The sequence below is a fragment of the Pseudomonas sp. 21615526 genome, assembly GCF_013386245.1.
Classification (GTDB): Bacteria; Pseudomonadota; Gammaproteobacteria; order Pseudomonadales; family Pseudomonadaceae; genus Aquipseudomonas.
Window position 1 is genome coordinate 1 of sequence record NZ_JACAOM010000015.1, and the last position, 57,671, is coordinate 57,671.

50 protein-coding genes, 1 tRNA gene and 1 pseudogene (1 of these 52 running past the window's edge) are annotated in these 57,671 nt (G+C 61.1%); 26 read left to right on the top strand and 26 right to left on the bottom strand.

Annotation, left to right across the window (positions count from 1 at the left end):
• The 4 genes from HX786_RS06180 to coq7 all read left to right on the top strand — a co-directional run.
• Positions 1–655 (top strand): DUF805 domain-containing protein (locus tag HX786_RS06180; RefSeq protein WP_102606382.1); only part of this gene is annotated, 655 nt, incomplete at its 5' end.
• 62 nt (positions 656–717) lie between these two features.
• Entirely contained in the window at positions 718–1,506 is a 789-nt protein-coding gene (locus HX786_RS06185; RefSeq protein WP_010167219.1) for an SDR family oxidoreductase, read from the top strand.
• Positions 1,507–1,552: 46 nt separating this feature from the next.
• Positions 1,553–1,891, top strand: a complete 339-nt coding sequence (locus HX786_RS06190; RefSeq protein ID WP_003210943.1) for a histidine triad nucleotide-binding protein — start codon at positions 1,553–1,555, stop codon at positions 1,889–1,891.
• Between the two features lie 196 nt (positions 1,892–2,087).
• Entirely contained in the window at positions 2,088–2,735 is a 648-nt protein-coding gene (coq7, locus tag HX786_RS06195) for a 2-polyprenyl-3-methyl-6-methoxy-1,4-benzoquinone monooxygenase (RefSeq protein ID WP_003210945.1), read from the top strand.
• 64 nt (positions 2,736–2,799) lie between these two features.
• Here coq7 and HX786_RS06200 read toward each other — a convergent pair whose 3' ends face one another.
• Entirely contained in the window at positions 2,800–3,222 is a 423-nt protein-coding gene (locus HX786_RS06200) for an OsmC family protein (RefSeq protein ID WP_003210947.1), read from the bottom strand.
• A gap of 250 nt (positions 3,223–3,472) precedes the next feature.
• Between HX786_RS06200 and crp the strand changes: the two genes are divergently transcribed.
• Positions 3,473–4,117 (top strand): cAMP-activated global transcriptional regulator CRP, encoded by a 645-nt coding sequence (gene crp, locus HX786_RS06205; RefSeq protein WP_003210949.1) that lies wholly within the window; start codon positions 3,473–3,475, stop codon positions 4,115–4,117.
• Here crp and HX786_RS06210 read toward each other — a convergent pair.
• The 4 genes from HX786_RS06210 to HX786_RS06225 are packed head-to-tail and all read right to left on the bottom strand — an operon-like array spanning position 4,114 to position 7,297.
• Positions 4,114–4,809, bottom strand: a complete 696-nt coding sequence (locus tag HX786_RS06210) for a lipoate--protein ligase family protein (RefSeq protein ID WP_177022448.1) — start codon at positions 4,807–4,809, stop codon at positions 4,114–4,116. The genes crp and HX786_RS06210 overlap by 4 nt on opposite strands.
• A gap of 2 nt (positions 4,810–4,811) precedes the next feature.
• Positions 4,812–5,648 (bottom strand): indole-3-glycerol phosphate synthase TrpC, encoded by an 837-nt coding sequence (trpC, locus tag HX786_RS06215; RefSeq protein ID WP_003210953.1) that lies wholly within the window; start codon positions 5,646–5,648, stop codon positions 4,812–4,814.
• Positions 5,645–6,694 (bottom strand): anthranilate phosphoribosyltransferase, encoded by a 1,050-nt coding sequence (gene trpD, locus HX786_RS06220; protein ID WP_003210955.1) that lies wholly within the window; start codon positions 6,692–6,694, stop codon positions 5,645–5,647. Before trpD ends, trpC begins: the two co-directional genes overlap by 4 nt.
• Before the next feature lie 9 nt (positions 6,695–6,703).
• Positions 6,704–7,297 carry an aminodeoxychorismate/anthranilate synthase component II gene (locus HX786_RS06225; protein WP_003210957.1) on the bottom strand — a complete coding sequence of 198 codons (594 nt, stop codon included), beginning with the start codon at positions 7,295–7,297 and terminating at the stop codon, positions 6,704–6,706.
• Positions 7,298–7,708: 411 nt separating this feature from the next.
• Here HX786_RS06225 and estP point away from each other — a divergent pair, with 411 nt between their 5' ends.
• Positions 7,709–9,631 carry an esterase EstP gene (estP, locus tag HX786_RS06230; RefSeq protein WP_178911841.1) on the top strand — a complete coding sequence of 641 codons (1,923 nt, stop codon included), beginning with the start codon at positions 7,709–7,711 and terminating at the stop codon, positions 9,629–9,631.
• Positions 9,632–9,769: 138 nt separating this feature from the next.
• Here estP and trpE read toward each other — a convergent pair whose 3' ends face one another.
• The 10 genes from trpE to HX786_RS06280 all read right to left on the bottom strand — a co-directional run bounded on the left by trpE (position 9,770) and on the right by HX786_RS06280 (position 21,992).
• Entirely contained in the window at positions 9,770–11,251 is a 1,482-nt protein-coding gene (trpE, locus tag HX786_RS06235) for an anthranilate synthase component I (RefSeq protein ID WP_003210962.1), read from the bottom strand.
• Positions 11,252–11,319: 68 nt separating this feature from the next.
• Positions 11,320–12,138 carry a phosphoglycolate phosphatase gene (locus tag HX786_RS06240; protein ID WP_003210964.1) on the bottom strand — a complete coding sequence of 273 codons (819 nt, stop codon included), beginning with the start codon at positions 12,136–12,138 and terminating at the stop codon, positions 11,320–11,322.
• Positions 12,135–12,809, bottom strand: coding sequence for a ribulose-phosphate 3-epimerase (gene rpe / locus HX786_RS06245; protein ID WP_003210966.1), 675 nt, complete (start codon positions 12,807–12,809; stop codon positions 12,135–12,137). Before rpe ends, HX786_RS06240 begins: the two co-directional genes overlap by 4 nt.
• 83 nt (positions 12,810–12,892) lie before the next feature.
• Positions 12,893–14,041 (bottom strand): iron-containing alcohol dehydrogenase, encoded by a 1,149-nt coding sequence (locus HX786_RS06250; RefSeq protein ID WP_003210968.1) that lies wholly within the window; start codon positions 14,039–14,041, stop codon positions 12,893–12,895.
• 202 nt (positions 14,042–14,243) lie between these two features.
• Positions 14,244–15,068 carry an ABC transporter permease gene (locus HX786_RS06255; RefSeq protein WP_003210970.1) on the bottom strand — a complete coding sequence of 275 codons (825 nt, stop codon included), beginning with the start codon at positions 15,066–15,068 and terminating at the stop codon, positions 14,244–14,246.
• Positions 15,069–15,081: 13 nt separating this feature from the next.
• Positions 15,082–16,314 carry an ABC transporter permease gene (locus HX786_RS06260; protein ID WP_003210972.1) on the bottom strand — a complete coding sequence of 411 codons (1,233 nt, stop codon included), beginning with the start codon at positions 16,312–16,314 and terminating at the stop codon, positions 15,082–15,084.
• 212 nt (positions 16,315–16,526) lie between these two features.
• On the bottom strand, positions 16,527–17,567 hold the full coding sequence (locus tag HX786_RS06265; RefSeq protein WP_003210973.1) for an ABC transporter substrate-binding protein: 1,041 nt from the start codon (positions 17,565–17,567) through the stop codon (positions 16,527–16,529).
• 43 nt (positions 17,568–17,610) lie between these two features.
• Positions 17,611–18,723, bottom strand: coding sequence for an ABC transporter ATP-binding protein (locus HX786_RS06270; RefSeq protein ID WP_003210974.1), 1,113 nt, complete (start codon positions 18,721–18,723; stop codon positions 17,611–17,613).
• A 226-nt stretch (positions 18,724–18,949) separates the two neighbouring features.
• The gene (locus tag HX786_RS06275) at positions 18,950–19,579 is read right to left on the bottom strand and encodes a response regulator transcription factor (protein ID WP_003210977.1); all 630 of its coding nucleotides are present in this window, start codon (positions 19,577–19,579) and stop codon (positions 18,950–18,952) included.
• A 25-nt stretch (positions 19,580–19,604) separates the two neighbouring features.
• A complete protein-coding gene (locus HX786_RS06280; protein ID WP_003210979.1) occupies positions 19,605–21,992 on the bottom strand; it encodes a PAS domain S-box protein in 2,388 nt (795 codons plus the stop codon).
• A 77-nt stretch (positions 21,993–22,069) separates the two neighbouring features.
• On the opposite strand from HX786_RS06280, the gene HX786_RS06285 reads away from it, so the two are divergent.
• Positions 22,070–23,044: an alpha/beta hydrolase family protein gene (locus HX786_RS06285; RefSeq protein WP_178911842.1), complete on the top strand. Its 975-nt coding sequence runs from the start codon at positions 22,070–22,072 to the stop codon at positions 23,042–23,044.
• Positions 23,045–23,224: 180 nt separating this feature from the next.
• Here the strand turns inward: HX786_RS06285 and HX786_RS06290 are convergent, their stop codons facing one another.
• Genes HX786_RS06290 through HX786_RS06300 form a run of 3 tightly spaced genes read right to left on the bottom strand, consistent with a single transcriptional unit; the run spans position 23,225 to position 25,684 of the window.
• Positions 23,225–23,992, bottom strand: coding sequence for a TerB family tellurite resistance protein (locus HX786_RS06290; protein WP_003210983.1), 768 nt, complete (start codon positions 23,990–23,992; stop codon positions 23,225–23,227).
• 1 nt (position 23,993) lies between these two features.
• On the bottom strand, positions 23,994–24,668 hold the full coding sequence (gene murU / locus HX786_RS06295; RefSeq protein WP_003210984.1) for an N-acetylmuramate alpha-1-phosphate uridylyltransferase MurU: 675 nt from the start codon (positions 24,666–24,668) through the stop codon (positions 23,994–23,996).
• Positions 24,665–25,684, bottom strand: coding sequence for an aminoglycoside phosphotransferase family protein (locus HX786_RS06300; RefSeq protein WP_008434428.1), 1,020 nt, complete (start codon positions 25,682–25,684; stop codon positions 24,665–24,667). The genes murU and HX786_RS06300 overlap by 4 nt, the downstream gene beginning before the upstream one ends.
• Positions 25,685–25,814: 130 nt before the next feature.
• Between HX786_RS06300 and HX786_RS06305 the strand changes: the two genes are divergently transcribed.
• The 11 genes from HX786_RS06305 (at position 25,815) to HX786_RS06355 (ending at position 39,921) form a co-directional block, all read left to right on the top strand.
• Complete coding sequence (locus tag HX786_RS06305) at positions 25,815–28,625, top strand: LPS-assembly protein LptD (RefSeq protein WP_087694723.1); 2,811 nt, start codon at positions 25,815–25,817, stop codon at positions 28,623–28,625.
• Positions 28,606–29,943, top strand: a complete 1,338-nt coding sequence (locus HX786_RS06310) for a peptidylprolyl isomerase (RefSeq protein WP_003210991.1) — start codon at positions 28,606–28,608, stop codon at positions 29,941–29,943. Before HX786_RS06305 ends, HX786_RS06310 begins: the two co-directional genes overlap by 20 nt.
• On the top strand, positions 29,940–30,929 hold the full coding sequence (pdxA, locus tag HX786_RS06315; protein ID WP_003210992.1) for a 4-hydroxythreonine-4-phosphate dehydrogenase PdxA: 990 nt from the start codon (positions 29,940–29,942) through the stop codon (positions 30,927–30,929). The genes HX786_RS06310 and pdxA overlap by 4 nt, the downstream gene beginning before the upstream one ends.
• On the top strand, positions 30,926–31,738 hold the full coding sequence (rsmA, locus tag HX786_RS06320; RefSeq protein ID WP_003210994.1) for a 16S rRNA (adenine(1518)-N(6)/adenine(1519)-N(6))-dimethyltransferase RsmA: 813 nt from the start codon (positions 30,926–30,928) through the stop codon (positions 31,736–31,738). The genes pdxA and rsmA overlap by 4 nt, the downstream gene beginning before the upstream one ends.
• A 124-nt stretch (positions 31,739–31,862) precedes the next feature.
• Complete coding sequence (gene apaG / locus HX786_RS06325) at positions 31,863–32,243, top strand: Co2+/Mg2+ efflux protein ApaG (RefSeq protein ID WP_003210996.1); 381 nt, start codon at positions 31,863–31,865, stop codon at positions 32,241–32,243.
• Positions 32,243–33,094, top strand: a complete 852-nt coding sequence (locus tag HX786_RS06330; RefSeq protein ID WP_178911843.1) for a symmetrical bis(5'-nucleosyl)-tetraphosphatase — start codon at positions 32,243–32,245, stop codon at positions 33,092–33,094. The genes apaG and HX786_RS06330 overlap by 1 nt, the downstream gene beginning before the upstream one ends.
• A gap of 33 nt (positions 33,095–33,127) precedes the next feature.
• A complete protein-coding gene (gene glpE, locus HX786_RS06335) occupies positions 33,128–33,457 on the top strand; it encodes a thiosulfate sulfurtransferase GlpE (protein WP_178911844.1) in 330 nt (109 codons plus the stop codon).
• Between the two features lie 285 nt (positions 33,458–33,742).
• Positions 33,743–35,665 (top strand): PrkA family serine protein kinase, encoded by a 1,923-nt coding sequence (locus HX786_RS06340; protein WP_003210999.1) that lies wholly within the window; start codon positions 33,743–33,745, stop codon positions 35,663–35,665.
• 126 nt (positions 35,666–35,791) lie between these two features.
• Positions 35,792–37,063, top strand: coding sequence for a YeaH/YhbH family protein (locus HX786_RS06345; protein WP_003211000.1), 1,272 nt, complete (start codon positions 35,792–35,794; stop codon positions 37,061–37,063).
• Positions 37,060–38,622 carry a SpoVR family protein gene (locus HX786_RS06350; RefSeq protein ID WP_177035236.1) on the top strand — a complete coding sequence of 521 codons (1,563 nt, stop codon included), beginning with the start codon at positions 37,060–37,062 and terminating at the stop codon, positions 38,620–38,622. Before HX786_RS06345 ends, HX786_RS06350 begins: the two co-directional genes overlap by 4 nt.
• A gap of 63 nt (positions 38,623–38,685) precedes the next feature.
• On the top strand, positions 38,686–39,921 hold the full coding sequence (locus HX786_RS06355) for a multifunctional CCA addition/repair protein (protein WP_008434412.1): 1,236 nt from the start codon (positions 38,686–38,688) through the stop codon (positions 39,919–39,921).
• Here the strand turns inward: HX786_RS06355 and folK are convergent.
• Positions 39,891–40,409, bottom strand: coding sequence for a 2-amino-4-hydroxy-6-hydroxymethyldihydropteridine diphosphokinase (gene folK / locus HX786_RS06360; protein WP_102370018.1), 519 nt, complete (start codon positions 40,407–40,409; stop codon positions 39,891–39,893). The genes HX786_RS06355 and folK overlap by 31 nt on opposite strands.
• A complete protein-coding gene (gene folB, locus HX786_RS06365; RefSeq protein WP_003211007.1) occupies positions 40,400–40,753 on the bottom strand; it encodes a dihydroneopterin aldolase in 354 nt (117 codons plus the stop codon). Before folB ends, folK begins: the two co-directional genes overlap by 10 nt.
• 74 nt (positions 40,754–40,827) lie before the next feature.
• Between folB and plsY the strand changes: the two genes are divergently transcribed.
• Complete coding sequence (gene plsY / locus HX786_RS06370; RefSeq protein WP_003211009.1) at positions 40,828–41,397, top strand: glycerol-3-phosphate 1-O-acyltransferase PlsY; 570 nt, start codon at positions 40,828–40,830, stop codon at positions 41,395–41,397.
• A gap of 33 nt (positions 41,398–41,430) precedes the next feature.
• Here the strand turns inward: plsY and tsaD are convergent, their stop codons facing one another.
• Complete coding sequence (tsaD, locus tag HX786_RS06375) at positions 41,431–42,456, bottom strand: tRNA (adenosine(37)-N6)-threonylcarbamoyltransferase complex transferase subunit TsaD (protein WP_087694726.1); 1,026 nt, start codon at positions 42,454–42,456, stop codon at positions 41,431–41,433.
• Positions 42,457–42,659: 203 nt separating this feature from the next.
• On the opposite strand from tsaD, the gene rpsU reads away from it, so the two are divergent.
• The 6 genes from rpsU (at position 42,660) to HX786_RS06405 (ending at position 51,816) form a co-directional block, all read left to right on the top strand.
• Positions 42,660–42,875 (top strand): 30S ribosomal protein S21, encoded by a 216-nt coding sequence (gene rpsU / locus HX786_RS06380; RefSeq protein WP_002551877.1) that lies wholly within the window; start codon positions 42,660–42,662, stop codon positions 42,873–42,875.
• Between the two features lie 445 nt (positions 42,876–43,320).
• The gene (gene dnaG / locus HX786_RS06385) at positions 43,321–45,282 is read left to right on the top strand and encodes a DNA primase (protein WP_003211012.1); all 1,962 of its coding nucleotides are present in this window, start codon (positions 43,321–43,323) and stop codon (positions 45,280–45,282) included.
• 67 nt (positions 45,283–45,349) lie between these two features.
• Complete coding sequence (rpoD, locus tag HX786_RS06390) at positions 45,350–47,200, top strand: RNA polymerase sigma factor RpoD (protein ID WP_003211014.1); 1,851 nt, start codon at positions 45,350–45,352, stop codon at positions 47,198–47,200.
• Positions 47,201–47,320: 120 nt separating this feature from the next.
• Complete coding sequence (locus HX786_RS06395) at positions 47,321–51,064, top strand: bifunctional diguanylate cyclase/phosphodiesterase (protein ID WP_178911845.1); 3,744 nt, start codon at positions 47,321–47,323, stop codon at positions 51,062–51,064.
• A 15-nt stretch (positions 51,065–51,079) separates the two neighbouring features.
• Positions 51,080–51,156: transfer RNA gene (locus HX786_RS06400), tRNA-Ile, on the top strand.
• A gap of 147 nt (positions 51,157–51,303) precedes the next feature.
• Positions 51,304–51,816 (top strand): hypothetical protein, encoded by a 513-nt coding sequence (locus HX786_RS06405; RefSeq protein WP_177050173.1) that lies wholly within the window; start codon positions 51,304–51,306, stop codon positions 51,814–51,816.
• A gap of 89 nt (positions 51,817–51,905) precedes the next feature.
• Here the strand turns inward: HX786_RS06405 and HX786_RS06410 are convergent, their stop codons facing one another.
• The 4 genes and pseudogenes from HX786_RS06410 to HX786_RS06425 all read right to left on the bottom strand — a co-directional run bounded on the left by HX786_RS06410 (position 51,906) and on the right by HX786_RS06425 (position 54,419).
• Entirely contained in the window at positions 51,906–52,307 is a 402-nt protein-coding gene (locus HX786_RS06410; RefSeq protein WP_003211020.1) for a type II toxin-antitoxin system HicB family antitoxin, read from the bottom strand.
• A gap of 55 nt (positions 52,308–52,362) precedes the next feature.
• Positions 52,363–52,544: pseudogene (locus HX786_RS31840) on the bottom strand (type II toxin-antitoxin system HicA family toxin).
• Between the two features lie 185 nt (positions 52,545–52,729).
• Positions 52,730–53,983: an amidase gene (locus HX786_RS06420; RefSeq protein ID WP_178911846.1), complete on the bottom strand. Its 1,254-nt coding sequence runs from the start codon at positions 53,981–53,983 to the stop codon at positions 52,730–52,732.
• Between the two features lie 10 nt (positions 53,984–53,993).
• The gene (locus HX786_RS06425) at positions 53,994–54,419 is read right to left on the bottom strand and encodes a VOC family protein (protein ID WP_003211024.1); all 426 of its coding nucleotides are present in this window, start codon (positions 54,417–54,419) and stop codon (positions 53,994–53,996) included.
• A gap of 113 nt (positions 54,420–54,532) precedes the next feature.
• Between HX786_RS06425 and HX786_RS06430 the strand changes: the two genes are divergently transcribed.
• Entirely contained in the window at positions 54,533–55,399 is an 867-nt protein-coding gene (locus HX786_RS06430) for a LysR family transcriptional regulator (protein WP_178911847.1), read from the top strand.
• A 41-nt stretch (positions 55,400–55,440) separates the two neighbouring features.
• Here HX786_RS06430 and HX786_RS06435 read toward each other — a convergent pair whose 3' ends face one another.
• Positions 55,441–57,671, bottom strand: partial view of a glucose/quinate/shikimate family membrane-bound PQQ-dependent dehydrogenase gene (locus HX786_RS06435; protein WP_008434394.1) — the 3' portion only. 130 nt of this gene lie beyond the right edge of the window; 2,231 of the gene's 2,361 nt are visible here — the last part of the coding sequence; its start codon lies off the right edge, out of view — the gene reads right to left on this strand; the stop codon is at positions 55,441–55,443.

Consider the following 57,671-nt stretch of genomic DNA (forward strand, 5'->3'; position numbering starts at 1 on the left):
GCCTTACGCCCCGCCCCGAGCCGCGGTTGGCGAGAACCTGCCGGAGTTTTCCACCCTTAAGGTATTCACCGTCAACGGCCGGATCGGACGCCTGCGCTTCCTGGCGTGGACGCTGGTGCTGAGCGTGGTGATCCTCCTCGTCTCAAGCGTGTTCTTCACCGTCGGACTTGGTATCGCTGCGGTCTCTCCGACGATTGCCATGGTCATTGGCTTCCTGGTGGGGATTGCCATACTCGTGGCCGCTGTGTGGGTCAGCGTACAGATCACCGTGCAGCGCCTGCATGACCTGGGCTGGTCCGGCTGGCTGTGGTTCCTGCACCTGGTGCCCTTCGTTGGCAGCATCTTCCCGATCCTGCTGATGGTCCTCCCCGGTAACACGGGCGCAAACCAGTACGGCGCGCCACCACCGCGTAACTCCACTGCGGTGAAAATCCTCTCCGCATTGTGGCTCGCATTCATTCCGCTGGTATTTGCCGGCGCGGTGTTGGTTGGCATGAGCGGCTACCTGGATCAACTGGAAAGCGATGTAGGTGGCAGCTACGAAAGCAGCTCCATCAACTCCGATGACGACAGCGACCAGGCCACCACCGTCGATGAAGTCGATGTGCAAAGTGCTGACGACACAGCCGAACCTGTAGACTCTACGCAACAGTGAAAAACGCCCGACGCCTGTGACGCCTCTGTCACAGGCCCGGTAGCGTTGCGATGGAGAAACGCATGACCCGTTACGCTCTGATCACCGGTGCCTCCAGCGGCATCGGCCTGGCCTTGGCCGAAGCACTGGCCCGTCGCGGCCGCAGCTTGATTCTGGTGGCCCGCCAGCGTGATCAGTTGGAAAGCATTGCAATCGAATTGACTCAGCGCTTCGGCGTCGAGGTGCTGTTCCGCGCCTGTGACCTGGGCGAGCCCCTGCGGCTCTCCGGGTTCCTGCTGGAACTGGAAGAAGGCGAGCGGCAGATCGACCTGCTGGTCAACTGCGCCGGCATCGGTACCAGCGGCCCGTTCCTGGCGCAGGACTGGATGACCGAGCAGGACCTGATGGAGGTCAACATCCTCGCCCTGACCCGCATGTGCCACGCACTCGGCAACGCCATGGCCCTGCACGGCGGCGGGCAGATTCTCAACGTCGCGTCGGTTGCCGCGTTCCAACCCGGCCCATGGATGAGCACTTACTACGCCAGCAAGGCCTACGTGCTGCACTTTTCCGAAGGCTTGCGCGAGGAACTGAAGACCTGCGGCATCAAGGTTTCCGTTCTTTGCCCCGGCCCGACCCGCACCGCATTCTTCGGCACCGCCCAAATGGACACCGCCAAGCTGGATCGCAGCCAACAGTTGATGAGCCCGGAAGAAGTCGCGCTCTACACCGTGCGTGCGCTGGCCAAGAACAAAGCCATCATCATTCCCGGCCGGCGTAATCGCTGGCTGGCGTTCAGCCCGCGCCTGAGCCCGCGCTGGCTGACCCGCAAGATTGCCGGCGCGATCAACAAGGCCTATTGCCCGCGCTGATCGCCTGAGTACACTCACCCTGCACTTTCACAATGGAGAAACAGCTGTGGATACTCTGTTCACCAAGATCATCAACAGAGAAATACCCGCGAAGATCATCTACGAGGATGACCAGGTCCTGGCCTTCCACGACATCGCGCCAATGGCACCCGTGCATTTCCTGGTGATTCCGAAAAAGCCGATCCGCACCCTCAACGACCTCACCGAGGAAGACAAGGCGCTGGCCGGGCATATCCTGTTCACCGCCCAGCGCCTGGCGGTTGAGCAAGGCTGTGAAAAGGGCTTCCGTGTGGTGATGAACTGCAACGAAGATGGCGGACAGACCGTTTATCACATCCACATGCATGTTCTGGGTCAACGCCAGATGAACTGGCCGCCGGGCTGAGCACTACCTGTGGCGAGGCAGCTTGCTGTGGCGAGGGAGCTTGCTCCCGCTGGGCTGCGTAGCAGCCCCAAAAACGAAAGCGCTGCGTACTCCAGCGCGAGCAAGCTCCCTCGCCACACAAGCAATTTGACCCAGCGCAAACGCTTCCCCCTCTCTTGCGGTAAACTGGCCGCCGAGATTCTTCCCGGAGGTCAGCATGACTACCCAACGTCACTACTCGCCGATTGATCGTCTGTTGCTGCAAGCCGATACGGCCATGCGCACGCTGCTGCCATTCAGCGGCCAACCGCACCGCCCGTCGCCCGCCATCGTGCGGCCCGAAGCGCAGATGAGCGAGACCGACACCCGCCACGTCGCCGGCCTGATGCGTATCAACCATACCGGTGAGGTCTGTGCCCAGGCGCTGTACCAGGGCCAGGCCCTGACCGCCAAGCTGCCGCAAGTGCGCGCTGCGATGGAACATGCCGCCGAAGAAGAAATCGATCACCTGGCCTGGTGCGAACAACGCATTCGCCAGTTGAACAGCCATCCGAGCGTGCTGAACCCGCTGTTCTACGGCTTATCGTTTGGCATTGGTGCGGTGGCCGGGCTGATCAGCGACAAAGTCAGCCTGGGTTTTGTGGCCGCCACCGAGCATCAGGTGTGCAAACACCTCAATGAACACCTCGAGCAACTGCCGGCTGAAGACGAAAAGTCCCGGGCGATTCTTGAGCAGATGCGCATTGATGAAGAACATCACGCCGAAAGCGCGCTGGACGCGGGCGGCTTCCGGTTCCCGGCACCGGTGAAATTTGGCATGAGCCTGCTGGCCAAGGTCATGACCAAAAGCACGTACCGCATCTAGTTTCAGCAGAAAACAAAAAAGGGCGCTATCAAGCGCCCTTTCTTTTTGCCTGCCGATTGAAGAATCAGCCCAACTCAATGATCTCGTAATCATGAGTGATGGCAACGCCCGCAGCGCCCAGCATGATCGAGGCCGAGCAGTACTTCTCTGCCGACAACTCGATGGCCCGCTTGACCTGGGCTTCTTTAAGCGCCCGGCCCTTGACGACAAAGTGCATGTGGATCCTGGTAAACACCTTCGGGTCTTCGGTGGCACGCTCGGCTTCCAGGAATGCTTCGCAGCTTTCCACCGCCTGGCGGGACTTCTTCAGGATGCTCACCACATCGAAATTGCTGCAACCGCCTACACCGAGCAGGAGCATTTCCATCGGGCGTACGCCCAGGTTGCGGCCACCGGCTTCCGGCGGGCCGTCCATGACCACCACGTGGCCACTGCCCGACTCACCGAGGAACATGGCTTCGCCCGCCCATTGGATGCGTGCCTTCATCGCCCAGACTCCACTGCTAAAAAAGGGTCGCCAGCTTAGCACAGCACTTTGGGCCGGCAGCGTTTCCCATGAAAGCGATCAACAGCAGGGTTTGCTGGGTAAATTCCCTAATGAAGTCAGAATGTGTCTGTTAAGCTGGCGCCAAATCAATGGCGCATTGCCATCCATTGGATGATGTAGCTTAGCCGTTGATCGCGCTGGATAAAAAAACAAGCTCACCAACACCGTGCAGTCTTTTCGGGATACAACCATGGTTGCTATTACTCCCACACCCAAAATCAAGAACCTCGACAAACTGCTGATGCATTGTCAGCGCCGGCGTCATCCGGCCAAGCACAACATCATCTGCGCGGGCGAGCGCTCGGAATCCCTGTTCTTCATTATCAAAGGCTCGGTCACCATCCTGATCGAGGATGACGATGGTCGCGAAATGATCATCGCCTACCTCAATACCGGTGATTTCTTCGGTGAACTCGGGCTTTTCGAACAAGCCGGCAAGGAACAGCAACGCAGTGCCTGGGTGCGGGCCAAGGTCGAATGCGAAGTCGCCGAGATCAGCTATACGAAATTTCGCGAACTGGCCCAGCAGGATCCCGACATTCTGTACGCCCTGAGCGGCCAGATCGCACAGCGCCTGAGAGACACCACGCGCAAAGTCGGCGACCTGGCGTTCTTCGACGTCACCGGCCGGGTTGCCCGCTGCCTGCTGGAGTTGTGCAAGCAACCGGACGCAATGACCCATCCCGACGGGATGCAGATCAAGATCACCCGCCAGGAAATCGGGCGGATCGTCGGTTGCTCAAGGGAAATGGTTGGCCGTGTGCTCAAGGACCTGGAGGAACGCAACCTGGTGCATGTCAAAGGCAAGACCATGGTGGTCTTCGGTACGCGTTAAACCGGCAGGAAACTCGCAAGCATCTGACGGTACAACGTATCAAGCCGGGCAATCGCATCTGGCGCCGCAAAGGCTTCGTGCAGGGCGATGTGGCTTTCGGCGCGCACCCGTTGTTCCAGGCCGCATGCTTCATTGAAGCGATTGACCGCGGCGATCAATTCGACGCGATCGTCATCCAGCAGCAACGCACCATGCACCAACCCCACCGGGCGCCCGCCACTCTGGCGCCAGCGCTGGGCGGTACCGACCATTTTGCGACCATCAAGGTTGACGTTGTAGCGACCGTCGCAAAACGCACCGTCGATCTCGCCCACCGACGCGTTGCCACCCAACTCGGTCAGCAGGTCGCAAATCGGCTGGCACAGACGCTGGTAGCCGATTTCGATACGGCCCTGGTCGCCTTCACTGCGTGGTGGCGCGTAGACCAACGCGATATTGACCGTGGCTGCCGATTGCGGGACAGGCTCACCGCCCGTTTCCCGCAGCAGCACCGGCCAACCGGCGTCTGCCGACACCTGGCTGGCGGTCTCGAATGCCGGAAGGCGGCTCAAACGACGAGGCATCACCAACGCTTGATCGCTGGGCTGCCAGAACAGCAGGCCGAACGGTTGCTCGCCGGCACAGACCGCGGCGAGCAAATCCTGCTCGGCCTTAAGGCCTGCCTCGACCGTCATCGCCACCGGCTGGGTCATCATCAATCCAGGGTCGAGCCACTGACGGCAACGCCACGCTCCGGGAAGAACAGGCGCTGCAATTCAGCCCCCGGGTTCTCGGCACGCATGAAGGTTTCGCCGACGAGGAACGAGTACACGCCGCTGATTTCCATCAGTTCCACATCGGCGCGATTGACGATGCCGCTTTCGGTGATCACCAACCGGTCGCGCGGGATGCGCGGCAACAGGTCGAGGGTGTTTTCCAGGCTGACTTCGAAGGTGTGCAGGTTGCGGTTGTTGACGCCCACCAACGGTGTGTCGAGGGTTTTCAACGCGCGTTCCAGTTCATCACCGTCGTGCACTTCCACCAGCACATCGAGGCCAACACTTTTGGCCACGGCTGCCAGTTCGGCCATCTTCACGTCATCCAGTGCGGAGACGATCAACAGCACGCAATCGGCGCCCAAGGCACGGGCTTCGACGATCTGGTAAGGGTCGACCATGAAGTCCTTGCGGATCACCGGCAGCGAACACGCCGCACGTGCTTGCTGCAGGTACAGGTCGGCACCCTGGAAATAGTCGATATCGGTCAACACCGAGAGGCACGTCGCGCCGCCCTTCTCGTAGCTTTTGGCGATGTCTTCAGGGATGAAGATCTCGCGAATCACGCCCTTGCTCGGCGAAGCCTTCTTGATTTCAGCGATAACGGCCGGCTGTTTTTCCTTGGCCTGCTTGATCAGCGCATTGGCGAACCCACGCGGTGCATCAGCGGTTTTCGCCAGGCCTTCCAGCTCAGCCAGGCTGACCCGGGCACGGCGCTCGGCGACTTCTTCTGCCTTGCGGGCCAGGATTTTTTCCAGAACGGTCGGAACACTCATCCTTCATTCTCCACTTTGAACACCGCAGTAAACGCACCCAGTTCTTCGAGCTTTTCGCGCGCCAGCCCGGTATGCAATGCATCATGAGCGAGGGCAACACCCTCTTTAAGACTGTAGGCGTGATCCGCGGCGTACAGCGCCGCACCGGCGTTGAGCACAATCATTTCTGCGGCTTTCTGGCCGTTTTCGGTCTTGCGGCGTCCCAGGGCATCGCGAATCAGTTCAAGGGAGGCTGCCGGGCTTTCTACGGCCAGGCCGTGCAGGCTCTGGCTTTTCATGCCGAGGTCTTCTGGCTCGACCCAATACTCGGTGACCTGGTCGTTCTTCAGCTCCGCCACGAAGGTCGGTGCTGCCAGGCTGAACTCGTCGAGGCCATCCTTGGAATGCACCACCAGCACGTGCTTGCTGCCCAGGCGCTGCAGGACTTCAGCCAATGGCCGGCACAGCGCCTGGCTGAACACGCCCACTACCTGATGCTTCACACCGGCCGGATTCGTAAGCGGGCCGAGCATGTTGAACAGGGTACGCAAGCCCAAGTCCTTGCGCGGGCCGGCGGCGTGTTTCATCGCGCCGTGATGGGACTGGGCAAACATGAAGCCGATGCCGACATGATCGATGCAGCGCGCCACTTGTACCGGGGTCAGGTTCAGGTAGATACCTGCTGCTTCCAGCAAATCGGCGCTGCCGCTTTTACCCGACACCGCGCGGTTACCATGCTTGGCCACGGTGCAGCCGGCAGCGGCCACCACAAAGGAAGAAGCCGTCGACACGTTGAAAATGTTCGCACCGTCGCCGCCGGTGCCGACCACGTCGACCACGCCGTCGAGGGTCTTGAGTTCAACCTTGTCGGCCAGCTCACGCATGACCGACACAGCGCCGACGATTTCGTCAATGCTCTCGCTCTTCATGCGCATGGCCATCATGAACGCGCCGATCTGCGCGTCGGTGCATTGACCGGTCATGATCTCGCGCATCACATCGCTCATTTCAGCGGTGCTCAGGTCCAGATGGCCGACGATACGGCTCAGGGCAGTCTTGATATCCATGAAAAGTCCTTAGCGCGTGCCGCCGCTCTGCTTGAGAAAGTTAGCGAACAGCTCGAAGCCCTGCTCGGTCAAAATCGATTCCGGGTGAAATTGCACCCCTTCGACGTTCAGTGTCTTGTGACGCAGGCCCATGATCTCGTCGACCGAGCCATCTTCCAGCTGGGTCCAGGCCGTCAGCTCAAGGCACTCGGGCAGGGTTTCACGCTTGACCACCAGCGAGTGGTAGCGGGTTACCGTTACCGGCAGGTTCAAACCCTGGAATACGCCCTGGTCCTTGTGAAATACCGGGCTGGTCTTGCCGTGCATTACCTGGCGGGCGCGGACGACGTCGCCACCGAAGGCCTGGCCGATGGACTGATGGCCCAGGCACACGCCCAGGATCGGCAGCTTGCCGGCAAAGTATTGGATGGCTTCGAGGGAGATGCCCGCTTCGGTCGGCGTACACGGGCCTGGGGAGACGACGATGCGTTCAGGGTTCAACGCGGCGATCTGGGCCACGGTCAATTCGTCGTTGCGCACCACCTTGACCTCGGCGCCGAGTTCGCCCAGGTACTGCACAACGTTGTAGGTAAAGGAGTCGTAGTTATCAATCATCAGCAACATGTGGGTTAAAACCTCTTGAATTCACTGACTTCTAATGACGGCCTTCCAAGGGAGTGACCCGCTGCCAGACGCACTTTCCGGTTGCCGGGGTTGGCCGGCAAGGGGCGTTTAACAGAGGGTGAAGAAGGCAAATCGGTACAGGTCCGGCGGGGCCGGTAGAGAAAAGTTAGGCGCGCCAACGCCAACGGGCGTGTGCCTTGACTACTCGCATCAAGAGTTTGCTGATGATCAACACGGGGAGGGTCTCATTCATACGTTCAGGCACAGTAACGTAGCCTCGCCAACGGTGCAATATCGAGCCGCAAATACGGGGGAAACTGCCCGACTGATAATTGGCGTCAAACTTTTCAGAACCCTTCCAAGGGCGCTACAGTCACAGTGCTGACAAAAAACAAAATCATGGACGGACTCATGACCAAGATGCCCTATTTCACCCCCATCGTCGGCTGCCTCTTGGCGCTGGCATGCTCGCAAGCCTTCGCCGCGCCCTCGCCTTATTCGACGATGGTCGTTTTCGGTGACAGCCTGGCCGACGCCGGTACATTTGCCGACCCTGGCGCACCGGGCTCAACCTATCGCTTCACCAACCGCACCGGCCCGCAATACTTCGACGGCAGCGGCGAAAGCACATCGCTGATCTCCTCGACGTTATTGGGCGGCAAGCTGGGGGTTGCCCCGGGCGACCTGAATGCCTCGACCTCGCCGGAGCGCGCCGCGCTGGGCCAGCCAGACGGCAATAACTGGGCCGTCGGCGGCTACACCACCCAACAGATCTACGATGCCATCACCGGTAACTCCACCGTCACCGACAGTGACACCGGGCAGGTATTGCGTACACGTCCCGGATACCTGGCATCAACGGGGGGCCGAGCCGACCCCAACGCGTTGTACTTTCTCTCCGGCGGCGGCAATGACTTCCTCGACGGCCTGGTCCTCAGCCCCGACCAGGCCTCGGCCGCAGCCGGGCGCCTGGCCGACAGCGCCCAGGCGCTGCAACAGGCTGGCGCCCGTTATGTAATGGTATGGATGCTGCCGGACCTGGGCCTGACACCTGCCGTCAATGGCACCCCGCTCCAAGGGGCCGTCAGCACCCTGGCAGGCGCGTTCAACCAGACCCTGGTACAGCGCCTGTCGCAAATCGATGCGCAGATCATCCCGCTGAACATTCCGTTGCTGCTCAAGGAAACCTTTGCCGATCCCGGGCGTTTTGGTTTTGCCACCGACCAGAACCTCAACCAGACGTGCTTCAGTGGCACCACCTGCAGGAATCCGGTGTATGGCGTCGGCGGCACCAATCCGGACCCGACCAAGCTGATTTACAACGACACCGTGCACCCGACCGAGGCCGGCCAGGCACTGATCGCCGACTACGCGTATTCGCTGCTGGCAGCCCCCTGGGAAATCACCCTGCTTCCGGAAATGGCCCAAGGCACCTTGCGCGCCCATCAGGATTCATTGCGCAACCAATGGCAAGCCGACTCCGGTAGCTGGCAGGCCGTGGGCCAATGGCGGGCGATTGTCGACGCTGGCGGCCAGCACCTGGACTTCGATGACCAGAACAGCTCGGCCAGCGGTGACGGCAGCGGCTATAACCTGAACATCGGTGGCAGCTACAGGCTCAATGACGAGTGGCGCGTGGGTGTGGCAGCAGGCTTCTATCGCCAGAGTCTTGAGGCTGGCGCCAGCGATTCGGACTACAAGCTCAACAGCTACCTGGGCACCGCGTTCGCCCAGTATCAGGAAGATCACTGGTGGGCCGACGCCGCATTGACCGGCGGCAAACTGGACTTCGACAACCTCAAGCGCAAGTTCGCCCTGGGCATCAGCGAAGGCACCGAGAAAGGCGACACCGACGGCTGGCTATGGGCATTGAGCGCACGGGTTGGGTATGACATCGCCGAGCCGAACAGCGAGTGGCACTTCTCACCCTTTATCAGCGCTGACTATTCGCGGGTCGAGGTGAATGGTTATTCGGAGAAAGATGCCCGTTCCACCGCGCTGACGTTTGATGACCAACAGCGCGACTCCAAGCGTTTGGGAATCGGATTACAAGCCAACTACCGCTTCACCCCGCAAACCCTGGTGTTTGGCGAAGTGGCCCACGAGCACGAGTTTGAAAACGATACGCAGCGAGTGGGCATGTCCCTCAACAGCGTGCCGGGGATTGATTTCAAACTGGACGGCTACACGCCACGCAGCAATTCGGATCGCTTGAACCTGGGGATTACCCACAAGGTGACCAAGGACCTGGCGTTGAACGCGGCCTATAACGTGAAAAAGGATGACAACTTTACCCAGCAAGGGCTGAGTGTCGGGGTGAGTCTGGATTTCTGACTCGGACTTGAAACTGACAAATACCAAATGTGGGAGCGGGCTTGCTCGCGAAAGCGGTGCGACAGTCACCTTATATATCGACTGATACATCGCCTTCGCGAGCAAGCCCGCTCCCACATTTTTGATCTACGTTTGACTTCAGTCCTGCGGGGTCTGCTCAGCCAACGCCACCGCACGGAACATCGCCCGGCGCTTGTTCAGCGTCTCTTCCCATTCCAGGGCCGGTACCGAGTCGGCCACAATCCCGCCGCCCGCCTGCACGTGCAGTTCGCCGTCCTTGATCACCGCCGTACGGATCGCGATCGCAGTGTCCATATTGCCGTTCCAGGCGAAATACCCCACCGCGCCGCCATACACACCACGCTTCACCGGCTCCAGCTCGTCGATGATTTCCATCGCGCGAATCTTCGGCGCGCCCGACAAGGTGCCCGCCGGCAGGATCGCCCGCAGTGCATCCATCGCCGTCAACCCGGCCTTCAGCTCGCCGGTGACGTTGGACACGATGTGCATCACGTTGGAGTAACGCTCGATCACCATCTTCTCGGTGAGCTTCACCGAACCGATTTCCGAGACACGCCCGGTGTCGTTGCGGCCCAGGTCGATCAGCATCAAGTGCTCGGCGATTTCCTTGTCGTCGCTCAACAGGTCCTGTTCCAGCGCCAGGTCGGCCTCTTCGGTCGCACCGCGAGGGCGGGTGCCGGCAATCGGGCGCACGGTGATCAGGTTGTCTTCGACCCGCACCAGCACTTCCGGCGAACTGCCCACGACGTGGAAGTCGCCAAAGTTGAAGAAGTACATGTACGGCGTCGGGTTGAAGCAGCGCAGCGCCCGGTACAAATCAATCGGCGCGGCCTTGAAGTCGATGGACATGCGTTGCGACGGCACCACCTGCATGCAGTCACCGGCAAGGATATATTCCTTGATGGTATCGACCGCACGCTCGTAGTCATCCTGGGTAAAGCTGGAGCGGAATACCGGGTCAGCCGCCGGTGGACGGCTGAGGTCCAGGCCGCGACGCGGGGTGATCGGCTGGCGCAGTTTTTCCAGCAGCGCTTCCAGGCTCGCCTGGCCTTGCTCGAACGCATCGGCCTGGGAAGGATCCGCCAACACGATAGCGTGCATCTTGCCCGCGAGGTTGTCGAACACCACCACCGCGTCGGAAACCATCAGCAGAATGTCCGGCACGCCCAACGGATCGGGGTTCGGGGATTTGCCCAGGCGTTTTTCCACGTAGCGCACGCAGTCGTAGCCGAAGTAACCCACCAGGCCGCCGTTGAAGCGCGGCAGGCCGGCGATGGTCGGCACGTTGTAGCGCGCCTTGAATTCCTCGACGAAGGCCAGCGGGTCTTCCACATCGTGACTTTCGATCTCGACGCCGTCCAGGGTGATGCTCACATGGTGATCATGTACCCGCAGCACCGTGCGGCACGGCAGGCCGATGATCGAATAACGGCCCCATTTCTCGCCGCCCTGCACCGACTCCAGCAGATAGGAGTTGGGCTCGTCGGCCAGTTTCAGGTAGATCGACAGCGGGGTGTCGAAGTCGGCCAGGGTTTCGCAGGCCATGGGGATACGGTTGTAGCCGGCAGCGGCCAAACGCAGGAATTCTTCGCGGATCATGAGGTGCCTCGTGGCTTGAGGGTCTAACGGTCAGGTGTGCAAACGTGCCGCAGCGCGGCGAGGATCAGTCAGGCGCGCCAACGCCAGCGGGCCAGGGCCTTGATGACTTTCATCCAGAGTTTGCGAGTGACCACCACGATGGGATTTCCAGAAGGGGATGGAACAGCGTCGGGCAACGTTATCTCAGCGCCCGTTCCCAAGCAACCGGGGATTAACAGGCGCAGGTCATCAATCACCAGCGCCGGGGATTCTTCGGCAATCGGCCGGCCATGGTTGTAGCCGTAACTCAAGGCCACGCACTTGACCCCCGCCGCTTTCGCCGCCAGCACATCACTGCGCGAATCGCCGACAAACAGCGATTGGGACGCCGGGATATTGGCCATTTTCATCACGAAGAACAGCGCGGCCGGGTCGGGCTTCTTCTGCGGCAAGGTATCGCCGCCGATGATCCAGCGGAAATACCGGCCGATCTTCATCTGGTCCAACAGCGGTGCGACGAAACGCTCCGGCTTGTTGGTGATCAGGGCCATTTCCACGCCCTGCTTGTGCAGCCATTTCAGGGTGTCGCGCACGCCGGGATAAACCACGGTCAGTTCGTGGCCGTTTTCGTAGGCCACGTTGAACAGCTCAAGCGCATGCTCGGCTTCCACATCATCGACACCCTCGGCCTCGATATTGTTGGCCAAGGCCCGACGCACCAGCATCTGCGCGCCATTGCCGACCCACTCGCGCACCGACTCGATACCCGCCGGCTTGCGCCCCAGCTTGAGCAGCATCTGGTCCACCGCCGCGGCCAGGTCCGGCACTGAATCGATCAACGTACCGTCCAGATCGAACATCACCAGCCGTGGCAGTTTGCCGGGGAACAGTTGCTCAAAGCCACTCATGGACGCGCCAGCGCCAGTTCTGCACGCATCTTGGCGATCACTTCCTGATAGTCCGGGGCATTGAAGATTGCCGAACCGGCCACAAAGGTGTCGGCACCGGCCGCGGCGATTTCGCGGATGTTGTTGACGTTGACACCACCGTCGATCTCCAGGCGGATATCACGGCCCGACGCATCGATCAGCGCCCGCGCTTCACGCAGCTTGTTAAGAGTGCCGGGGATGAACTTCTGCCCGCCGAAGCCCGGGTTGACGCTCATCAGCAACACCATGTCGACTTTGTCCATCACGTACTCAAGCACGCTCAGCGGAGTGGCCGGGTTGAATACCAGGCCCGCCTTGCAACCGCCCTCGCGGATCAGTTGCAGGGTGCGGTCCACGTGCAACGTGGCTTCCGGGTGGAAGGTGATGTAGGTCGCGCCGGCTTCGATGAAGTCACCGACGATGCGGTCCACCGGGCTGACCATCAAGTGCGCATCGATAGGCGCGGTCACGCCGTATTTACGCAGGGCGGCGCAGACCATCGGACCAATGGTCAGGTTCGGCACATAGTGGTTGTCCATGACATCGAAGTGAACGAAGTCGGCACCGGCGGCCAACACCTTGTCCACTTCCTCGCCCAGGCGGGCGAAGTCGGCGGAGAGAATCGATGGAGCAATGACGAAGGGCTGCATGACGCACCTTTTTGAGCTAAATCACGATGGCGCGCATTGTATACCTCATGCTTTGCCGCGCGCACCGTGACCTCGCTCAATGGTTAATAAGCTGCCCGGTAGATTTTCTCGATATCCGCGGCGCTGAGCTTGCGCGGATTGTTGCGCATCAGGCGCTCGATCCCCGCCGCTTCTACCGCCATGGCCGGGATCGCATCTTCAGGCACACCGAAGCTGCGCAGGCCGGACGGAATCTCGACTGCGGCACACAGTCGCGTCATCGCATCGACGGCCTGGTCGGCGGCATCCACCGCACTCAACCCCGTGATATTCACGCCCATGGCCTCGGCAATCTCCTGCATGCGCTCCACACACGCCAGCTTGTTCCAGTGCATCACGTAGGGCAGCAGCAAGGCATTGCTTACGCCGTGGGCGATATTGAAACGCCCGCCCAACGGGTAGGCCAACGCATGCACCGCGCCCACGCCGGCATTCCCGAACGCCATCCCGGCCATCAGGCTGGCGGTGGCCATGTCGTCCCGGGCCTCAAGGTTGGCGGGGTTGGCGTAGGCCTTGGGCAACGCCTTGGCAATCAGTTTGATCGCCCCGATGGCCAGTGCATCGGTGATCGGCGATGCATTCAGCGACAGGTAGGATTCGATGGCGTGCACCAATGCGTCCACCCCACTGGCGGCGGTGACGCTGCGCGGGCAAGTCAGGGTCATCTGCGGGCTGATCAGGGCCACGTCCGGCAGCAGGTAATCGCTGACGATGCCTTTTTTCAGTTGCGCGACCTTGTCCGACAGAATCGCCACGTTGGTCACCTCCGAACCGGTGCCGGCCGTGGTGGGAATCGCGATCAGCGGCGGGCCTTTGCGCGGCACCTGGTCCACGCCGAACAGGTCGGCCAGGGCGCCATGGTAACCGGCGTAGGCCGCCACGCTCTTGGCGATGTCGATGGCACTGCCGCCGCCGACGCCGATCAGGCCGTCATGCCCGCCTTCGCGGTAGACGCGCATGCAGTCCTCGACGATGGCGATTTCCGGGTCGGGCAGCACGCGGTCGAAAATCTCGTAGGTCCGTTCGCCCAGGTGTTCCAGCGCCAGCGCCACGGTGCCGGACTTGACCAGTGCCGCATCGGTGACAATCAGCGGGTTGTCGACATCCAGCCGCGTCAGCTCGGCGGCCAGTTGCTCGATGGCGCCTGGGCCGGTGAGCAGTTTGTGGGCGATCTTGAATGAGGAAGTACTCATGTGCGCGGCCTCTTATCAGTTATGGGCTGGCACAAGACTAGCTGACTTGGGCTGGTTGTCTTGCATTCAGCTACTGAATAGACACAAACCCAATGTGGGAGCGGGCTTGCTCGCGAAGGCGGTAGGCCAGTCGATATCTCTGTTGACTGACACACCGCCTTCGCGAGCAAGCCCGCTCCCACATTTTGATCTCTGTTTGGCTTTAGACCTGGGCCGTACGCAGTTTCTCGCTGCGCCCGCGCAGCCATTCCAGGGTCAGCAACAACACCACCGAGAACGCAATCAACAAGGTGGCCGCGGCGGCAATGGTAGGGCTGAGGTTTTCACGGATGCCGCTGAACATCTGCCGTGGCAAGGTTGCCTGCTCGGGCCCGGCGAGGAACAGCGTCACCACCACTTCATCGAACGAGGTGGCAAAGGCGAACAGCGCCCCGGAGATCACCCCCGGGGCAATCAATGGCAAGGTCACCCGACGAAACGCCGTCAGCGGTGACGCGCCCAGGCTGGCCGCCGCCCGCACCAGGTTATGGTTGAACCCCTGCAAGGTCGCCGACACGGTGATGATCACAAACGGCACGCCCAGCACCGCGTGCACCACGATCAGCGAGAAGAAGCTGTTGCCCAGGCCCAGCGGCGCGAAGAACAGGTAACTGGCCACACCGATAATCACCACGGGCACTACCATCGGCGAAATCACCAGGGCCATCACCAGCGCCTTGCCGGGAAAGTGCCCCCGGGTCAGGCCAATCGCCGCCAGCGTGCCGAACACCATCGCCAGCACTGTAGCCGCCGGAGCCACGATGATGCTGTTCTTCAGGGCGCGCATCCATTCCGCCGAACCGAAGAAATCCTGGTACCAGTGCAGCGAGAAACCTTGCAGCGGGTAGACCAGGAAACTTCCACTGTTGAACGACAGCGGGATGATCACCAGCACCGGCAAGATCAGGAACAACAGGATCAGGCCGCAGAGGATCCGCAAGCTGTAGAACCAGACCCGTTCCACGGGCGACATATAAGGGCTCAGCATCGCAACGGTCTCCTTAGCTCAGGCGCAGGCGGCTGGCGCCCACCAGCCAGTTGTAGATCAGGTACAGCACCACGGTGGCCAGCAGCAACAAGCCGCCCAAGGCCGTGGCCATGCCCCAGTTGATGCTGGTGTTGGTGTAGAAGGCCACGAAGTAGCTGACCATCTGGTCGTTCGGGCTGCCCAGCAAGGCCGGGGTGATGTAGTAGCCAATCGCCAAAATGAACACCAACAAGCAGCCGGCACCAACGCCTGCGTAGGTCTGCGGGAAGTACACGCGCCAGAAGCTGGCGAATGGGTGGCAGCCCAGGGAGATTGCCGCCCGCATGTAGGTGGGCGAGATGCCTTTCATCACGCTGTAGATCGGCAAAATCATGAAGGGCAGCAGAATGTGCACCATGGAGATGTAGACCCCCAGCCGGTTGAACACCAACTCGACGGGTTTATCGATCAGCCCCATGCCCATCAGCGCGCTGTTGATCAAGCCGCCGGACTGCAGCAACACGATCCAGGCCGCCACGCGCACCAGCACCGAGGTCCAGAACGGCAGCAGCACCAGGATCATCAGCAAATTGCTTTGCCGCGCCGGCAAGTTGGCCAGCAGGTAAGCCAACGGATAGGCCAGCAGCAGGCAGCACACGGTGATGACCAGGCCCATCCAGAACGTACGGGCGAAGATATCGAGGTAGATCGCCTGGTCCGGGGTGGCCGGGGCGATTTCGCCGAGGTCGTCGATGCGGTGATCGACGGCGGCCAGCAAGTAGTATGGCGTGAGGCTGCTGGTGTTGCGCCGGATCGCCTGCCAGTACGCCGGGTCGCCCCAGCGTTCGTCGAGGTTTTCCAGCGCTTCTTTATAGGAGGCAGGCGCTTCGGTGAACGGCAGCGCCCGCGCGGTTTTCGTCAGCAGGCTGCGATAGCCCGCCAGCTCCATGTTCAAGCGTTTGGAGAGGTCGCCCAGGGTCGAGTTTTTCCGGGCTTCGCCCAGGTCCTCGCTGATGGCCTGGTACACCGGCTCGCCGGGCAGGCCACGACCGTCCCAGGCCGTCACCGCCACCACCGTGCGCGGCAGGCCGCCCACCACTTCCGGGTTGCCGACGCTTTTGTAGAGCAGCGCCACAATCGGTACCAGGAACACCAGCAGCAAAAACACCACCAATGGCGCGATCAGGGCCTGGGCCTTCCAGCGGTTGAGCCGCTCGGCACGCGCCAGGCGCTGTTTCAGGGTGGGGCTGGGAATGGCGAGGGCCATGGCGAACTCCGGATCGTAAAAAAGAATGCAGACCTGTGAAGGCCCACACCTGTGGCGAGGGGGCTTGTCCCCCGTTGGGCTGCGCAGCAGCCCCAGTAAAGCCACTGTGGTTTATTAGACTGACCGCGGTGGCTGGTTTTGGGGCCGCTTCGCAGCCCAACGGGGGACAAGCCCCCTCGCCACAAAAAGCCCATCCACCCTGGGTGCGGTGGTTACTTGGCAGCCCAGGAATTGAAGCGCTGCTCCAGTTGCTCACCGTTATCCGCCCAGAAGCTCACGTCGATCTGCACCTGGTTGGCGATGTTTTCCGGGGTAGTCGGCATATCCTTCAGGATGTCCTTCGCCAGCAACGGTACCGCCTGGGTATTGGCCGGGCCGTAGGCGATGTTTTCCGAATAGGTCTTCTGCTGCTGCGGCTGCACCGAGAAGGCGATGAACTTCTTCGCCGCGTCAGCACGGTCCTTGGCCAGGCCTTTTGGAATGGCCCAGGCGTCGAAATCGTAGATCCCGCCGTTCCACACCACTTTCAAATTGCTTTCTTTCTGCACGGCAGCGATCCGGCCGTTGTAGGCAGAACTCATCACCACGTCGCCAGAAGCGAGGTACTGCGGCGGTTGGGCGCCCGCTTCCCACCACTGGATATACGGCTTGAGCTCATCGAGCTTCTTGAACGCACGGTCCTGGCCATCTTTGCCGGCCAGCACCTTGTACACATCCTTCGGCGCCACACCGTCAGCCATCAAGGCGAATTCCAGGGTGTACTTGGCGCCCTTGCGCAGGCCGCGTTTGCCCGGGAATTTCTTGGTGTCCCAGAAATCGGCCCAGCCGCCTGGCGGTGCTTTCAGTTTGTCGGCGTTGTAGGCCAGCACCGTGGACCACACGAAGAAACCCACGCCGCACGGCTGGATCGCGCCCTTCACGTAGTCGCCCGGGTTGCCGAACAGTTTCGGGTCCAGGGGCTCGAACATGTCTTCGTCACAGCCACGGGACAGTTCCGGCGACTCCACTTCCACCAGGTCCCAGGACACGCTCTTGGTGTCGACCATGGCCTTGACCTTGGCCATTTCACCGTTGTATTCACCGGCGACGATCTTGCCGTTGCCCGCGCTTTCCCACGGTGCATAGAAGGCCTTGACCTGCGCCGCCTTGTTCGCGCCACCAAAGGACACCACCGTCAAATCAGGGCCTGCCATGGCCTGTGTCGCGCCCATCAAGCTCAGGGCCAGGGCGGAATATTTCAGGGATCTCAACATTGTTGTTCTCTCCACGTGCGAGGTTGGTGAAGCAAGGGGGCGATCAATTCGCCTCTAGAAGTGGGTCGAGTGCGCGAACGTGCTCGACTTGCCAGCCAATCGGTACCACGTCGCCGACCGCCAGGGCTGTGTCCAGCTCGGCGATCGGTTGTTTCACAAAAAAATCGGTCTTGCCGCAGACTTCCAGGCGCACCCGCACGTGGTCGCCCAGGTAGATGAACTCGGCCACGCGCCCGGAGAATCGGTTGACGCAGCTTTCACTGGAGCCATTCAGGCTGACGCGCTCGGGGCGCACCGACAGGGTCACCGGGCCGCCGACCTGGCCGACGTTCACCGCCAGCGCCTCGACCTTTTCGCCGCGCGCCAGTTCGACCACGCAGCGGTCGCCGGTGTGGCTGTGCAGGCGGCCATTGAGGCGGTTGTTCTCGCCGATGAAGTTGGCGACGAAGGTGTTTTTCGGTTCTTCGTACAAGGTGCGCGGGGCAGCGATCTGCTGGATCTCGCCCTGATGGAACACCGCCACCCGGTCGGACATGGTCAGTGCTTCGCCCTGGTCGTGGGTCACGTACACCACCGTCACGCCGAGGCGCTGGTGCAGGTGCTTGATCTCCATCTGCATGTGTTCGCGCAGTTGCTTGTCGAGGGCGCCGAGGGGTTCGTCCATCAGCACCAGCTGTGGCTCGAACACCAGCGCCCGGGCCAGGGCCACCCGCTGCTGCTGGCCACCGGAGAGTTGCGCCGGGTAGCGCTGGGCGAAGGCATCGAGCTGGACCATGCTCAGTACACGCTTGACCCGCTCGCTGATGTCGGTCTTGCTCAGGCCGCGTACAGAGAGCGGAAACGCCAGGTTCTCGGAGACGGTCATGTGCGGGAACAGCGCGTAGTTCTGGAACACCATGCCGATGTCGCGCTTGTGGGGCGGCACGTTGTTGATGGAGCGGCCGGCCAGCTGGATCTCGCCAGCGGTGGGGGTTTCGAAACCGGCGAGCATCATCAGGCTGGTGGTCTTGCCAGACCCGGACGGCCCGAGCAGGGTCAGGAACTCGCCCTTGCGAATCTCCAGGTTGAGGTCTTTGACGATCAGGTTCTCGCCGTCGTAGCTCTTCTGCACGCCACGAAAGCTGACCAGCACATCATTTGAATCCACCTCGCTCATACCCGCACCTTTTTGTTTTGGACTGCCGTGGAACAAGCGTAGTCCCAGGGCAAGGCCGCGAAAATCGGGGGCCCGGAGAGATTGGCATCAGCAGGATGGAAGGTTTGGGGTAGGGATTGCCCTACACGGATGGCGGGGATAGAACAGAGCAGTTACAAACCCCACGCTACAAGCAGCAAGACCGGGCAGCGCGGCGCTCGGCAGGCAGTCGCAAACAGGTATGCCGCTATAGGAGTTTGTGCTCCATGGCGTACTTCACCAGTTCCGCCAGGGAGGTGATATTGAGCTTTTGCATCAGGCGCGCCTTGTGGGTACTGATGGTTTTGCTGCTCAACGCCAACTGCTGGGCGATGTCGTTGACGTTGGCGCCCTGGGCCAGGCGCTCGAATACCGAGAACTCGCGCTCCGACAACAACGAGTGCAATGGGCGGGAATCGGTGAGGCCGACTTCGAAGACCATGCGGTCGGCCAGGTCCGGGTCGATGTACCGCCCGCCCGCCGCGACCTTGCGGATCGCGGTCAGCAGCAGCGCCGGGTCGCTGTCCTTGGTGGCATAGCCGGCGGCACCGACCTTCAGCGCACGGGCGGCCATTTGCGCTTCGTCGTGCATCGACAGCACCAGGATCGCCGGGGGATTGTTCAGCGCACGGATCCGCGGGATGGCTTCCAGGCCGTTGACGCCAGGCATCGAGATGTCCAGCAACACCACCTCGCAGGGCACGTGGCGCAGGGTCTCCAGCAACTGCTCGCCATTGCTCGCCTCGCCCACCACCAGCAGGTCCTTGGCCAGGCCGATCAGTTGCTTGATGCCTTCGCGAACGATGGTGTGGTCTTCAGCTACCAGTACACGGATCACTGTGGATGTCCTCTTCTTTTGGTTATCAATCCAGCGGCACCGTCACACTCAGGGTGGTGCCTTCGCCCAATGCGCTGTCCAGGCTCAACTGCCCGCCCATGATCAGCACCCGCTCGCGCATGCCCACCAGGCCAAACGATACCGGGCGCCCGGGGGCCTGGACGAAACCTGCGCCGTCGTCGCTGATGGTCAGGCGCAGGTGCGCGCCCTCCACCACCAGCGTCAGCTCGACAGTATGCGCCTGGGCATGGCGCATCACATTGGTCAGTGCCTCCTGCAGGATGCGGAACAGGCCGATGGCCTTGGCGTCGCTCAGCGCCGGCAGATTATCCGGCACCTGCACCAGGCACGGAATCTGCGTCCGGGCCTCGAAACGCCGGGCCTGCCATTCGATCGCCGAGGCAATCCCGGCATCGAGAATCGGCGGACGCAAGGCGGTGGCCACATCGCGTACCAGTTGGAACAGTTGGGCGATCAGGCGCTTCATGCTGTTCAGCCGCTCGTGCAGGCCAGGATCCAGTTGCGCGTAGGTCAGCTCGCACATCGAGGTTTCCAGCTTGAGCACGGTGAGCATCTGTCCCAACTCGTCGTGCACTTCCCGGGCGATGCGGGCCTTCTCTTCCTCGCGCACGGTTTCCAGGTGGGCCGACAATTCCCGCAATTGCGCGCGGGAGGCGTCCAGCTCCAGCTCGATGCGCTTGCTCTCGCTGATGTCCCAGACAATTCCGTCCCAAACCACGGCGCCGTCTTCCAGGCGCCGGGTCACGGCCTTGATATCGGCCCAGCGCTGCTCGCCCAGGCGGGTCAGGATACGGCCCTGCCAGGCCCAATTGCTCTCGGTCTCGATGGCCTGGTCCTGGGTGCGGTGATAACTGGCGCGGTCGTCGGGATGCACCAGGCTGCGAATGCCCATGGCCGGATGGCTGAGCACTTCCGGCGCGTACCCCACCAGGCCCTCGCTGCCCTGACTGATGTAGGCGAACTCGATCGCCTCGCTGCGCGGCAAGCGCTCCAGGCGAAACACCAGCCCCGGCACATTGGCGGCGATCCCTTGCAGCCGCGCCTCACTTTCCTGCAAGGCCGCGAGGGCCCGGCGACGCTCGGTGACATCGTTGAGGTAGACCACCAGGTATTCGCCGTCGGCAAAGCGCAGGAAACTCAGGGACACATCGGCTGGCAATACGCTGCCATCGGCGCGCAGGCAATTGGTGGCAAAACTCTGTGGCCCGTCTTCGCTGGCCCGGGCGCGCTTCCACAGGTTGAGCCAGCGGTCCATGGTCAGCGTCGGGTCGAATTCGATCAGCGGGCGTTCGATCAGGGCGCCGGGGGCGTAGCCGAGCATGGTTTCCGCCGCCTGATTGGCGTAGCGCACATGGCTGTCCCAATTGACCCAGAGGATACCGACGGTGCTTTGGTCGATGGAGAACTGGGTCAGGCGCAAGGCTTCGGCACCGGCGGCGCGGGCGGCGCTTTCTTCGCGGGCGGCCAGCAGATTATGCTCCAGGCCGCGTTGTTGGCGGCGCTGCCAGAACACCACGGCCAGGCTGGCGAGCAATAGCAGGCCCAGCAGCAACGTGAGGTTTTGCCAGAAGCCGGGGGACTCGGTCACCCGGGGGTATTTGGGCTGCAGCCAGCGGCTGTGCAACTGGTCCAGATCACGAGCGGGAATCGCGCGCAAGGCGCTTTGCATGATATCGGCCAGCTCGGGCCAGTCGCGCCGCGTGGCCACCCGCAGCAATTGCGGCAGGCCGATATCGCCGACCACGGCAAGGCCGGCGAACTCGGTTTCGCCCGACAACCGGCTCAATTGCGCCTCATCCACCACCGCATACCGCGCCTGCTGGCTCACCAGCAATTGCAGAGCCTGGCGCTCCATGGGCACGCCTTGCAGGTTGAGACTCGGGTAGGTGCTGCGCAGGTAATCCGCCACTGCGCTGGGCATGCGCACGGCGACGCGGGATTGGTCGTCGAGTTTCTCCAGGTCGACTGCGGTGCTGCCATCACGAACCCCGACAATGTGCTGGGGCACCCGCATATACGGATCGGAGAACAACCACAGGCGCAGGCCGGCCGGGGTTTGCAGCAGGCCGGGGGCGAGGTCGACCTCGCCGTCACGCACCGCCGCCTCCAGTTGCTCCTGATTGGGAAAGTTGCGCCAGGTCAGTTCGATATTCAGCGCCTTGGCCAACCACTGCATCAATTCGACGTTGGCCCCGGACAGCCGCTGCAAGCGCCGATCGTATTGGGCATAAGGCGCCTGTAACACCAGCCCGACCCGCAGGTCGGGATGCTGTTCGAGCCATTCGCGCTGGCCGGCATCGAGCTGCGCCTGGTGAGTGGCAGGCGCAGGCACGGCGCCCGCAATCAAGGGAAAGCATATACAGCCGATAACCAGCAGGTAGCGAAAACCCATGATCCACGTCTCATATCACTGACAAATACTGACCAACCCATTAGGCTGCCGGAATCACTTCTGGCCGGAAATCAACGATGCCACTTTCCCACCGCTCGGCACTGCCAGCATTGTGCCTGTCGCTGCTGTTTACCAGCGCCTTTTGTGTCGAGGCCGCCGACACTCCCGCTCCCGCCCCGGAAAAGCCAGTGGTGCGCCAGCCCTTGCTGGAGCGCAGCCAGGAAGAAGCCAACGCCCTGGAACGACAAATCCCGCAGCAGGAACAACAACAGTTGCAGGCTGGCAGCGATTCTTTCCTGGCTTTGTGGAAGCCGGCCAACAGCGGTGAGCCTGAAGGCGTGGTGATTATCGTCCCGGGCAACGGCGAAAGTGCTGACTGGCCTCAAGCAATCGCGCCGTTGCGCAAGAAATTGCCGGACGCCTCCTGGGGCACCCTGAGCTTGTCGCTGCCGGACCTGACCCTGGACACCTTGCCACCCCGCGTCATCGAATCGCCCAAGGCGACCGTGGAGACCAGCAGCAAAGACGCCAGCACCGTCGCCAAACCCGTGGAGCAAGCCGCCAGCGCCGAAGCGGAAGGCACTGACCCGGCCGTGGTTCCCGGCACCGATGAACAAGACAAGACCGACGCCACGCGAATCTTCGCGCGCATTGACGCTGCCCTCGCCTTCGCCCAGACCCAGAATGCCCGCAGCGTCGTATTGCTCGGCCACGGCACCGGCGCCTGGTGGGCCGCGCGTTACCTGAGTGAAAAACAACCGGCGCAGGTGCAGAAATTTGTCATGGTGGCCGCGCAGACCCCGGCGGGCCGTGCCCCGGACCTGCAACAACTGGCACCGAAACTGAAGCTGGCCACGGCAGACTTTTTCTACCAGGACAACGCCCAGGCACGCAAAGCGGCCCAGGAACGTTCCCAGGCCAGCAAGCGTTTGAAGAATGACAGCTACAAGCAGGTGTCGTTGAAGGCCCTCCCCGATAACAGCCAGGCCGGACAAGAGCAGCTGTACCGGCGGATTCGCGGGTGGCTGAGCCCGCAAAATCCCGGAGACTGATCGTAAATCTCAAAAACACTGGAGAACAAAATGTGGGAGCGGGCTTGCTCGCGAATGCGGTGAGTCAGTCACTGCATCTGTTACTGATCCACCGCATTCGCGAGCAAGTCGAATCGTCGCACCGCCACTCCCACAGTTGATCCGGTTTACACCATAAAAAAGCAGCGCCTGATGATTCTGTTAGCGAAAGTCTCGCCTTTCGCGAATCAGCGCGTAGGCGTTGTGCAGCTCGCGGGTGCGCTCGGTCGCCTCGCGCACTTGTGCGGGGCTGGCGCCACTGCCGGCAATCTTGTCCGGGTGGTGCCGGCTGAGCAGGCGCCGGTAGGCACGCTTGATCACCGCGGGCTCCGTCGTCGACGTCACCCCCAGAATACGCAACGCCTCCTGATAAGCCCCGCCACGATTGGCCAACGGCTTGCGCTCCGGCTCATAGTCAGCCGCCAGCGCCTGGATCTGCTGGACCGTCCAACCCAGCCATTTGCCCCATTGTTCAATCAACTCGCGCTCGGCCGTACTGGCCTTGCCGTCCGCCCAGGCCATGCGCCAACAGGCACGCAGCACACCTTCCGCCGCATGGGGCTGGGCCTTGAGCACGCCCAGGTAACTGCGTACCCGGTCCGAGCCGGATTTACCTCGATTGAACGCGGCAATCGCACGGCGCTGGGCCGGCTCGGCCATGTCCAGCGAGCGCATTTCCTGGCGCGCCTGCTGGATATGCCCGTCCACCACCCGGCCGTTGCTCTTGGCCAGGCGACCGAGCAACACGAACAGCAGTTCGTCATTGCGCAACGCCGGCCGGCCGCCAAGGCGCTCGCGTAACTGGGCCCAGCTTTGCAGTTCCAGGCGCCGGTCCAGCGCCTGGCCCAGCAGTGCGCCCAACATTGCCCCCGGAATGCTGGCAATGGCAAAGCCCGCCCCGGCTCCGATCAGAGTCCCTGGCCACAACATCCTAGTGCCCCGCTGTCAGCAGGGTTTCGACTTGCGCCAGACGCTCCAGCGTCCCGACATCGATCCAGCGTCCGTTCATGTGTTCCCCCGTCACCAACCCTTTCGCCATGGCGTCACGCAACAGCGGCGCCAGCTTGAAGGCACCCGCACTGCAACCCGCGAACAGCTGGGGGTGGAGTACGGAAATGCCACTGAAGGTCAGGTTATCGGCACCGGCGGCGGCATCATGAAGCGCGCCGTCCTTCAGGTAGAAATCACCGCCGGACGGATGGTGCGGCGGGTTGTCGACCATCACCAGGTGGGCCAGCCCATCCAGCGGCTGGTGGAGGCTGGCGAAGTCGTAGTCGGTCCAGATGTCGCCATTGACCACCAGGAACGGTTCGTCCCCCAACAGCGGCAAGGCCTTGAAGATCCCGCCACCGGTTTCCAGCGGCTCGCCTTCGGCCGAGTACTGGATGCGTACGCCGTACTGCGAGCCATCGCCCAGATAGCCTTCGATCTGCTGGCCGAGCCACGCATGGTTGATGACGATATCGGTAAAGCCCGCTTTCGCCAGCGCCTCGAGGTGGTACTCGATCAGGCGCTTGCCGCCGGCCTGGATCAGCGGCTTGGGCGTGTGCAAGGTCAGCGGGCGCATCCGCTCACCTTTGCCGGCGGCCAGGATCATGGCCTTCATACCACCGCCTCGACGCGCAGGCTCGCCAGCAATTCACCCAGTTCGCTCAACTCTGGCCGGTCCGCGAGCACCGCCTCTATATAAGCGAAGAAGCGCGGCACGTCCGCCAGGTAGCGCGGCTTGCCATCGCGGTGGCAGATGCGCGCAAAGATGCCGATCACCTTGAGGTGACGCTGCACGCCCATCAGGTCGCTGGCCCGCAGGAACTCCTCGAAGTCCGCCTGCACCGGGATACCCAGCGCGCCGGCGCGTTGCCAGTAACCGCGCTGCCATTCCCGCACGCGGGCCTGCGGCCAACTGAGGAAGGCGTCCTTGAACAGGCACGTGATGTCGTAGGTCACCGGGCCGTAGACCGCATCCTGGAAGTCCAGCACGCCGGGATTCGGCTCGCTGATCATCAGGTTGCGCGGCATATAGTCGCGATGCACCAGGACCTTGGGCTGGGCCAGGGCGCTGTCAATCAGGTGTTCGCTGACGCGTTGCCACAGGCCAAGCTGCCGGGCGTCAAACTCGATGCCCAGCTCCCGGCGAACGTACCATTCAGGAAACAATTCCAGCTCCCGACGCAACAGCGCGACGTCATAACTGGGCAACGGGGCTTCCATCGGCAATTGCTGGAAAGCCAGCAATGCGTCGATGGCATCGGCGAACAATTGATCGGCATTTTCAGCCGTAATCACGTCCAGATAGGTTTTTTTCCCCAGGTCGTTCAGCAAAAGAAAGCCGCGAAGCAGATCTTGCGCATAAATTTTCGGAACATTTATTCCCGATTGACCGAGTAAATGAGCGATATCGACGAAAGGTTTGCAGTTTTCCTGGGGGGGGGGAGCGTCCATCACGACAAAACTGCGACCTCCTCCCTCCCACCGGAAGTAACGCCTGAAACTCGCGTCACTGCTGGCCGCAGTCAACGTGGCCGGGGGTACGACACCCCAGCCCTGGGTGGTAAAGAGGCCTGGCAATTGCTCATCAAGCCAGACTTTCAGCTGTTGCAAACGTAGATCTTGGTCGGGCATTACAAGGGTCTCCGACGGCGCTAGCCGTCAAGCGGGTCATGCTTTATTATCACGCATCTTTTTCAGACCATCGAGAGGCGTGCGGCCCACACCGCGGGCAGATGGCACGCAGGAAGCCCGGACTAATAAGATGGCATTGAAATCCCCCGCGTTTCGTAGAAAATTTCCGTTGCTGGTAACCGGCAGTCTGCTGGCCATGCAACCTTTCGCCACCTCATTCGTGGTCGCCGCGGAACAGTATGACTGCTCAGTCTCTGCTTCGGGTGCCTGGGATTGCGCGCCGAAAACGGCCGCAGCCCCGCTGCCACCGCGCCCGGTGCATGACGGCAGTGCCGTCAGCTCTGCCAGTGGCACGCCGCAAGGCGAGTCCGGCGGCGCCGCCGAGGCCGTGCCGCAGACCGCTCTGGTCACCGAAGCCAAGGGCCGCGGCCTGCGTTCGCGCAGCGCCGACTACAGCCACCTGGACTGGGTCCCTCGCGAGAAGCTCACCGCCGCACAACTGGCCGAAACCGGCCCGTACTGCTCCGGCGCGTACATCGAGCCGATCCGTCCTGGCATGAACGACAAGACGAACAAGAGCGACGCGCCGACCTTCATCGGCGCCAAGGTCTCTCGTTACGAGCAGGAACAACAAGTTGCTTCCCTGGCCGGTGACGTCGTCATGCGCCAGGGCAGCATGCAGGTCGAGGCCGACGAGGCCAACCTTTACCAGGCCGAGAACCGTGGCGAGCTGAACGGCAACGTCCGTCTGCGCGACAACGGCGCCCTGCTGGTGGGCGACCACGCTGAAGTCCAACTGGACACCGGCGCCGCCAAGGTCGACAACGCCGAATACGTGATGCACAAATCGCGCATCCGCGGCAACGCGCTCTACGCCAAGCGTGCCGAGAACGCGATCATCCGTCTCAAGGACGGTACGTACACCACCTGCGAGCCGAACAGCAACGCCTGGCAGCTCAAGGGCAACAACATCACGCTCAACCCGGCCACCGGTTTCGGTACCGCGACCAACGTGACGTTGCGGGTCAAGGACATTCCGATCCTTTACACCCCGTATATCTATTTCCCGATCGACAACCGTCGTCAATCCGGCTTCCTGCCGCCGAGCTTCAGCACCGGTGGCGAGACTGGCTTCACGCTGGTTACGCCGTACTACTTCAACCTGGCGCCAAACTACGACGCCACGTTGTACCCGCAATACATGACCAAGCGCGGCCTGTTGATGGAAGGCGAATTCCGCTACCTCACCAAGTCGAGCGAAGGGCAGTTTGGTGGGGCGTACCTGAACGACGACAGCAGCGAGCGTAAAGGCCAGACCGACTACGAAAAAGATCGCTACATGATCAACTGGCAGCACAAGGGCGGGCTGGACTCGCGTGTACTGACCCAGGTCGACTACACCAACATCAGCGACCCTTATTACTTCCAGGATCTGAAGTCCTATCAGGAAGGGATCAAGAGCCAGGACTACGTGAACCAGCAAGGTTCGGTGACCTATCGCGGTGATACCTTCCAGGCGAAGCTGAACCTGCAGGCGTACCAGCTGGCAACGATCTCCCAGATCACGCCGTATGACCGCTTGCCACAGATCACCTTCAACGGCACGCTGCCGTACCATCCAGGCGGGGTGAACTTCACCTACGAGACCGAAGCAGTACGCTTTGATCGGGACTTGGAGAACGGAAGCTTCACGGATGAAAACGGGCTCGTATCGCCGCGGCTCGACACCTACGTAACCGGCCTGACCCGCGCAAACGGTACTCGCCTGAACGTTGCGCCGGCAGTCGACTACCCGATGAACTGGACCTACGGTTTTATTACGCCAAAGTTGAAGTACGTCTATACCAAGTACGATCTTGATTTGGACAGCATCGGCAAAAACCAGATTATCGCAGCGCAAGCCGCGTCAACTGCAGCCAACCCTTATGCCGGTGGCACCTTCAAAAGCTCGCAAGACCGTGCAATTCCGATTGCCAGCATCGACAGCGGCCTGTACTTCGACCGCAACACCAACTTGTTCGGCAAAGACTACCGTCAAACTCTGGAGCCTCGTGCGTACTACCTGTATGTACCGAACAAGGACCAGGGCGATATCCCGGTATTCGACAGCGGTGAGTACTCGTTCAGCTACGCGTCGCTGTTCCGTGACAACCGCTTCAGCGGTACTGACCGCATCGGCGACGAGAACAAGCTGTCCCTGGGCGTGACCAGCCGCTGGATCGAAGAAAACGGCTTCGAACGCCAACGCGTCAGCATCGGCGAGGCCGTGTACTTCAAGAACCGCGAAGTTCAACTGCCGGGCATCCTGGCCGCGGACCGTGCGGACGCACAGTCTGATGTTTCGCCAATCGCCCTGGACTACGAGTTCCGCTTCAACCGTGACTGGCGCGCCACTGCCGATTACAACTGGGACCCGGAAAGCCACAGCCCACGTTCCGGCAGCGCGATGTTCCACTATCAGCCGGAAGACAACCCGAACAAGGTTATCAACGTCGGCTACCGCTATCGCAACGACCAGGTGGTGTACAACCAGCTGACCGGCAAATGGCAGTTTGGTGGCGACTACGGGCAGCCAGGCGACCCGAACTTCGTGAAGGATTACTACAAAATCCAGCAACACGACTTCTCGATGATGTGGCCGATCGTTCCGCAGTGGAACCTGATCACCCGCTGGCAGTATGACTATGCCCGCAACCGTACCCTGGAGGCCTTCGGTGGTTTCGAGTACGACAACTGCTGCTGGAAACTGCGCGTCATCAACCGTTACTGGGTTTCCAACGACGAATACAGCCAGATCGCCCCGCTGAACGAAAAGGGTGACCACGGGCTCTTCTTCCAAGTTGTCCTCAAAGGACTCGGCGGCCTGACCGGCGCCAAGGTAGAGAGCTTCCTCGACAAAGGCATTGAAGGTTATCGTGAACGTGAAGACCAAGCTTTCTGATTGTCTGCGCCCGCTGATGCTGGGCGCGCTGTTCCTGGGTACCGCCGCAGCTCACGCTGCGGTTCAACCGCTGGACAAGGTAGTGGCCATCGTCGATAACGACGTGATCATGCAGAGCCAACTGGACCAACGGGTCAAGGAAGTTCAGCAAACCATCGCCAAGCGTGGCGGCGGCGTACCGCCGACCAGCGTGCTGGACCAGCAGGTGCTTGAACGCCTGATCGTTGAAAACCTGCAACTGCAGATCGGCGATCGCTCCGGTATCCGTATCAGCGACGAAGAATTGAACCAGGCTGTCGGCACCATCGCCCAGCGCAACAACATGAGTGTTGATCAGTTCCGCGCAGCCCTGGCTCACGACGGCCTGTCCTATGAGGACGCCCGTGACCAGATTCGCCGGGAAATGATCATCAGCCGTGTACGTCAGCGTCGCGTGGCCGAACGGATTCAGGTGTCCGAGCAGGAAGTGAAGAACTTCCTCGCCTCCGACCTTGGCAAGATGCAGCTTTCCGAAGAACTGCACCTGGCGAACATCCTGGTGCCTACGCCAGACAGCGCCAACGCTGAACAGCTCAATGCTGCCGCAGCGAAAACCCAGGCTATCTATGACCGTCTCAAGCAAGGTGCCGACTTTGCCCAGATGGCCATTGCCCAGTCCGGCAGCGACAACGCCCTCGAAGGCGGTGACATGGGCTGGCGTAAAGCCGCGCAACTGCCACCACCGTTCGACCGCGAGCTGAGCGCCATGGAAGTTGGTGGTATCACCCAGCCTGCCCGTACGCCTGGCGGTTTCATCATCCTCAAGTTGCTCGGCAAGCGCGGTGGCGAAGAAGCCCAGATGAAGGACGAAGTTCACGTTCGTCACATCCTGGTCAAGCCAAGCGAGATCCGTACCGAAGCCCAAACCAAGGAACTGGCCCAAAAGCTCTATGACCGCATCGAAGCGGGCGAAGACTTCGGCGAACTGGCGAAGAGCTATTCCGAAGACCCGGGTTCGGCGCTTAACGGCGGCGATCTGAACTGGATCGATCCGAAGGCACTGGTTCCAGAGTTCCAGGACGTCATGGCCAAGACCCCGCAAGGCGTGCTGTCCAAGCCGTTCAAGACCCAATACGGCTGGCACGTGCTGGAAGTCCTTGGCCGTCGCGCCACTGACAACACCACCCAGGCCCGCGAGCAGCAAGCCCTGACCGTACTGCGTAACCGCAAATACGACGAAGAGCTGCAAACCTGGTTGCGTCAGATCCGTGACGAAGCCTACGTAGAGAACAAGCTTCCTGGTGCCGACCAAACAGGCACCGACCAGGCAGCCCAGTGACACCCAAGCGTTTCGCACTGACACCCGGCGAGCCGGCCGGCATTGGTCCTGACCTGTGCCTGCTGCTCGCCTCGCACCCCCAGCCACACCCCCTGATTGCCATTACCAGCCGCGACCTGCTCATTGAGCGGGCCGCGCAGCTGGGTGTGGTTGTCGATCTGCTGCCGGTGGGCCCGGGCAACTGGCCTGATCTGCCGGCACCGGCCAACAGCCTGTACGTATGGGATACCCCGCTGGCGACCAAGGTCGTGGCCGGGCAACTGGACAAGGCCAACGCTGCCTTCGTCCTGGAAACCCTGACCCGTGCCGGCCAGGGCTGCATCGACGGGGATTTTGCCGGGATGATCACCGCCCCGGTACACAAGGGTGTGATCAACGAATCAGGCATCGCCTTTTCCGGTCATACCGAATTCCTCGCTGAGCTGACCCATACCGAACAAGTGGTGATGATGCTGGCAACGGGCGACCTGCGGGTGGCGCTGGTGACCACTCACCTGCCCCTGCGCGAGATTGCCGACGCCATTACCCCCGAGCGACTGGAGCGTGTGACACGCATCCTGCACGCCGACCTGCAACAGAAGTTCGGCATCGCCCAACCACGCATCCTGGTCTGTGGGCTCAACCCCCACGCCGGTGAAGGTGGCCACCTGGGCCATGAAGAAATCGACATCATCGAACCAACCCTGGAGCGTCTGCGCCTTGAAGGCATGGACCTGCGCGGCCCATTGCCTGCCGACACTCTGTTTACCCCCAAATATCTGGAGCACTGCGACGCAGTGCTGGCGATGTACCATGACCAGGGCCTGCCCGTGCTGAAGTACAAAGGCTTCGGCGCCGCGGTCAACGTGACACTGGGCCTGCCGATCATCCGCACCTCCGTCGACCATGGCACCGCCCTGGACCTCGCAGGCAGCGGCAAGATCGATACCGGCAGCCTGCACGTGGCCCTGGAAACCGCCTATCAGATGGCCGAGACCCGTATATGACCGAGCATTACCAACACCGGGCGCGCAAGCGTTTCGGGCAAAACTTCCTGCACGACGCTGGCGTGATCGATCGCATCCTGCGTTCCATCCATGCCAAGCCCGAAGACCGCCTGCTGGAAATCGGCCCGGGCCAGGGCGCCCTGACCCAAGGCCTGCTGAAAAGCGGCGGCCAACTGGACGTGGTTGAGTTGGACAAGGACCTGATCCCGATCCTCAACCAGCAGTTCGCCGGCATGCCCAATTTCAACCTGCACCAGGGTGATGCGCTGAAGTTCGACTTCACCAGCCTCAATGCAGCGCCCAACAGCCTGCGGGTGGTCGGCAACCTGCCGTACAACATCTCCACCCCGCTGATTTTCCACCTGCTGAACAACGCCGGCATCATCCGCGACATGCACTTCATGCTGCAAAAGGAAGTGGTCGAGCGCCTGGCAGCGGGTCCTGGAGGCGGTGACTGGGGTCGCCTGTCGATCATGGTTCAGTACCATTGCCGCGTAGAGCACCTGTTCAACGTCGGACCTGGCGCGTTCAACCCCCCGCCGAAAGTCGACTCCGCCATCGTGCGCCTGGTGCCTCACGCGGTGTTGCCACACCCGGCCAAAGATCACAAGTTGCTGGAGCGCGTGGTGCGCGAAGCCTTCAACCAGCGCCGCAAGACCTTGCGCAATACGCTGAAGGCCTTGCTCAGCAACGCTGAAATCGAGGCCGCCGGCGTCGACGGCAGCCTGCGCCCCGAGCAGCTGGACCTGGCCGCCTTCGTGCGCCTGGCTGACCAGCTCGCCATTCAGCCTGCGCCAGTGGCTGAATAAATAGTAGGCGCCGGCTTGCCGGCGATGGCGCACTCACGATCGCCATCGCTGGCAAGCCAGCGCCTACGGGCCTAGACTGACCGGCATCCGCTGTTCCCCCGCTTTTGCTTTTAAGGCCTCTTGCATGTCCGATCCTCGTTATCAGATCGACGTCAGCGTCGTCACCCGCTTTCTGGCGGAACAATCGCAACCCGAGCAGAACCGCTTTGCGTTCGCCTACACCATTACCGTGCAAAACAACGGCGAGCTGCCTGCCAAGCTGCTGTCGCGCCACTGGGTCATCACCGACGGTGACGGCCAGGTCGAGGAAGTACGCGGCGCCGGCGTGGTCGGCCAACAACCGCTGATCGCCCCAGGCAAGAGCCACACCTACAGCAGCGGCACTGTCATGACCTCCCGTGTCGGCAACATGCAAGGCAGCTACCAGATGCTCGCCGACGACGGCAAACACTTCGACGCCATCATCGCCCCGTTCCGCCTCGCGGTGCCTGGAGCCCTGCACTGATGGCGACGTATGCCGTCGGCGACCTGCAAGGCTGCCTGGAACCGCTCAAGTGCCTGCTCGAGCGTGTGGCCTTTGACACGGCCAAGGATCGCCTGTGGCTGGTGGGCGACCTGGTCAACCGTGGCCCGCAATCCCTGGAAACCCTGCGCTTCCTTTATGGCATGCGCGACTCCCTGGTGTGCGTACTGGGCAACCATGACCTGCACTTGCTGGCCGCCGGCAATAACATCGAGCGTCTGAAAAAGGGCGATACCCTGCGGGAAATCCTCGAAGCGCCGGATCGCACCGAGCTGCTTGACTGGCTGCGCCGGCAAAAACTCATGCACTACGACGAGAGCCGCGACACCGCCTTGGTGCATGCCGGCATTCCACCCCAGTGGACGCTGAAGAAAGCCCTCAAGTGCGCGAGTGAAGTCGAAGCAGCCCTGGCCGATGACAACCTGTACACCGCTTACCTGGATGGCATGTACGGCAACGAACCCGTTAAGTGGGACAACGAACTGACCGGCGTCGCGCGGCTGCGGGTGATCACCAACTACTTCACCCGCATGCGTTTCTGCACCGCCGAAGGCAAGCTGGACCTCAAGAGCAAGGAAGGCGCCGACACCGCCCTCCCCGGCTACAAGCCCTGGTTCGCCCACAAGGAGCGCAAGACCCGTGAAACGAAGATCATCTTCGGCCACTGGGCAGCCCTGGAAGGCAAGTGTGATGAACCTGGCGTGTTCGCCCTCGACACCGGCTGCGTATGGGGCGGCGCCATGACCCTGATGAACATCGACACCGGCGAGCGCTCGAGCTGCCAGTGCGACTCCCCCGTTCCCGAACAACTGCAGGCCGCGGCAAAGCGCTGAGCCGCGCTTTCATACAGGCCAAAGGAGCCCGCCATGACTGAATTCAGACGTATCCCTCCCGAGCAAGCCCAGGCCCTGCGCGAGCAAGGCGCGGTGGTTGTCGACATCCGCGACCAGCCGACCTACAACGCCGCCCACATCAGTGGTGCCCAGCACCTGGACAACCACAACATCGCCGACTTCATCCGCGCCGCCGACCTCGACGCGTCGGTCATCGTCGCGTGCTACCACGGCAACTCCAGCCAAAGCGCCGCCGCCTACCTGGTGAGCCAGGGCTTCTCCGACGTCTATAGCCTCGACGGTGGCTTTGAGCTATGGCGTGCGACCTATCCTGCAGAAATTGCCGCAGGCGACGCGCAATAATTTTTTTCAAACCCCGCTATCCCGCGTGACGCTTGGCCTCGCGCCGTTTCTGACGAACGGCGCGGCCAAACTAATTTCGTATCGCGCCTTGACCTCCCCGATTCCGAACTATCCTTAAGCGCAGGCCATCCAAAACAGGGGAGAGCCGGTACACCGGCGTGCGGGTCATCGGTAGCGTTTCAGGGTGTTCTGGGGGGAAAACGGCCATTGGTGTCCACCAATGGCTGCCAGCATCGACTGATTGATCCGGCGTCGGCTCCACGTATCGAGCGAGGTGACGACGTCATGAGTATTTTTAGCCACTTCCAACAACGCTTCGAGTCCACCCGCCAGGAAGAGCTCTCGCTTCAGGAGTATCTCGAACTGTGCAAAAAGGACCGCAGCGCCTACGCGTCTGCCGCTGAACGCCTGCTGTTGGCGATCGGCGAGCCGGAGCTGGTGGACACCGCAGCCAATTCGCGCTTGTCGCGGATTTTCTCGAACAAGGTGATCCGTCGCTACCCGGCCTTTGAAGACTTCCACGGTATGGAAGAATGCATTGACCAGATCGTCTCGTATTTCCGCCATGCTGCCCAAGGCCTGGAAGAGAAGAAACAGATCCTCTACCTGCTCGGCCCCGTCGGCGGCGGCAAGTCGTCCCTGGCCGAGAAGCTCAAACAACTGATCGAGAAGGTGCCGTTCTACGCCATCAAGGGCTCACCGGTGTTCGAGTCGCCCCTGGGGCTGTTCAATGCCACGGAAGATGGCGCGATTCTCGAAGAAGACTTCGGCATTCCACGGCGCTATCTCAATACCATCATGTCGCCCTGGGCGACCAAGCGCCTGGCCGAGTTCGGCGGCGACATCAGCCAGTTCCGGGTGGTGAAGCTCTACCCCTCGATCCTCAACCAGATCGCCGTGGCCAAGACCGAACCGGGTGACGAGAACAACCAGGACATCTCGGCACTGGTGGGCAAGGTCGATATCCGCAAACTCGAAGAATTCCCGCAGAACGACGCCGATGCCTACAGCTACTCGGGCGCACTGTGCCGGGCCAACCAGGGCCTGATGGAGTTCGTGGAGATGTTCAAGGCACCGATCAAGGTGCTGCACCCACTGCTCACCGCGACACAGGAAGGTAACTACAACAGCACCGAAGGCCTGGGGGCGATTCCATTCACCGGGATCCTGCTGGCCCACTCCAACGAATCGGAATGGCACACCTTCCGCAACAACAAGAACAACGAAGCCTTCATCGACCGGATCTATATCGTCAAGGTGCCGTACTGCCTGCGGGTCAGCGATGAAATCAAGATTTACGACAAGCTGCTGTTCAACAGTTCCCTGGCCAAGGCTCATTGCGCGCCTGACACTCTGAAGATGCTGGCCCAGTTCACCGTGTTGTCGCGCCTCAAAGAGCCGGAAAACTCCAACATCTACTCGAAGATGCGCGTGTATGACGGCGAAAACCTCAAGGACACCGATCCGAAGGCCAAGTCGATCCAGGAATACCGCGACACCGCCGGCGTGGATGAGGGCATGAACGGCCTGTCGACACGTTTTGCGTTCAAGATCCTGTCCAAGGTCTTCAACTTCGACCCGCACGAAATCGCCGCCAACCCGGTGCACCTGCTCTACGTGCTGGAACAGCAGATCGAACAGGAACAATTCCAGGCTGAAACCCGCGAGCGCTATCTGCGCTTCCTCAAGGAATACCTGGCACCGCGCTACATCGAGTTCATCGGCAAGGAAATCCAGACCGCGTACCTTGAGTCCTACAGCGAATACGGCCAGAACATCTTCGACCGCTATGTGCTGTACGCAGACTTCTGGATCCAGGACCAGGAATACCGCGACCCGGAAACCGGCGAGATTCTCAACCGCGTAGCCCTCAACGAGGAACTGGAAAAGATCGAAAAACCCGCCGGCATCAGCAATCCGAAGGATTTCCGCAACGAAATCGTCAACTTCGTGCTGCGCGCCCGGGCCAACAACAACGGCAAGAACCCTACCTGGCTCAGCTATGAGAAGCTGCGGGTGGTCATCGAGAAGAAAATGTTCTCCAACACCGAGGATCTGCTGCCGGTCATCAGCTTCAACGCCAAGGCCAGCAAGGAGGATCAGCAAAAACACAACGACTTCGTCACTCGCATGGTCGAGCGTGGCTACACCGACAAACAGGTACGACTGCTCTCCGAGTGGTACTTGCGGGTCCGCAAATCGCAGTAAGGCAGCGACAAGCGTGTAATGCCAGGCTCCCGGTACGCCGGACAGCCTGGCAATCGACCGCTTGTCTTTAAGCTTTCAGCTTGCCGCTTGAAGCTTGTAACTTGAAGCTGCCCGGAGGGCTCCTACATGAGCTATGTGATCGACCGACGTCTCAATGGCAAGAACAAGAGCACGGTAAACCGCCAGCGGTTCCTGCGGCGTTACCGTGACCACATCAAAAAGGCCGTCGAAGAGGCCGTCAGCCGCCGTTCCATCACCGATATGGAGCATGGCGAACAGATCAGCATCCCCGGACGCGACATCGATGAACCGGTGCTGCACCACGGCCGGGGCGGCAAACAGACTGTCGTGCATCCCGGCAACAAGGAATTCACCAGCGGCGAACATATCCAGCGGCCTCAAGGCGGTGCGGGCGGCAAAGGGCCGGGCAAGGCCGGCAACTCCGGCGAAGGCATGGATGAGTTCGTGTTCCAGATCACCCAGGAAGAATTCCTGGAATTCATGTTCGAAGACCTGGAACTGCCCAACCTGGTCAAACGCAACCTGACCGGTACCGACACTTTCAAGACCGTGCGCGCCGGGATCAGCAACGAAGGCAATCCGTCTCGGATCAACATCATCCGCACCCTGCGTTCAGCCCATGCGCGACGTATCGCCTTGTCTGGCAGCAGCCGGGCAAAACTGCGGGATGCCAAGGCGGAACTGGAACGCCTGAAACGCGAAGAGCCGGACAACTTCGGCGATATCCAGGAAATTGAAGCCGAAATCGCCAAACTCAGCGCGCGAATCCATCGCGTGCCGTTTCTCGACACCTTCGACCTGAAGTACAACCTGCTGGTCAAGCAACCCAATCCCAGTTCCAAAGCGGTGATGTTCTGCCTGATGGACGTGTCCGGCTCCATGACCCAGGCGACCAAGGACATCGCCAAGCGCTTCTTCATCCTGCTGTACCTGTTTCTCAAGCGTAACTACGACAAGATCGATGTGGTGTTCATCCGCCATCACACCAGCGCCAGGGAAGTCGACGAGGAGGAATTCTTCTACTCGCGGGAAACCGGCGGCACCATCGTCTCCAGCGCCTTGAAGCTGATGCAGGAAATCATGGCCGAACGCTATCCGGCCAACGAGTGGAACATCTACGCCGCCCAGGCTTCCGACGGCGACAACTGGAACGACGACTCGCCGATCTGCCGCGACATCCTGATCAACCAGATCATGCCGTTCGTGCAGTACTACACCTACGTCGAAATCACCCCGCGCGAGCATCAGGCCCTGTGGTTCGAATACGAGCGCATCAGCGAAGCCTTCGCTGACACCTTCGCCCAGCAACAATTGGTCTCGGCCGGCGATATCTATCCGGTCTTCCGTGAACTCTTCCAGCGCAGGTTAGTGACATGACCGCCAAAGAGCATAAGCGCCAACCCATATCCACGGGGTCCGAATGGACCTTCGAACTCATCCAGGCCTATGACCGGGAAATCAGCCGCATCGCGGCGGGTTATGCCCTGGATACCTACCCCAACCAGATCGAAGTGATCACCGCCGAACAGATGATGGATGCCTATGCGTCCGTGGGCATGCCCCTGGGCTATCACCACTGGTCCTACGGCAAACACTTCCTCAGCACTGAAAAGTCCTACACCCGCGGCCAGATGGGCCTGGCCTACGAAATCGTCATCAACTCCGACCCGTGCATCGCCTACCTGATGGAAGAAAACACCATCTGCATGCAGGCGCTGGTGGTGGCCCACGCGTGCTACGGGCATAACAGCTTCTTCAAGGGTAACTACCTGTTCCGCACCTGGACCGATGCCAGCTCGATCATCGATTACCTGGTATTCGCCAAGCAGTACATCATGCAGTGCGAGGAGCGCCACGGCATCGACGCAGTGGAAGACCTGCTGGACTCCTGCCATGCCCTGATGAACTACGGCGTCGACCGCTACAAACGCCCGTATCCGATTTCCGCCGAAGAAGAACGGCTGCGCCAGAAGGACCGTGAAGAGCATCTGCAAAAACAGATCAACGACCTGTGGCGCACCATTCCCAAACGCGCCGGCAAGAATAACGACAAGGACAATGCGCGCTTCCCCGCCGAACCTCAGGAAAACATCCTGTATTTCATCGAAAAGCACGCGCCATTGCTGGAGCCCTGGCAGCGGGAAATCGTGCGGATCGTGCGCAAGATCGCCCAGTATTTCTACCCACAACGCCAGACCCAGGTGATGAACGAAGGCTGGGCCACGTTCTGGCACTACACCCTGATGAACGACCTGTATGACGAAGGCCTGGTCACCGACGGTTTCATGATGGAGTTCCTGACGTCCCACACCAGCGTGGTCTTCCAGCCGGGCTTCGACAGCCCCTACTACAGCGGTATCAACCCGTATGCATTGGGCTTTGCGATGTACCGCGATATCCGGCGCATGTGCGAGCACCCCACCGATGAAGACCGCCGCTGGTTCCCGGAGATTGCCGGCAGCGATTGGTTGTCGACCATCAAGTTCGCCATGAGCAGCTTCAAGGATGAGAGCTTCATCCTGCAGTACCTGTCCCCCCAGGTGATTCGAGACCTCAAGCTGTTCAGCATCATGGACGACGACCTCAAGGACGACCTGCTGGTGCCGGCGATCCACGATGAGCCGGGTTACCGCACCATCCGCGAAACCCTCGCGGCGCAGTACAACCTGGGCAACCGCGAACCCAATGTGCAGATCTACAGCATCGACGTACGCGGCGACCGCTCGCTGACCCTGCGCCACCAGCAGCACGACCGCAAACCGCTGGGAGAGTCCACTGAGGAGGTTCTCAAGCACCTGCACCGGCTGTGGGGGTTCGATATCCACTTGGAGACGCTGCAAGGCGACCAGGTCATGAAAACCCACCACGTTCCGCCCCGCAACGAACACGGCGATAACGATTACGGCCGCCTGGACCTGGCAGTCGTACATCTGTGAAACGGCAAAGCCTCCATTGGCGGGCCGCAGGCGTTATCCTGTGCCGCTAATGGAGGCTTTTTCATGCAAATCTACAAAGTCGGTGGTGCGGTACGTGATCGCCTGCTGGGCATCCCCGTTACCGATATCGACCGTGTCGTAGTCGGCGCTACCACTGAAGAAATGCTCGCCCTGGGCTACAAGCCTGTGGGTTCGGACTTCCCGGTATTTCTTGACCCGAAAAATGGTGACGAGTACGCCCTCGCCCGCACGGAGCGCAAGAGCGGCCGGGGTTATGGCGGCTTTGTGTTTCACGCCAGCCCCGAAGTTACCCTGGAAGAAGACCTGATCCGCCGCGACCTGACCATCAACGCCATGGCCGAGGATGACGCGGGCAACCTGACCGACCCTTATCACGGCCAGCAGGATCTGGACGCACGCATTCTGCGTCACGTTTCCCCGGCGTTTGCCGAAGATCCACTCCGAGTCCTGCGCGTTGCCCGCTTTGCCGCACGCTATGCCGGCCTCGGCTTTACGGTAGCGCCCGAAACCCTGGAACTGATGCGCGAACTCAGCGCGTCGGGCGAACTGGAAGCCTTGACGCCCGAACGCAGCTGGAAGGAGATTTCCCGCGCATTGATGGAAAACCAGCCACAGGTGTTTATCCAGGTGCTACGCGATTGCGGCGCCCTGAAAACCCTGATGCCGGAAATCGACGCACTGTTTGGCGTGCCGCAACCCGAGGCCCATCACCCCGAAATCGATACCGGCGTGCACACATTGAGCGTGCTGGAACAGGCGGCCATCCATGCCCAACCGTTGACCGTCCGCTGGGCCTGCCTGCTGCACGATCTGGGCAAGGGGCTCACGCCTGTGGATAAGTTGCCGCAGCACATCGCTCATGAGCAACGCGGCGTGAAGCTGATCAAGGCGATGAACGAACGCTTCAAGGTGCCAAGGGATTGCCAGGAGTTGGCGTTGCTGGTGGGCGAATATCACACCCATGGCCACCGCGCACTGGAGCTGAGGCCCTCGACATTGCTGGAGTTGCTGCAAAGCTTCGACGTTTACCGTCGCCCGCAACGCTTTGAAGAGTTTGTGGTGGCATGCGAGATGGACGCCCGCGGGCGCAAGGGCCTTGAGCAGAGAAGTTATCCACAAGCCGATTATTTGCGCGGTGCGGCGCTGGCGGCCAGAGGTGTGGCCGTCGCACCGCTACTGGAACAAGGCTACAAAGGTCCCGAACTGGGCGAAGCGCTGAAACGCGAACGGCTCAAGGCGCTAAAAGCCTACAAGAGCGAGTCCGGCGTCAACGGCTGATCCCGCCATTCGAACGCGACCGGCGCCAGTACCTGGTCAATGTGTGCATCCTCCCACAGCGCGGCAAATGACTTGCCCACCTCAGGATGCACACGCTGCGGCGCCATCAACGACAGCGGCCACAGCACAAACGCGTTCTTCAGGATTTCGGCCCGGGGCAGGATCAGGCCATCGAAGTTACCCACCAGCTCGCCATACAGCAGCACGTCGATGTCCAGCGGCAAGCCCTTGCGATCCGGGGCGTAGCGGCCATTGTCGGCCTCGATGAATTTCAGCCGGCGGTCCAGTTCCATCAACGGCAGGTCGGTATACGCCGACACCACCAGATTGAAGAATGGCCCGCTCTTGATGCCCACAGGCTGGCTTTCAAACACCGGCGAACAGCGCATCTGCGTCAGGAAACCCGCCAGCGCATCAAGGCCAGCGTGCAAATGGGCCTCACGCTCGATGTTACTGCCAAGACCAAGGTAAACCTGAGTTAGCGACATCCGCGCTCGATCTCCACGCCCACACCCTTGGCGGCCGGTACGGCGCCGGGCTTGGTCAGTTTGAGGTGCAGCCAGGGAATCTGGAACTCACTCATCAACACCTCAGCCAGGCGCTCGGCGAAGGTTTCCACCAGCTGGAATTGCGCCTGCTCGGCAAAGGCCTGGATCCGCGCGGACACGCTCGCGTAATCCAGCGCCAGGGTCAGGTCATCACCGGCAGCGGCCGGGCGGTTATCCCAGGCGAAGCTCAGGTCCAGACGCAGGCATTGCCGGATACCGCGCTCCCAGTCGTAGGCCCCGATCACGGTGTCGACTTCCAGGCCTTCGATAAACACTCTGTCCAAGCACTCTTCTCCGCTGCACGACAAGGGCGCGATGCCCCGTTAGAATCAGGGCGTCCTCGCCCGGAATAGTTAGCATGTTTTGGTTACTGGCGACTCTCGCCTACCTGCTCGGCTCGCTGTCCTTCGCCATTTTGCTCAGCCGCCTGACGGGAAATCCCGACCCGCGAATGAGTGGCTCAGGCAATGCCGGCGCCACCAATATGTTGCGCCTGGCCGGCAAGAAACTCGCCGTACTCACGCTGTTCGGCGACGTCTGCAAGGGCCTGCTGCCGGTGCTGATCGCCGATCTCGCCGGGCTGTCGCTGCAACAGCAAGCCTGGATCGGCGTCTGCGCGGTGCTCGGCCACCTGTTCCCGCTGTACTTTCGCTTTCGCGGCGGCAAAGGCGTTGCGACGGCGGCCGGCATGCTGCTGGGGATCTACCCACCGGCGGCGCTGCTGGCCATCCTGGCCTGGCTGCTGACGTTCTACCTGACACGCACCAGCTCGCTGGCCGCCCTCATCGCCACGCCCCTGACCCTGCCGTTGCTGGCGTGGCAGGAACCGGAGGCGCTGGTGCCGATGAGCGTGCTCACGCTGCTGATCGTCTGGCGCCACCGGGGCAATTTACGCGACCTGTTTGCCGGGCGCGAACGGCATTTTTAAATACGCCCGGTGAACCCGGCTCACGTTCGCCCGTTACAGCGGCGGCAACTGCTCCATCGGCCAGCGCGCCTGCACGCTGATTGCCAGGCTTTCATGCTGCCCGGCCTGCAAACGCTGGCAACCGGCATAGGCGATCATCGCACCGTTATCGGTGCAGAATTCGGGACGCGCATAAAACACGTCGCCCTTCATGTCGCCGAGCATTTTCTCCAGGGAGCTGCGCAGCGCCTTGTTCGCGCTGACGCCGCCCGCGATCACCAGGCGCTTCATGCCCGCCTGCTTCAGGGCCCGCTTGCACTTGATGGTCAAAGTCTCCACCACGGCCTGCTGGAACGCCAGCGAGATGTCGCAACGGGCTTGCTCACTGTCGTCTCCGGCGCTGACGCTCTGCTGCCAGGTGTTCAGGGCAGAGGTTTTCAGGCCGCTGAAACTGAACATCAGGCCAGGGCGATCGCACATCGGGCGCGGGAAGGTATAGCGCCCCGGAACGCCTTTTTCTGCCAAGCGGGCGATTTCCGGGCCGCCCGGATAATTAAGGCCCATCATCTTCGCAGTCTTGTCGAAAGCTTCACCGGCAGCGTCGTCCAGGCTTTCGCCCAGCAGCGTGTATTGACCGATTCCGTCGACCTGAACCAGCTGCGTATGGCCGCCTGAAACCAACAAAGCGACGAACGGGAACGCTGGCGGGTTTTCTTCCAGCATCGGTGCCAGTAAATGGCCTTCCATGTGGTGCACACCAAGGGCCGGAATGCCCCAGGCAAATGCCAGCGCCTGGGCGCAAGAGGCCCCAACCAGCAGGGCTCCGACCAATCCGGGGCCTGCGGTATAGGCAATGGCGTCGATCTCGGTCGGCACGCAGCCGGCCTCGTCCAACACCTGCCGAATCAATGGCAGCATGCGTTTCACATGATCACGGCTGGCCAGCTCCGGCACCACGCCGCCATAGGCGCGATGCAGGTCGATCTGACTGAACAGTGCGTCGGCCAAAAGCCCGCGTTCACTGTCGTAAAGTGCGACACCGGTTTCGTCGCACGAGGTTTCTAATCCCAGAACTAGCATGGGTTTGCGCCTTGTAGAGGCTGAATTCGAAGGCGCGCATAATAGTCGCCACTCCCCCTCCCGACTAGCGGTTTTCGATCAGAGGCTTTGCATTCCGGGCAATGAGGGGTTAACATCCGCAACCCTTAAAAACCGACGACCTCAGCCGCGAATTTTTTGCGACGAGAACGTTGATTCCCGGTAATGAAAGAAGGTAGCTCTGGATGCCAGCCGTCAAAGTAAAAGAGAACGAACCCTTCGACGTAGCTCTGCGTCGTTTCAAGCGCTCCTGCGAAAAAGCCGGTGTTCTGGCTGAAGTTCGTAGCCGCGAATTTTACGAGAAGCCAACTTCTGAGCGTAAGCGTAAAGCAGCAGCCGCTGTTAAGCGTCACGCCAAGAAAGTTCAGCGCGAGCAGCGCCGCGCCGTTCGTCTGTACTAATACACAGACGTTCGTAGCAAGCTTCTGCCAAGCCCGGCCCTCAGCCGGGCTGTTGGCATTTGCGGATATCGCTTGATGCTTCACCGTTGACGCCGCACACGCGACTGAAACGAACTGCTTCACACGTCAGGACTGGCTCTTTTGCCAGCGGTGCACGTCTCTTCTGACGAGCCTAACAAGGCTACTGACGAGCACACTTATTTTTTAACAGGCGATCAACAGGTCGGCTGCGCCCACCGATGAGCTTCCGAGGCCCCCACATGGCCAAGACCGGACTCCCGGGCAACATTTCTACGCCGGGCACTGATCGGAACTAACGTCAGTGAATGTTCGGCAGATACACTTCCTGACAGACCAAGCAGACGACAGTAGATCGAGCCGCACAACACGCGCGCCTTGAGCACTTTGCGGGCCCTCTTTTACACGCAGTGATGACGAGAACGCCATGGCCGGGCTAATTCCCCAGAGCTTTATTGACGACCTTCTGAACCGCACCGACATCGTCGATGTTGTCAGCTCGCGCCTGCAGATGAAAAAGGCCGGCAAGAACTACACCGCCTGCTGCCCGTTCCACAAGGAAAAGACTCCGTCGTTCAGCGTCAGCCCCGACAAGCAGTTCTACTACTGCTTCGGCTGCGGCGCTGGCGGCAACGCCCTCGGCTTCATCATGGACCACGACAACCTGGACTTCCCCCAGGCCGTCGAGGAACTGGCGAAAGCCGCCGGCATGGAAATCCCCCGCGAAGAAAGTGGCCGCCCGCACAAACCGCGGCAACCCACCGATTCGCCGCTGTACCCGCTGCTTACCGCTGCTGCCGACTTTTACCGCCAGGCACTGAAAAGCCACCCGCAGCGCAAAGCCGCCGTCGATTACCTCAAGGGCCGCGGCCTGACCGGTGAAATCGCCCGCGACTTCGGCCTCGGCTTCGCCCCGCCGGGCTGGGACAACCTGTACAAGCACCTGAGCAGCGACACCCTGCAGCAAAAAGCCATGATCGACGCCGGCCTGTTGGTGGAAAACGCCGAGACCGGCAAGCGTTATGATCGTTTCCGCGACCGCGTGATGTTCCCGATCCGCGACAGCCGCGGCCGCATCATCGCGTTCGGCGGCCGGGTGCTGGGGGACGACAAGCCCAAATACCTGAACTCACCGGAAACCCCGGTGTTTCATAAAGGCCAGGAACTCTACGGCCTGTTTGAAGCGCGCAAGAACAATCGCAACCTCGACGAAATCATCGTGGTTGAAGGCTATATGGACGTGATTGCCCTGGCCCAGCAAGGTTTGCGCAACGCCGTGGCGACCCTGGGCACCGCGACCAGCGAAGAGCACTTGAAGCGCCTGTTTCGCGTAGTGCCCAACGTACTGTTCTGCTTCGACGGCGACCAGGCCGGCCGCAACGCAGCGTGGCGTGCCCTTGAGTCGACCCTGTCGAGCCTGCAGGACGGGCGGCGCGCACGCTTCCTGTTCCTGCCCGAAGGCGAAGACCCGGACACCCTGGTCCGCTCCGAAGGCACCGACGCGTTCCGCGCGCGCATCAACCAACACGCACAACCGCTGGCCGATTACTTTTTCCAGCAACTGACCGAAGAGTCCGACCCGCGCTCCCTCGAGGGCAAGGCCCACATGGTCACCCTCGCGGCACCGCTGATCGACAAGGTTCCGGGCGCCAACCTGCGCACCCTGATGCGCCAGCGCCTGCTGGAAATCACCGGCTTGAGTGGCGAGGCCGTCAGCCAGCTGGCCCGCAGCGCGCCGCAAGAGGCGCCGCCGGCCTACGACCCGGGCATGGATTACGACGCCATGCCGGACTACTCCGACTTCCACCAACCGCAGGAGGCCTACACGCCCCAGCAGGAGTGGACACCGAAGAAACCCGGCGCCGGCGGCAAGAAATGGGACAAGAAACCCTGGGACAAAAACGGCAAACGTGGCGGTGACCGTGACGAACCGCGCGGCCCACGCGTCCCAGCAGCAGTAGAGCCGCCCACCATGGCAGCCCTGCGTACACTTTTGCACCACCCGCAACTGGCACAAAAAGTCGAGGATGCGGGGCACTTTGCGGCCGAAGACCACACCAATACGCAACTGTTGGTGGCCCTGCTCGAAGCCGTACAGAAGAATCCTAAGCTAAACTCATTCCAGCTGATTGCACGCTGGCACGGCACCGAACAGGGCCGTTTGCTGAAGGCATTGGCAGAAAAGGAATGGCTGATTGATGGCGATAACCTTGAACAACAGTTTTTCGACACCATTACTAGCTTGGTAGCTCGTCAACGCGAGCGAAACCTGGAACAACTTCTTCGAAAAGCGCGTCAGAGTGAATTGACCGCCGAAGAGAAAAATCAACTGCGCGACCTTTTAAGTCGCAATGTTTCCGCATCAAACCCGACCTCAGCTGGCGTGTGAGGTCATAGCTCGGGTATAATCCTCGGCTTGTTTTTTGCCCGCCAAGACCTTCAGTGGATAGGGTGTTATGTCCGGAAAAGCGCAACAGCAGTCTCGTATCAAAGAGTTGATCACCCTTGGTCGTGAGCAGAAGTATCTGACTTACGCAGAGGTCAACGACCACCTGCCTGAGGATATTTCAGATCCAGAGCAGGTGGAAGACATCATCCGCATGATTAATGACATGGGGATCCCCGTACACGAGAGTGCTCCGGATGCGGACGCCCTTATGTTGGCCGACGCCGATACCGACGAGGCAGCCGCTGAAGAAGCAGCCGCCGCGTTGGCAGCGGTCGAGACCGACATCGGTCGCACGACTGACCCTGTGCGCATGTATATGCGCGAAATGGGTACGGTAGAGCTGCTGACACGTGAAGGCGAAATCGAAATCGCCAAGCGTATCGAAGAGGGCATCCGTGAAGTGATGGGCGCAATCGCGCACTTCCCAGGCACGGTTGACCACATTCTCTCCGAGTACACTCGCGTCACCACCGAAGGTGGCCGCCTGTCCGACGTCCTGAGCGGTTATATCGACCCGGACGACGGCATTGCGCCACCTGCGGCTGAAATTCCGCCACCGATCGATGCCAAGGCTGCGAAAGCAGACGACGACACCGACGACGACGAAGCTGAAGCCAGCACCGATGACGAAGAAGAAGTCGAAAGCGGTCCGGATCCGATCATCGCAGCCCAGCGCTTTGGCGCGGTCTCCGATCAGATGGAACTGGCTCGCAAGGCCCTGAAGAAGCACGGTCGCGGCAGCAAGCAGGCAACTGCTGAATTGCTGGCCCTGGCTGAACTCTTCATGCCGATCAAACTGGTACCGAAGCAATTCGAAGGCCTGGTTGAGCGGGTTCGTAGCGCCCTTGAGCGTCTGCGTGCACAAGAGCGTGCGATCATGCAGCTCTGTGTCCGTGATGCGCGCATGCCGCGTGCCGACTTCCTGCGCCAGTTCCCTGGCAACGAAGTCGACGAAAGCTGGACCGACGCACTGGCCAAAGGCAAAAGCAAATACGCTGAAGCCATTGGTCGCTTCCAGGCCGACATCGTTCGTTGCCAGCAGAAGCTGACTGCATTGCAGACTGAAACCGGTCTGACGATTGCCGAGATCAAGGACATCAACCGTCGCATGTCGATCGGTGAGGCCAAGGCCCGCCGCGCGAAGAAAGAGATGGTTGAAGCGAACTTGCGTCTGGTGATCTCCATCGCCAAGAAGTACACCAACCGTGGCCTGCAATTCCTCGATCTGATCCAGGAAGGCAACATCGGCTTGATGAAAGCGGTGGACAAGTTCGAATACCGTCGCGGCTACAAGTTCTCGACTTATGCCACCTGGTGGATCCGTCAGGCGATCACTCGCTCGATCGCCGACCAGGCCCGCACCATCCGTATTCCGGTGCACATGATCGAGACGATCAACAAGCTCAACCGTATTTCCCGGCAGATGTTGCAGGAAATGGGTCGCGAACCGACCCCGGAAGAGTTGGGCGAACGCATGGAAATGCCTGAGGATAAAATCCGCAAGGTATTGAAGATCGCTAAAGAGCCGATCTCCATGGAAACCCCGATCGGTGATGACGAAGACTCCCATCTGGGTGACTTCATCGAAGACTCGACCATGCAGTCGCCAATCGATGTTGCTACCGTTGAGAGCCTGAAAGAAGCGACTCGCGACGTACTGTCCGGCCTCACTGCCCGTGAAGCCAAGGTACTGCGCATGCGCTTCGGCATCGACATGAATACCGACCACACCCTTGAGGAGGTTGGTAAGCAGTTCGACGTTACCCGTGAGCGGATTCGTCAGATCGAAGCCAAGGCGCTGCGCAAGCTGCGCCACCCGACGAGAAGCGAGCATTTGCGCTCCTTCCTCGACGAGTGATCACAAAAACCCCGGCCCAGGCCGGGGTTTTTGCTTCTACAGATTAAATCCTCGCTGCCTCCCCTCCCCCGCAATGCCCGTCTACACTCGAAACATTCCCCGTGCCATAACGAGACCGTTATGCCCAGATTGCCGACCGTGTTACTGCTGTCGCTGCTGACCTGGACCGCAACGGCTGGCGCGTTGACTCTCACCGATGAAGAGCGTGGCTGGCTGGCGGACCACCAAGAGTTGCGCCTGGGCGTCGACGCCTCTTGGCCACCCTTTGAATACCGCGATGAAGACGGTCGCTACCAGGGCCTGGCCGCTGATTATGTGCGGCTGATGCAGGATCGCCTTGGCGTCAGGATAAAACTGATCGAGCCGGTGAACTGGAGTGCCGTGCTGGAACAGGCCCGCAACAACCAGCTCGACCTGCTGCCGGGCATCATGTCCACACCGGAACGCCAGGGTTTCCTGTCGTTTACCCGGCCTTATCTCGACTTCCCCATCGTCATCCTCGCCCACGAAGGCGGCCCGCAACCACGCAGCCTCAAAGACCTGTACGGGTTGAAGGTGGCCGTGGTGGAAAACTACGCGCCCCATGAACTGCTGCGCACTCACCACCCGGACCTCAACCTGGTGGCCATGCCCAATGTCAGCGCCACGTTGCAGGCCCTGGCCACCGACAAGGTCGACGCCGTAGTGGGCGATCTGGCGTCCAGCGTGTGGAGCCTGCGCCAACTCAAGCTGGAAGGCCTGTACATCAGCGGCGAAACGCCTTACCGCTATCAATTGGCCATGGGCGTACCCAAGGACGACAAGATGCTGGTGGGCATCCTCGATAAAGTCCTGGCCGACATCAGCCCGGCTGAGACCGAGGCCATCCAGCAGCGCTGGGTCGGCAACGTCATCGACCACCGCACGCTCTGGACGGATGTGCTGCTCTACGGGTTGCCTGCCGTGCTGTTGCTGAGCATCGTGCTGGCCGTGGTTATTCGGATCAATCGTCGGCTCAGCTCGGAAATTTCCCGCCGGGTCGCCCTCGAACAGGAACTGCGCAGCAGCGAATACCACTATCGCGGCCTGGTGGAGAGCCTTTCCGCGATCGCCTGGGAAGCCAGCATCAGCGATTTCACCTACAGCTACGTGTCGCCCCACGCCGAGGAACTGCTGGGTTACCCCCGTGCCCACTGGCTGATCCCGGGCTTCTGGCGCAACATCATCCACCCCGCGGACCTGACCCGCACCGAATCCTATTGCTACGCCGAAACCCGGGCCAACCGCGACCACAGTGTCGACTACCGGGTGATCACCGCCGATGGACGCTGCCTGTGGGTGCGGGACATCGTCAGCCTGATCGAACACGGCCACGAGCCCGTGCTGCGCGGCCTGATGATCGACATCAGCGAGGCCAAGCGCACCGAGGAAGCGTTGCAGCTTTCGGAACAGAAATTCGCCTCTGTGTTCCAGCAATGCCCGGACATCCTGGTCATCGCCCGGCTGTCGGACGGCTGCCTGATGGAGGTCAATAAGGCATTCGAAGACCAGATCGGCCTGAGCGCCGAAGCAGTCGTAGGAAAAACCGCCACTGAACTGAATATCTGGGGCATCCAGGGCGTAGGCCCCGGCCTGCTGCAACGGGTACAGACCACCAGCATCCGCAACCTGGAAATGCCCTTCCTGCGCAGCAACGGCCAGGCCTTCACCGGACTGATCTCCGCCGAACCCTTTCAACTGGATACCACCGAAGCCCTGGTCGTGGTGGTGCGTGACATCACCCAGCTGAAAGAAACCCAGCAGCGGCTGCAAACCTCCGAAGAGAAATTCGCCAAGGCCTTCCATGCCTCTCCCGACGGCCTGCTGTTGTCCCGCCAAAGCGACGGTTTGCTGATTGAGGTCAACGAAGGATTCAGCCGTATTACCGGCTTCAACAGCGTGATGTCGCTGGACCAGTCAACCCTGGACCTCGGGATCTGGGTCGACCTGAACGAACGCAAAGATATGTTGGAGCGACTGCAACGGGATGGATTTGTCCGCGACTTTGTCTGCCACATCCGCCGCAGCGACGGCGAAATTCGCCTGTGTGAAGTCTCCAGCCGCCCGCTGCCCATCGGCGACGACGACTGCATGCTGACCATCGCCCGGGACATCACCGAACGCCAACTGATGCAGGAAAAACTGCAACAGGCCGCCACCGTGTTCGAGAGCACGGCCGAAGGCGTACTGATCACCGACACCCGGCAAAATATCAGCGCCGTGAACCGCGCCTTCAGCGAGATCACCGGCTACAGCGAAGCCGAGGCCCTTGGCCAAACCCCGCGCCTGCTTGCCTCGGGCCTGCACGACAGCGCCTTCTACGCGGCCATGTGGCACCAACTGACGGCCAACGGCCACTGGCAAGGCGAGATCTCCAACCGGCGCAAGAACGGCGAGCTGTACCCCAGCTGGCTGACCATCAGCGCCGTGCGCAACCGCGAGGAGTCGATCACCCACTTCGTCGCCGTGTTTGCCGACATCTCCAGCCTCAAGCACGCCCAGGCGCGCCTCGATTACCAGGCCCACCACGACCCGCTGACCGGCCTGCCCAACCGCACCCTGTTTGAAAGCCGCCTGCAAGCCGCCCTCAACAACCAACAGGAAACCGGCAGCCAGGGCGCCGTGCTGTTCCTCGACCTCGACCGCTTCAAACACATCAACGACAGCCTCGGCCACCCGATTGGCGACCTGCTGCTCAAGGACATCGCCGTTCGCCTCAAGGACCAACTGCGAGACGTCGACACCGTCGCGCGCCTGGGTGGCGACGAATTCATCATCCTGCTGCCCGGCCTGCAACAAGCCAGCGACGCCGAACACCTGGCCAATAAGCTGCTGGCCTGCTTCACCCCACCGTTCCAGGCGGGCGAGCATGAGTTCTTCATCAGCGCCAGCATCGGCACCAGCCTGTACCCACGGGACGGCAACGACGTCGCCACCCTGGTCAAAAACGCTGACGCCGCCATGTACCGCTCCAAGGCCAAGGGCCGCAACCGCGTCGAAAGCTACACCCAGGACCTCACTGCGCAAGCCAACGAGCGCGTGGCCCTGGAACACGAACTGCGCCGAGCGATCGAGCGCAACGAATTGTCTCTCTATTACCAGCCGAAACTCAGCCTCGACACCCAACAACTGATCGGCGCCGAAGCCCTGATTCGCTGGCGCCACCCCACCTTCGGCGAAGTGCCGCCCGAGCACTTCATTGCCCTGGCCGAAGAGAACGGCATGATCCTGCAGATTGGCGACTGGGTACTGGAGCAGGCCTGCCGACAGATGCACGACTGGCGAGAAATTTTTGATGACTTCGGCCCGCTGTCCGTCAACCTCGCCGGCGCGCAACTGCGCCACCCCAACCTGCTGGCGCGCATCGAGCAACTGCTGCGGGACAACCGCCTGGAGCCTGGCTGCCTGCAACTGGAGATCACCGAAAACTTCATCATGAGCCAGGCCGAAGAAGCGCTGGAGGTGCTGCACCAGCTCAAGCATCTGGGCGTGCAACTGGCCATTGATGACTTCGGCACCGGCTATTCGTCCCTCAGCTACCTGAAACGCCTGCCGCTGGACTTCCTGAAGATCGACCAATCCTTCGTCCGTGGCCTGCCCGACGACCCACACGATGCGGCGATCGTGCGCGCCATCATCGCCCTTGGGCACAGCATGCAATTCACCATCATTGCCGAGGGCGTAGAAACGCCGGCCCAGCAAGCGTTTCTGGCGGCTGAAGGTTGTGAGCAGATGCAGGGCTACATCGTCAGCCTGCCGCTGCCGCCGGACCTTTTCGCCGCTACGTTCCTTCGTATGAGCGTTTCGGACTTTTCGGATGGCACAGCGAAGAAACCATCGCTATAATCCGCGGCCTACTGAGGGCCTATAGCTCAGTTGGTTAGAGCAGGGGACTCATAATCCCTTGGTCGTAGGTTCGAGTCCTACTGGGCCCACCATCTTGAAAGCCGCGCATTGCGCGGCTTTGTCGTTTCTGGCGCGCGTGAGTCGTGCAGCAATGAAACATTAGTTAGTTGTCCCGAACGGCTACGGCACTGACCATGATTCCCAGTCAACGCCAATTCAGCACGAGGGAAACTTGTTCCATGCATCAGCAAAAACGCTCGCCGCGCAACGCAATCCACGGCCTGGGCATACGTGCCACAGCCGCCGTCGCAATCACCCTCGCAACCTTGAGCGGCGCACAAGCCGCCCCCGCCGCCACTGACTCCATCAAGGCATTCAAGCTCTGCACCGGCGCCGACAACAATTCGCACGTACTGGAAGGCACCATCGACCAGAGCATGCGCAATGACGTGACCGCCATTCACTTCAAGCAAACGGCGGCGCATTCCTCGTATAGCTGGCATAACGACCCGGAGCCACAGTACGTCATGACGCTGTCCGGCACCCTGGCGTTCGTGACACGCGGCGGTGAGAAGTTCACGTTGCATCCGGGTGAAGTACTGATCGCCGAAGACAACACCGGCACCGGGCACCGCTGGAATCTGGTGGACGATCAACCGTGGCGGCGAGGGTACGTGGTGCTGAAGCCGGGCGCGCCGGATTCATTTATCCCGAACGATGCTGCCGCTGCGAAGGTGTGCAAGGGGTCGTAGTCTCGCTGATCACACCTCCTCGAATAAAAGAAAGACTTACGCTTTGCGGTGTAAGCCTTTTTTGTACTGCGTGCTCTACCGGCCCGTTATCAAACGGAAAGTTCGCGCAAAGCCGCCGTCGCCAGGAACCCAGAGCGCGAGGCATAGCGATGGTCTTTTTGCACTCGCTCATCGATACGATTCAAAAGTTGCTCAGGCAGTGAGGCGTTGAACCTGACTGACTTGCCCAGGTAAGGAGTGAGATCAAAGTCGATCACCGCCCACACGCCACCCGCAAAGTCCGGATTCTCCAAATGGACGTCGACCTCTCTAGCCTGAGGAAGCCGCTCCTCATCAGCAACCAATCCCTCGAGGTGCAGCGCTAAAGCTTCGCGGACATTATCCAGAGCTTCGGAAAAGGTTGTGCCCGCAGAAAAGCAACCTGGCACGTCCGGGACGGTCACGCTGTAATCTGAATCAGCGTCTTTGTGTATCACCACTGGAAATTTCATTTTTCCTCCTTTGAATGAGCCGCAGCGGGATCATTCACCACATAACCTACGGTCATCACTTCAGGCCTGCTGATTTCAAAATGCTGTGCAAGGTCCCCTTGGCTATCTCTGTTTAGGATGAGGAACCGTCACCCGGCCGGGCTTGGTTGAGTGCTTGAATTGATGGTGACTGCCTTTCGCCGCCACCTCAAACCATCCATCCGCCATCAGCAAGTCAATTACCTCTCTGCTTCTCATCGCGCCCGCTCCACAGTGTGTACCTTACACACCGAAGGTATCCTGCAGCATCTTTTATACACACAGGACACACCAATGAAAAAAGCCCGCTCATTTCTGAACGGGCTCATGCGAAGAATATGATGACGACGCCTATCGCCGCTTCGCCAGCGAACTAATGTCAGTTTTTGTGCCTTGACTGACTCTCAGCTTACCAACGCATTAACAATGACTTGCGCCGTACCTAGCAACGGCGCATCCCCTCTAAACGCCCCAATTACCTGCAACCCCACCGGCAACTCCCCTTCCCCACGCATCACCGGTACATTCACCTGCGGCAAGCCAAACGCGCCCCAGAACTTGATGAAGTCCGACGGGCCAGTGGTTTCCAACCCCACCGGCGCCAACATCCCGCAGGAAACACTCAACATCGCATCAAACGGCTGGCAGATTTGCGCAAGCTGCGGGGCCAGTTGTACCAAGCGGGCCTTGGCTGCCGACTCCTGCTCCCAACTCGTCGCCTGGGCACGCTCGATCATGGCCAACGTCGAGTCGCTGAGTAGTTCGGGATGAGACTGAAACTCCTTGGCCAATGAACGGGCACCTTCGCAATCGTTGATCAACTGGTGATCGTCGAATACTCCGTCGAACGCCTCGGGCAACACGACTTCACTGACAAGAGGCCCCAACCTGGCTATCGCTAGCTCAATCGCCTGGGCCACCACCGGCTGCACATCCGACCAGCGAGAAGTACGGCAGAAACCAAGCCGCAAAGGCCGACGACCGACCTCAACAGCCGGAAACCCTCGAATCAACACCTGCGCCACCCGCTCAAGATCACGCACCGAGCGCCCATACCAACCCACCGTATCGAAGCTCGGCGCCAGGGGTTTCACGCCTTCCAGCGAGACCAGTCCAAACGACGGTTTGAAGGCAAACAACCCGCAATAAGCCGCAGGCTTGAGCAGCGACCCGGCCGTCTGGGTACCCAACGCCAACGGGAAAAACCCGGCCGCCATCCCCGCCGCGGAACCCGCGCTGGAGCTACCCGGCGTGCGGGACAGATCGAGCGGATTACGCGTCGGCCCTGTGTGCATGTAGGCAAATTCGGTGGTGTGGGTCTTGCCCATGATGATCGCGCCCGCCTGTCGTAGCAGCGTCACCACATGGGCATCCCGCGATGGACGATTACCCAGGTAAATCGGCGAATAGAATTCCGTTGGGTGGTCGGCGGTATCAAAGATGTCCTTGACCCCCACGGGCAAGCCCGCCAGCGGACCGGAACAGCCTTCAAGCTGCAACGCCTGCTCGCGCACCGCCTCAGCGTCGAAGGATACAAACGCCTGGATATCTGGTTCGTCGACACCTATGCGCGCAAGAAAGTGTTCAGCAACCAAAGCCGGCGTAATCGCCCCCGAACCCACCGCCTCGGCGATGCCCGTTGCATCCAGGCCATTCATCAAAGCGCCCTCACTTGGCAAACAACTGCCCAATGTCCTTGAACGCCTTGAACTCCAACGCGTTGCCGCACGGGTCAAACAGGAACAACGTCGCCTGCTCGCCCACCTGGCCTTTGAAACGAATATGCGGTTCCAACACAAACTGGGTATTGCGCGCCTGCAAACGCTCCGCCAACGCATGCCAATCATCCCAACTCAACACCACGCCAAAATGCGGCACCGGCACGTCGTGGCCGTCCACTGCATTGGTGTGCGCCGCCTCTTGAGAAGCGGTTTTCGGGTGCTCATGAATCACCAATTGATGCCCGAAGAAGTCGAAGTCGACCCAGTGATCACTGGCACGTCCCTCCTCCAACCCAAACACCTCGCCATAAAACTGCCGCGCAGCCGCCAGGTCGAATACCGGAATTGCCAGGTGAAAAGGAGCCAGTGCCATCAGGTCTAACCTCTATGGGTATTAAGTCCTTGCGAGTCTAGCCTTGCCGTAACCGATGGAAAGACGATAATTTTCGCAGCGAGCTCAAATTATTTTGATCAATCGAGACGCCCATGCTGCGGGAACTGAAAACCTTTATCGCCGTTACCCGCCATGGCACGTTCGCCGCAGCGGGCATGCATATCGGGCTGACGCAATCGGCGGTGAGTGCGCAGATCCGTCAGTTGGAGCAGGTGCTCGGCGTGCAGTTGTTCGACCGAACCGGGCGCCAGGCCACGCTGAACGCGGCGGGGATCCGCGCGCTGCCGCTGGCCAGGGAGATTCTCGAGACGTTCAACCGCATGGCTGTGCCGGTGGATGCCAATGAGTACAGGGGCGAGTTGAAGGTCGGCGCCATCACCACCGCCCAGACCGGCCTGCTGCCCCAGGCCCTGGTGCGTTTGCGCCAGGCGGCGCCGACGGTGGAGTGCAAGTTGGTGCCGGGAGTTTCCCTGGAGCTGCTCAGCCAGGTGGATGCAGGCGAACTCGACTCGGCGATCATCATTCGCCCACCCTTTGACTTGCCCAAGGAACTGCACGTGCAACTGCTGCGCAGGGAGCCGTTTGTGTTGATCGCGCCGCTGACGGTCGAGGGGGATGACCCGCTGCAACTGCTCGCCGCTCATCCTCACGTGCGCTACGACCGGGCTTCGTTTGGCGGGCGGCTGGTCAGTCGCTTTCTGCGGGATCAGCGGCTGGACGTGCAAGTGGCGCTGGAACTGGACGAGATCGAGGCGCTGGTCAAAATGGTCGAATGCGGCCTGGGCGTTTCACTGGTTCCCCACGCCGGACTATGGCTGGACCGATCCCCGCAGGTGCGTGTCATCCCGCTGGGCGAGCTGACCTTTAACCGGGAAATCATCTTGCTGAGCCGCTACAGCCAGCGCAACCTTCCGGTGCCACAACTCTTTGCCCGATGCCTGCTGGCTGACGTGATCTGAGACGCAAAAAAAGCCGCACATCCGTGCGGCTTTCTCAGGCCCTATTTCTTGGGCAACGCGTAGGCAATCACATAGTCCCCACGGTCCGGCGACTGTCGCGCGCCGCCGGCGGTTAGCACGATGTACTGCGTGCCAGTCTTGGGCGAGACATAGGTCATCGGTCCCGATTGGCTACCCACCGGCAGACGGGACTTCCAGATCTCGTTACCGTTGCCGGTATCGAAGGCGCGCAGGTAGAAGTCCTGGGTGCCGGCGAAAAACAGCAAGCCGGACTGCGTGGCCAGAGACGCGCCAAGAGTCGGCATGCCAATCGGAATCGGCATGTGCATGCGGATACCCAGCGGGCCGGTGTCTTCAACCGTGCCCACCGGCACTTGCCACATCAGCTTGTGGGTTTTCAGGTCGATGGCCGACAGGGTGCCGAACGGCGGCTTCTGACACGGAATGCCCGCCGCCGAGAGGAAGCGCTCGCGCATTGCACCGAATGGCGTACCTTCTTGCGGCACCACGCCCATTTCGATGCCACTGGCACCGGCGGCGATCTTGTCGCGCGGGATCATGTAGTTGGCCAAACCCAGGCGCATGTCGTTGACGAACATGTAGTGGGTGTTCGGGTCCACCGACACACTGCCCCAGTTCATACCCCCCAGCGAACCCGGGAATTGTAGCGCGCGGTCCAGGCCTGGTGGCGTATAGACGCCCTGATGACGCATGCCCTTGAACTGGATGCGGCACATCAACTGGTCAAACGGCGTGGCGCCCCACATGTCGGATTCGGTCAGTTGCTGATTGCCGATCGAAGGCATGTCCACCGAGAACGGCTGGGTCGGCGAATAACGTTCGCCGGGCACATTGCCCTGGGGCACCGGACGCTCTTCGACCCGGGCGATGGGCACGCCGGTTGCGCGGTTGAGCAGGAAGATTTCACCTTGCTTGGTGACTTGGGCCAGTGCCGGTTGCACGCCGCCGTTGCCATCCGGAATGTCGTAGAGCAGCGGCTGTGCCGGCAGGTCGAAGTCCCACAGGTCGTGGTGAGTGGTCTGGAAGTGCCAGCGCACTTGGCCGGTCTTCACGTCGATGGCGACGATGGAGGAGCTCCACTTGTCGTCATAGGCGGTACGTTCACCGGCGAAGAAGTCCGGGGTGGCGTTACCGGTGGGCAGGTAGACCAGGCCGAGCTTGGCGTCGTAGGACATGGCCGACCATACGTTCGGCGTGCCCCGGGTGTAGGTCTCTCCTGCAGGTGGGCGTTTGGTGGTGTTCGGGTTGCCCGGATCCCAGGCCCACACCAGTTCGCCGCTGTGCACGTCAAAGGCGCGCACCACGCCTGGCGGTTCACCGGTGGAGAAGTTGTCCGCCACACGCCCGCCCACGATCACCACATCGCCCGCCACCAGTGGCGTCGAGGTTTGCTGGTAATAACCGGGCTTCACTTCGCCCATGTCGGTCTTCAGGTCGACGGTGCCGTGGTCGCCGAAGTCTTCGCAAGGCGCGCCGGTTTCAGCATTGATCGCAATCAACCGGGCATCGCCGGTCGGCAGAAACAGACGTTTCACACAGGCTTTGGCGCCGGCGGGTTGCTCGCTGGCACTGCTGTCGAAATACCCCAGGCCACGGCAACGCTGCCAGTTGGGGCCGCTGCCCTGGGGATCGAATTTCCAGCGTTGGGCACCGGTATCGGCATCCAGGGAAAACACTTTGCCGTAGGCGGTGCACACGTAAACGCTGTCACCGATCTGCAGCGGGGTGTTCTGGTCTTCGGCACCGGCGCCATTGCTCTCGGGGATGTCGCCGGTGTGGAAGGTCCAGGCCACCTGCAACTTGTCGATGTTGCCTTTGTTGATCTGGTCCAGCGCGGCAAACCGATTGCCGGCGGTGGTGTTGCCCCAGTGGGCCCAGTCTTTTTGCTCGGTGCCCGGCGTTACCGCAGTCACCGCAGGCTCACTGCTGGCCTTGACCACGTGGGTCGGTACAAACATGTACGCCAGGGTGGCGACCACGCCCAGGCCCAGCAGCCCGGCAACGCCATAGGCGCCGCGCCCGGGTGTCGATCCGGAAGCGCGGGCGAGCTGTGGATAAATCAGCGCGACTACCAGGCCGATGACGGCGAAGGTCAGGACTCGCGAAACCAACGGCCAGTATTCCAGACCGGTATCCCACACCGCCCAGATCGCAGTCAGCACCAATGCCACGGCGTACAGCCATGCGCCCTGAGGCCGGCGCTTGGCGATCAGCACACCAGAGACCAGCATCGCCAGGCCCATCAGCAGGA

Bases quoted from the DNA above. Each gene is read 5' to 3' on its own strand.
- HX786_RS06300 (WP_008434428.1), bottom strand. From the start codon at position 25,684: ATGCCCGACCAAGATCTACGTTTGCAACAGCTGAAAGTCTGGCTTGAT.
- folK (WP_102370018.1), bottom strand. From the start codon at position 40,409: ATGTCGCTAACTCAGGTTTACCTTGGTCTTGGCAGTAACATCGAGCGT.
- apaG (WP_003210996.1), top strand. From the start codon at position 31,863: ATGTCCGATCCTCGTTATCAGATCGACGTCAGCGTCGTCACCCGCTTT.
- HX786_RS06430 (WP_178911847.1), top strand. From the start codon at position 54,533: ATGCTGCGGGAACTGAAAACCTTTATCGCCGTTACCCGCCATGGCACG.
- plsY (WP_003211009.1), top strand. From the start codon at position 40,828: ATGTTTTGGTTACTGGCGACTCTCGCCTACCTGCTCGGCTCGCTGTCC.
- HX786_RS06420 (WP_178911846.1), bottom strand. From the start codon at position 53,983: ATGAATGGCCTGGATGCAACGGGCATCGCCGAGGCGGTGGGTTCGGGG.
- HX786_RS06425 (WP_003211024.1), bottom strand. From the start codon at position 54,419: ATGGCACTGGCTCCTTTTCACCTGGCAATTCCGGTATTCGACCTGGCG.
- murU (WP_003210984.1), bottom strand. From the start codon at position 24,668: ATGAAGGCCATGATCCTGGCCGCCGGCAAAGGTGAGCGGATGCGCCCG.
- rpe (WP_003210966.1), bottom strand. From the start codon at position 12,809: ATGCAGCCCTTCGTCATTGCTCCATCGATTCTCTCCGCCGACTTCGCC.
- HX786_RS06240 (WP_003210964.1), bottom strand. From the start codon at position 12,138: ATGAGTGGCTTTGAGCAACTGTTCCCCGGCAAACTGCCACGGCTGGTG.
- HX786_RS06270 (WP_003210974.1), bottom strand. From the start codon at position 18,723: ATGAGCGAGGTGGATTCAAATGATGTGCTGGTCAGCTTTCGTGGCGTG.
- HX786_RS06225 (WP_003210957.1), bottom strand. From the start codon at position 7,297: ATGTTGCTGATGATTGATAACTACGACTCCTTTACCTACAACGTTGTG.
- HX786_RS06330 (WP_178911843.1), top strand. From the start codon at position 32,243: ATGGCGACGTATGCCGTCGGCGACCTGCAAGGCTGCCTGGAACCGCTC.
- HX786_RS06280 (WP_003210979.1), bottom strand. From the start codon at position 21,992: ATGGGTTTTCGCTACCTGCTGGTTATCGGCTGTATATGCTTTCCCTTG.
- HX786_RS06355 (WP_008434412.1), top strand. From the start codon at position 38,686: ATGCAAATCTACAAAGTCGGTGGTGCGGTACGTGATCGCCTGCTGGGC.
- HX786_RS06405 (WP_177050173.1), top strand. From the start codon at position 51,304: ATGCATCAGCAAAAACGCTCGCCGCGCAACGCAATCCACGGCCTGGGC.
- HX786_RS06265 (WP_003210973.1), bottom strand. From the start codon at position 17,567: ATGTTGAGATCCCTGAAATATTCCGCCCTGGCCCTGAGCTTGATGGGC.
- HX786_RS06285 (WP_178911842.1), top strand. From the start codon at position 22,070: ATGCCACTTTCCCACCGCTCGGCACTGCCAGCATTGTGCCTGTCGCTG.
- HX786_RS06350 (WP_177035236.1), top strand. From the start codon at position 37,060: ATGACCGCCAAAGAGCATAAGCGCCAACCCATATCCACGGGGTCCGAA.
- trpD (WP_003210955.1), bottom strand. From the start codon at position 6,694: ATGGATATCAAGACTGCCCTGAGCCGTATCGTCGGCCATCTGGACCTG.
- estP (WP_178911841.1), top strand. From the start codon at position 7,709: ATGACCAAGATGCCCTATTTCACCCCCATCGTCGGCTGCCTCTTGGCG.
- tsaD (WP_087694726.1), bottom strand. From the start codon at position 42,456: ATGCTAGTTCTGGGATTAGAAACCTCGTGCGACGAAACCGGTGTCGCA.
- HX786_RS06395 (WP_178911845.1), top strand. From the start codon at position 47,321: ATGCCCAGATTGCCGACCGTGTTACTGCTGTCGCTGCTGACCTGGACC.
- HX786_RS06305 (WP_087694723.1), top strand. From the start codon at position 25,815: ATGGCATTGAAATCCCCCGCGTTTCGTAGAAAATTTCCGTTGCTGGTA.
- trpE (WP_003210962.1), bottom strand. From the start codon at position 11,251: ATGATCCGCGAAGAATTCCTGCGTTTGGCCGCTGCCGGCTACAACCGT.
- HX786_RS06185 (WP_010167219.1), top strand. From the start codon at position 718: ATGACCCGTTACGCTCTGATCACCGGTGCCTCCAGCGGCATCGGCCTG.
- HX786_RS06255 (WP_003210970.1), bottom strand. From the start codon at position 15,068: ATGCTGAGCCCTTATATGTCGCCCGTGGAACGGGTCTGGTTCTACAGC.
- rpoD (WP_003211014.1), top strand. From the start codon at position 45,350: ATGTCCGGAAAAGCGCAACAGCAGTCTCGTATCAAAGAGTTGATCACC.
- rsmA (WP_003210994.1), top strand. From the start codon at position 30,926: ATGACCGAGCATTACCAACACCGGGCGCGCAAGCGTTTCGGGCAAAAC.
- HX786_RS06345 (WP_003211000.1), top strand. From the start codon at position 35,792: ATGAGCTATGTGATCGACCGACGTCTCAATGGCAAGAACAAGAGCACG.
- trpC (WP_003210953.1), bottom strand. From the start codon at position 5,648: ATGAGTGTTCCGACCGTTCTGGAAAAAATCCTGGCCCGCAAGGCAGAA.
- HX786_RS06410 (WP_003211020.1), bottom strand. From the start codon at position 52,307: ATGAAATTTCCAGTGGTGATACACAAAGACGCTGATTCAGATTACAGC.
- glpE (WP_178911844.1), top strand. From the start codon at position 33,128: ATGACTGAATTCAGACGTATCCCTCCCGAGCAAGCCCAGGCCCTGCGC.
- HX786_RS06290 (WP_003210983.1), bottom strand. From the start codon at position 23,992: ATGTTGTGGCCAGGGACTCTGATCGGAGCCGGGGCGGGCTTTGCCATT.
- coq7 (WP_003210945.1), top strand. From the start codon at position 2,088: ATGACTACCCAACGTCACTACTCGCCGATTGATCGTCTGTTGCTGCAA.
- HX786_RS06260 (WP_003210972.1), bottom strand. From the start codon at position 16,314: ATGGCCCTCGCCATTCCCAGCCCCACCCTGAAACAGCGCCTGGCGCGT.
- crp (WP_003210949.1), top strand. From the start codon at position 3,473: ATGGTTGCTATTACTCCCACACCCAAAATCAAGAACCTCGACAAACTG.
- HX786_RS06340 (WP_003210999.1), top strand. From the start codon at position 33,743: ATGAGTATTTTTAGCCACTTCCAACAACGCTTCGAGTCCACCCGCCAG.
- dnaG (WP_003211012.1), top strand. From the start codon at position 43,321: ATGGCCGGGCTAATTCCCCAGAGCTTTATTGACGACCTTCTGAACCGC.
- HX786_RS06210 (WP_177022448.1), bottom strand. From the start codon at position 4,809: ATGACCCAGCCGGTGGCGATGACGGTCGAGGCAGGCCTTAAGGCCGAG.
- HX786_RS06250 (WP_003210968.1), bottom strand. From the start codon at position 14,041: ATGAGTACTTCCTCATTCAAGATCGCCCACAAACTGCTCACCGGCCCA.
- HX786_RS06200 (WP_003210947.1), bottom strand. From the start codon at position 3,222: ATGAAGGCACGCATCCAATGGGCGGGCGAAGCCATGTTCCTCGGTGAG.
- rpsU (WP_002551877.1), top strand. From the start codon at position 42,660: ATGCCAGCCGTCAAAGTAAAAGAGAACGAACCCTTCGACGTAGCTCTG.